Annotated in this window: 52 protein-coding genes and 3 pseudogenes (2 of these 55 only partly in view); 23 read left to right on the top strand and 32 right to left on the bottom strand. The window is 72.7% G+C overall.

All coding sequences use genetic code 11. From position 1 onward, the window contains the following. A pseudogene (locus IE106_RS09810) lies at positions 1 to 662 on the top strand (IS5 family transposase) (it extends 249 nt beyond the left edge of the window). A 144-nt stretch (positions 663 to 806) separates the two neighbouring features. Here the strand turns inward: IE106_RS09810 and IE106_RS09805 are convergent. Next, positions 807 to 2093, bottom strand: coding sequence for a zinc-dependent alcohol dehydrogenase (locus IE106_RS09805; protein WP_189532009.1), 1287 nt, complete (start codon positions 2091 to 2093; stop codon positions 807 to 809). Positions 2094 to 2411: 318 nt separating this feature from the next. Here IE106_RS09805 and IE106_RS30250 point away from each other — a divergent pair, with 318 nt between their 5' ends. The 3 genes from IE106_RS30250 to IE106_RS09795 all read left to right on the top strand — a co-directional run bounded on the left by IE106_RS30250 (position 2412) and on the right by IE106_RS09795 (position 4018). Further along, the gene (locus IE106_RS30250; RefSeq protein WP_229840214.1) at positions 2412 to 2678 is read left to right on the top strand and encodes a hypothetical protein; all 267 of its coding nucleotides are present in this window, start codon (positions 2412 to 2414) and stop codon (positions 2676 to 2678) included. Between the two features lie 22 nt (positions 2679 to 2700). Beyond that, entirely contained in the window at positions 2701 to 3081 is a 381-nt protein-coding gene (locus IE106_RS30245) for a hypothetical protein (RefSeq protein WP_229840212.1), read from the top strand. Between the two features lie 610 nt (positions 3082 to 3691). Continuing rightward, entirely contained in the window at positions 3692 to 4018 is a 327-nt protein-coding gene (locus tag IE106_RS09795; RefSeq protein WP_189532267.1) for a plasmid stabilization protein, read from the top strand. Positions 4019 to 5079: 1061 nt separating this feature from the next. On the opposite strand, the gene IE106_RS09790 is transcribed toward IE106_RS09795, so the two are convergent. From IE106_RS09790 to IE106_RS09770, 5 genes are all read right to left on the bottom strand, one after another. After that, positions 5080 to 5571: a hypothetical protein gene (locus IE106_RS09790; RefSeq protein WP_189532007.1), complete on the bottom strand. Its 492-nt coding sequence runs from the start codon at positions 5569 to 5571 to the stop codon at positions 5080 to 5082. Further along, positions 5568 to 8054, bottom strand: coding sequence for a molybdopterin oxidoreductase family protein (locus tag IE106_RS09785; protein WP_189532005.1), 2487 nt, complete (start codon positions 8052 to 8054; stop codon positions 5568 to 5570). The genes IE106_RS09790 and IE106_RS09785 overlap by 4 nt, the downstream gene beginning before the upstream one ends. A gap of 365 nt (positions 8055 to 8419) precedes the next feature. Next, a complete protein-coding gene (locus IE106_RS09780) occupies positions 8420 to 9145 on the bottom strand; it encodes a DUF6766 family protein (RefSeq protein WP_189532003.1) in 726 nt (241 codons plus the stop codon). An 86-nt stretch (positions 9146 to 9231) separates the two neighbouring features. Beyond that, positions 9232 to 9624 carry a hypothetical protein gene (locus IE106_RS09775; RefSeq protein ID WP_189532001.1) on the bottom strand — a complete coding sequence of 131 codons (393 nt, stop codon included), beginning with the start codon at positions 9622 to 9624 and terminating at the stop codon, positions 9232 to 9234. 801 nt (positions 9625 to 10425) lie between these two features. After that, positions 10426 to 10629 (bottom strand): hypothetical protein, encoded by a 204-nt coding sequence (locus tag IE106_RS09770; RefSeq protein ID WP_189531999.1) that lies wholly within the window; start codon positions 10627 to 10629, stop codon positions 10426 to 10428. Between the two features lie 273 nt (positions 10630 to 10902). On the opposite strand from IE106_RS09770, the gene IE106_RS09765 reads away from it, so the two are divergent. From IE106_RS09765 to IE106_RS09755, 4 genes and pseudogenes are all read left to right on the top strand, one after another. Then, positions 10903 to 11124: a DUF5133 domain-containing protein gene (locus IE106_RS09765; protein WP_189531997.1), complete on the top strand. Its 222-nt coding sequence runs from the start codon at positions 10903 to 10905 to the stop codon at positions 11122 to 11124. A 55-nt stretch (positions 11125 to 11179) separates the two neighbouring features. Further along, on the top strand, positions 11180 to 12358 hold the full coding sequence (locus IE106_RS09760; protein WP_229840211.1) for a PP2C family protein-serine/threonine phosphatase: 1179 nt from the start codon (positions 11180 to 11182) through the stop codon (positions 12356 to 12358). Positions 12359 to 12732: 374 nt separating this feature from the next. Continuing rightward, positions 12733 to 12948 (top strand): annotated as a pseudogene (locus IE106_RS31090) (IS630 family transposase); the annotation flags it as partial. 828 nt (positions 12949 to 13776) lie between these two features. Beyond that, positions 13777 to 13968 (top strand): annotated as a pseudogene (locus IE106_RS09755) (CorA family divalent cation transporter); the annotation flags it as partial. Positions 13969 to 14077: 109 nt separating this feature from the next. Here the strand turns inward: IE106_RS09755 and IE106_RS09750 are convergent. Both IE106_RS09750 and IE106_RS09745 read right to left on the bottom strand, forming a co-directional pair. Next, on the bottom strand, positions 14078 to 15157 hold the full coding sequence (locus IE106_RS09750; RefSeq protein ID WP_189531993.1) for a methyltransferase: 1080 nt from the start codon (positions 15155 to 15157) through the stop codon (positions 14078 to 14080). Between the two features lie 89 nt (positions 15158 to 15246). Then, a complete protein-coding gene (locus IE106_RS09745) occupies positions 15247 to 16074 on the bottom strand; it encodes a helix-turn-helix domain-containing protein (RefSeq protein ID WP_189531991.1) in 828 nt (275 codons plus the stop codon). A 238-nt stretch (positions 16075 to 16312) separates the two neighbouring features. On the opposite strand from IE106_RS09745, the gene IE106_RS09740 reads away from it, so the two are divergent. Continuing rightward, positions 16313 to 16585 (top strand): hypothetical protein, encoded by a 273-nt coding sequence (locus IE106_RS09740; protein WP_189531989.1) that lies wholly within the window; start codon positions 16313 to 16315, stop codon positions 16583 to 16585. Here the strand turns inward: IE106_RS09740 and IE106_RS09735 are convergent. After that, on the bottom strand, positions 16570 to 17337 hold the full coding sequence (locus tag IE106_RS09735) for an SDR family NAD(P)-dependent oxidoreductase (protein ID WP_189531986.1): 768 nt from the start codon (positions 17335 to 17337) through the stop codon (positions 16570 to 16572). The two genes, IE106_RS09740 and IE106_RS09735, sit on opposite strands and share 16 nt — an antisense overlap. A gap of 498 nt (positions 17338 to 17835) precedes the next feature. Here IE106_RS09735 and IE106_RS09730 point away from each other — a divergent pair, with 498 nt between their 5' ends. Next, on the top strand, positions 17836 to 18093 hold the full coding sequence (locus IE106_RS09730) for a hypothetical protein (protein WP_189531983.1): 258 nt from the start codon (positions 17836 to 17838) through the stop codon (positions 18091 to 18093). Between the two features lie 433 nt (positions 18094 to 18526). On the opposite strand, the gene IE106_RS09725 is transcribed toward IE106_RS09730, so the two are convergent. Then, a complete protein-coding gene (locus tag IE106_RS09725) occupies positions 18527 to 18784 on the bottom strand; it encodes a hypothetical protein (RefSeq protein ID WP_189531981.1) in 258 nt (85 codons plus the stop codon). 584 nt (positions 18785 to 19368) lie between these two features. After that, entirely contained in the window at positions 19369 to 19902 is a 534-nt protein-coding gene (locus IE106_RS09720) for a hypothetical protein (RefSeq protein WP_189531979.1), read from the bottom strand. Positions 19903 to 20863: 961 nt separating this feature from the next. Here IE106_RS09720 and IE106_RS09715 point away from each other — a divergent pair. Beyond that, complete coding sequence (locus tag IE106_RS09715; RefSeq protein ID WP_189531977.1) at positions 20864 to 21541, top strand: hemerythrin domain-containing protein; 678 nt, start codon at positions 20864 to 20866, stop codon at positions 21539 to 21541. A gap of 64 nt (positions 21542 to 21605) precedes the next feature. Here the strand turns inward: IE106_RS09715 and IE106_RS09710 are convergent, their stop codons facing one another. After that, positions 21606 to 22373 (bottom strand): succinate dehydrogenase iron-sulfur subunit, encoded by a 768-nt coding sequence (locus IE106_RS09710; RefSeq protein ID WP_189531975.1) that lies wholly within the window; start codon positions 22371 to 22373, stop codon positions 21606 to 21608. A 221-nt stretch (positions 22374 to 22594) separates the two neighbouring features. Next, a complete protein-coding gene (locus IE106_RS09705) occupies positions 22595 to 22864 on the bottom strand; it encodes a hypothetical protein (protein WP_189531973.1) in 270 nt (89 codons plus the stop codon). A 318-nt stretch (positions 22865 to 23182) separates the two neighbouring features. Here IE106_RS09705 and ctaD point away from each other — a divergent pair, with 318 nt between their 5' ends. From ctaD to IE106_RS09690, 3 genes are all read left to right on the top strand, one after another. After that, on the top strand, positions 23183 to 24904 hold the full coding sequence (gene ctaD / locus IE106_RS09700; protein ID WP_189531971.1) for an aa3-type cytochrome oxidase subunit I: 1722 nt from the start codon (positions 23183 to 23185) through the stop codon (positions 24902 to 24904). Further along, entirely contained in the window at positions 24901 to 25266 is a 366-nt protein-coding gene (locus tag IE106_RS09695) for a hypothetical protein (protein WP_189531969.1), read from the top strand. Before ctaD ends, IE106_RS09695 begins: the two co-directional genes overlap by 4 nt. A 684-nt stretch (positions 25267 to 25950) precedes the next feature. Continuing rightward, positions 25951 to 26127 carry a hypothetical protein gene (locus tag IE106_RS09690; protein ID WP_189531967.1) on the top strand — a complete coding sequence of 59 codons (177 nt, stop codon included), beginning with the start codon at positions 25951 to 25953 and terminating at the stop codon, positions 26125 to 26127. On the opposite strand, the gene IE106_RS09685 is transcribed toward IE106_RS09690, so the two are convergent. The 4 genes from IE106_RS09685 to IE106_RS09670 all read right to left on the bottom strand — a co-directional run bounded on the left by IE106_RS09685 (position 26117) and on the right by IE106_RS09670 (position 28719). Further along, entirely contained in the window at positions 26117 to 26494 is a 378-nt protein-coding gene (locus tag IE106_RS09685) for an EamA family transporter (protein WP_373295925.1), read from the bottom strand. The genes IE106_RS09690 and IE106_RS09685 overlap by 11 nt on opposite strands. Before the next feature lie 174 nt (positions 26495 to 26668). Then, the gene (locus IE106_RS09680; RefSeq protein ID WP_189531963.1) at positions 26669 to 27226 is read right to left on the bottom strand and encodes a hypothetical protein; all 558 of its coding nucleotides are present in this window, start codon (positions 27224 to 27226) and stop codon (positions 26669 to 26671) included. 3 nt (positions 27227 to 27229) lie between these two features. Beyond that, positions 27230 to 27550, bottom strand: coding sequence for a hypothetical protein (locus tag IE106_RS09675; protein WP_229840210.1), 321 nt, complete (start codon positions 27548 to 27550; stop codon positions 27230 to 27232). A gap of 176 nt (positions 27551 to 27726) precedes the next feature. Continuing rightward, on the bottom strand, positions 27727 to 28719 hold the full coding sequence (locus IE106_RS09670) for an ArsR/SmtB family transcription factor (RefSeq protein WP_189531960.1): 993 nt from the start codon (positions 28717 to 28719) through the stop codon (positions 27727 to 27729). A 419-nt stretch (positions 28720 to 29138) separates the two neighbouring features. On the opposite strand from IE106_RS09670, the gene IE106_RS09665 reads away from it, so the two are divergent. Beyond that, positions 29139 to 29765 carry a dihydrofolate reductase family protein gene (locus IE106_RS09665; RefSeq protein WP_189531958.1) on the top strand — a complete coding sequence of 209 codons (627 nt, stop codon included), beginning with the start codon at positions 29139 to 29141 and terminating at the stop codon, positions 29763 to 29765. 442 nt (positions 29766 to 30207) lie between these two features. On the opposite strand, the gene IE106_RS09660 is transcribed toward IE106_RS09665, so the two are convergent. From IE106_RS09660 to IE106_RS09650, 3 genes are all read right to left on the bottom strand, one after another. Continuing rightward, entirely contained in the window at positions 30208 to 31446 is a 1239-nt protein-coding gene (locus IE106_RS09660; RefSeq protein WP_189531956.1) for a serine hydrolase domain-containing protein, read from the bottom strand. 229 nt (positions 31447 to 31675) lie between these two features. After that, positions 31676 to 32062, bottom strand: coding sequence for a DUF1048 domain-containing protein (locus IE106_RS09655; RefSeq protein WP_189532260.1), 387 nt, complete (start codon positions 32060 to 32062; stop codon positions 31676 to 31678). Positions 32063 to 32064: 2 nt separating this feature from the next. Next, positions 32065 to 32394 carry a PadR family transcriptional regulator gene (locus IE106_RS09650; RefSeq protein ID WP_189531954.1) on the bottom strand — a complete coding sequence of 110 codons (330 nt, stop codon included), beginning with the start codon at positions 32392 to 32394 and terminating at the stop codon, positions 32065 to 32067. A 337-nt stretch (positions 32395 to 32731) separates the two neighbouring features. On the opposite strand from IE106_RS09650, the gene IE106_RS09645 reads away from it, so the two are divergent. The 3 genes from IE106_RS09645 to IE106_RS09635 are packed head-to-tail and all read left to right on the top strand — an operon-like array spanning position 32732 to position 34057. Further along, complete coding sequence (locus tag IE106_RS09645; protein WP_189531952.1) at positions 32732 to 33229, top strand: SRPBCC domain-containing protein; 498 nt, start codon at positions 32732 to 32734, stop codon at positions 33227 to 33229. Next, positions 33226 to 33588 (top strand): ArsR/SmtB family transcription factor, encoded by a 363-nt coding sequence (locus IE106_RS09640; RefSeq protein WP_189531949.1) that lies wholly within the window; start codon positions 33226 to 33228, stop codon positions 33586 to 33588. Before IE106_RS09645 ends, IE106_RS09640 begins: the two co-directional genes overlap by 4 nt. Then, positions 33581 to 34057, top strand: a complete 477-nt coding sequence (locus IE106_RS09635; protein ID WP_189531947.1) for a DUF899 family protein — start codon at positions 33581 to 33583, stop codon at positions 34055 to 34057. Before IE106_RS09640 ends, IE106_RS09635 begins: the two co-directional genes overlap by 8 nt. A gap of 80 nt (positions 34058 to 34137) precedes the next feature. Here the strand turns inward: IE106_RS09635 and lanL are convergent, their stop codons facing one another. The 6 genes from lanL to IE106_RS09605 form a co-directional block, all read right to left on the bottom strand. Continuing rightward, positions 34138 to 36681, bottom strand: a complete 2544-nt coding sequence (gene lanL / locus IE106_RS09630) for a class IV lanthionine synthetase LanL (protein ID WP_189531945.1) — start codon at positions 36679 to 36681, stop codon at positions 34138 to 34140. Between the two features lie 2 nt (positions 36682 to 36683). After that, complete coding sequence (locus tag IE106_RS09625) at positions 36684 to 36866, bottom strand: SflA family class IV lanthipeptide (RefSeq protein ID WP_189531944.1); 183 nt, start codon at positions 36864 to 36866, stop codon at positions 36684 to 36686. Positions 36867 to 37242: 376 nt separating this feature from the next. Continuing rightward, positions 37243 to 37338, bottom strand: a complete 96-nt coding sequence (locus IE106_RS30240; RefSeq protein ID WP_229840251.1) for a hypothetical protein — start codon at positions 37336 to 37338, stop codon at positions 37243 to 37245. Between the two features lie 563 nt (positions 37339 to 37901). Next, on the bottom strand, positions 37902 to 39884 hold the full coding sequence (locus IE106_RS09615) for an APC family permease (protein WP_189531942.1): 1983 nt from the start codon (positions 39882 to 39884) through the stop codon (positions 37902 to 37904). A gap of 925 nt (positions 39885 to 40809) precedes the next feature. Continuing rightward, positions 40810 to 42210 carry a glycosyltransferase family protein gene (locus IE106_RS09610; protein ID WP_189531939.1) on the bottom strand — a complete coding sequence of 467 codons (1401 nt, stop codon included), beginning with the start codon at positions 42208 to 42210 and terminating at the stop codon, positions 40810 to 40812. A gap of 411 nt (positions 42211 to 42621) precedes the next feature. After that, positions 42622 to 43737, bottom strand: a complete 1116-nt coding sequence (locus IE106_RS09605; protein WP_189531938.1) for an AI-2E family transporter — start codon at positions 43735 to 43737, stop codon at positions 42622 to 42624. A gap of 538 nt (positions 43738 to 44275) precedes the next feature. Here IE106_RS09605 and IE106_RS09600 point away from each other — a divergent pair. Then, the gene (locus tag IE106_RS09600) at positions 44276 to 46657 is read left to right on the top strand and encodes a beta-L-arabinofuranosidase domain-containing protein (protein ID WP_189531936.1); all 2382 of its coding nucleotides are present in this window, start codon (positions 44276 to 44278) and stop codon (positions 46655 to 46657) included. A gap of 211 nt (positions 46658 to 46868) precedes the next feature. Here the strand turns inward: IE106_RS09600 and IE106_RS09595 are convergent, their stop codons facing one another. Beyond that, positions 46869 to 47954 carry an XRE family transcriptional regulator gene (locus IE106_RS09595; protein WP_229840209.1) on the bottom strand — a complete coding sequence of 362 codons (1086 nt, stop codon included), beginning with the start codon at positions 47952 to 47954 and terminating at the stop codon, positions 46869 to 46871. A gap of 142 nt (positions 47955 to 48096) precedes the next feature. Continuing rightward, the gene (locus tag IE106_RS09590; protein WP_189531934.1) at positions 48097 to 49308 is read right to left on the bottom strand and encodes a S1 family peptidase; all 1212 of its coding nucleotides are present in this window, start codon (positions 49306 to 49308) and stop codon (positions 48097 to 48099) included. Between the two features lie 454 nt (positions 49309 to 49762). On the opposite strand from IE106_RS09590, the gene IE106_RS09585 reads away from it, so the two are divergent. From IE106_RS09585 to IE106_RS09575, 3 genes are all read left to right on the top strand, one after another. After that, complete coding sequence (locus IE106_RS09585; protein ID WP_189531933.1) at positions 49763 to 50425, top strand: DedA family protein; 663 nt, start codon at positions 49763 to 49765, stop codon at positions 50423 to 50425. A gap of 62 nt (positions 50426 to 50487) precedes the next feature. Next, a complete protein-coding gene (locus IE106_RS09580; protein WP_189531931.1) occupies positions 50488 to 51696 on the top strand; it encodes a sensor histidine kinase in 1209 nt (402 codons plus the stop codon). Continuing rightward, entirely contained in the window at positions 51696 to 52331 is a 636-nt protein-coding gene (locus IE106_RS09575) for a response regulator (protein WP_229840246.1), read from the top strand. The genes IE106_RS09580 and IE106_RS09575 overlap by 1 nt, the downstream gene beginning before the upstream one ends. Positions 52332 to 52358: 27 nt before the next feature. Here IE106_RS09575 and IE106_RS09570 read toward each other — a convergent pair whose 3' ends face one another. From IE106_RS09570 to IE106_RS09555, 4 genes are all read right to left on the bottom strand, one after another. Beyond that, positions 52359 to 53792 carry an amino acid permease gene (locus IE106_RS09570; protein WP_189531927.1) on the bottom strand — a complete coding sequence of 478 codons (1434 nt, stop codon included), beginning with the start codon at positions 53790 to 53792 and terminating at the stop codon, positions 52359 to 52361. Positions 53793 to 53888: 96 nt separating this feature from the next. Further along, entirely contained in the window at positions 53889 to 54707 is an 819-nt protein-coding gene (locus IE106_RS09565) for a rod shape-determining protein (protein WP_189531925.1), read from the bottom strand. After that, positions 54704 to 55099 (bottom strand): TraR/DksA family transcriptional regulator, encoded by a 396-nt coding sequence (locus IE106_RS09560; protein WP_229840208.1) that lies wholly within the window; start codon positions 55097 to 55099, stop codon positions 54704 to 54706. Before IE106_RS09560 ends, IE106_RS09565 begins: the two co-directional genes overlap by 4 nt. 163 nt (positions 55100 to 55262) lie before the next feature. Continuing rightward, a complete protein-coding gene (locus tag IE106_RS09555) occupies positions 55263 to 55595 on the bottom strand; it encodes a TraR/DksA family transcriptional regulator (protein WP_189531923.1) in 333 nt (110 codons plus the stop codon). Between the two features lie 348 nt (positions 55596 to 55943). On the opposite strand from IE106_RS09555, the gene IE106_RS09550 reads away from it, so the two are divergent. Next, positions 55944 to 56145, top strand: the start of a protein-coding gene (locus tag IE106_RS09550) for a HAMP domain-containing sensor histidine kinase (RefSeq protein ID WP_189531921.1). It continues 752 nt past the right edge of the window; 202 of the gene's 954 nt are visible here — the first part of the coding sequence; its start codon is at positions 55944 to 55946; the stop codon falls past the right edge of the window.

The raw sequence follows: 56145 nt of genomic DNA, 5'->3' as shown, positions 1-56145 counted from the left end.
GGTCCGCGACGACTCGGTCGGAGCCGTGGAGTGGACCGTGTCGGTCGACTCCACGATCAACCGGGCCCATCAGCATGGGGCCGGAGCCCGCAAAAAGGAACGGTGGCGGGGGCGAATGGGAAGATCCGGCATGCACATCGGCTGGCCAGGCGCCGGACCGGTCCTGCGGTGGGCTGACCACCAAAGTCCATCTCACCTGCGACGGCCGTGGCCTGCCCGTGGCCGTCGTCGTCACGCCCGGCAACGTCGACGATTCCACCGTCTTCGACACGGTCATGGACGGCGTGAGGGTGCCCCGGACCGGGGCCGGCCGGCCCTGCCGCAGACCCGACGCGGTCATCGCGGACAAGGCGCATTCGTCCCGGGCGATCCGCCGGTCCCTGCGGCGCAAGGGTATCCGGGCGGTGATCCCGCAGCGGGCGAATCGGAAGGCCAACCGCCTGCGACGCGATCAGACCGGCGGCAGGCCACCGGCCTTCGACCGGGAGCTTCACAAGGCCCGCAACGTGGTCGCACGATTCTTCGACCGGCTCAAGCAGTTCCACGCGATCGCCACCCGCTTCGACAAACTCGCCGCCCGTTACAAGGCCGGACTCCACCTCGCGGCACTCATCCTCTGGCTCCGTGAACCCATCCAAGATCGTTTGTCAGACAGTGCCTAGAGCGAGACTCCCTTCTGCGCCGCCCACGAGGCGCAGGTCTGGCGGATGGAGTGCGGCGGACAGTGCGGGACGGGTTACTGTTCGCCGTCACTGTCGAAGTAGCGGGCTCCGTCGACGGGCCGGTCTTCCCCGACCGGGAGGGTGTCACTCCTGGGTGCCCGCGGTGGTGGACGCGCCGGTGCCGGCTGCCTCCCCCATGCCCGGGGCGACCGCGCCCCGGTCGCTCAGCCCGAGTGCCACCTTGGTCCAGCCCGCCTCCCGCCGGTCGAACATCCGGTACGCCTCGACCGCGTCCTGTGCCCCGGACCACTGGGTGATCAGTGGTGTCGGGTCCAACGCGCCGGAGGCCACCAGCGACACCAGGCGGGGCAGGTAGCGCCGGTGGTTGCAGTTGCCGTTCCTCAGCGTCAGGTTCTTCATGAACGCCTCGCCGAACGGGTAGTGCTGGACCTGCGGCGGATAGACCCCGATCGTCCCGACGGTCCCGGCCTTGGCCACCATCTGCACCGACCAGCGGGCCGCGAGGGACGGCGCGTCGCCGGGCACCCAGGTGTCACCGTCCGGGTTCCGCTCGGGCGCCACCTGATCGCGTTCGTGGTCGAACTGCTCGTTCTGTTCGCCCAGCGTGTCGGCGGCGGGGCCGCGCGACGGGCGCTGCGCGTCGACGCCCACGGCGTCGATGACGCGGTCGACGCCGATCCCACCGGTGAGTTCGCGTACCGCTTCGACGGGGTCCTCCGCGTTGAAGTCCACGGTCTCGGCGTGCTGACGCCGGGCGAGCTCCAGGCGGTCCGCGAGACCGTCGACCACGATGACCCTCCCGGCTCCCTGGAGACGGGCACAGGCGACGGCGGCCTGGCCCACGGGGCCGGCCCCCACGATCGCCACGGTGTCACCGCTCCCGACCTCCGCGAGCCTGGCACCGAACCAGGAGGTCGGGTAGATGTCGGACAGCAGGATCGCCTGGGCGTCGTCGACCGTGTCCGGCAGCGGCACCAGGCCGACGTGCGCGTAGGGGATACGGGCGTACTCTGCCTGCAGCCCGTCCAGGCCGCCGGCCGCCTCGGGCCCGCCGAAGAAGACGGTACCCGCCTGCGGGCCGCCGGGGTTGGCGTTGTCGCACTGGGCGTAGTAGCCGGCACGGCAGTAGCTGCACGTACCGCAGGCGACCGTGGAGGGCACGACCACCCGGTCACCGGCCCGGAAGTTCCGTACGCCCTGCCCGACCTCCTCCACGATCCCCACGGCTTCGTGGCCGAGGATCCTGCCTTCCCGCATGCCCGGCATCGTGCCCCGGACGAAGTGCAGATCCGTGCCGCAGATCGCGGACGTGGTGATCCGCACGATCGCGTCGTACGGATCCTGGATCTTCGGCTCGGGCACGTCGTCCAGACGTATGTCACCTACGGCATGCCACACGACGGCCTTCATCGGCGCTCCCTCTCCTCAAGCGTTCGGGCGGACGGCTGGCGAGTGCCCGACCACTCGCCGGCGAAACGGGTCGGTGAGCCGCACCGCACGGAAGGGAAGGGACGTACGGCGACGGGAGTGGTCCTCGCCGTGCCAGCGGTCTCCGGTACGTCGGCAGACCTCAGCGGGCGTCGATCGCCGGCCGCCGTGGAACCGCACGCGCCGTGCCGACCGACCGGCGACCCGGACAGCGGTGCGTCGGCCCCGGGTCGAGGAGTACTCCCGGAGGCACGTCCCAGCGCCCGTCGACGGCACGGCACCGGAAGAGAAGGAGACACCATGACGATCAAGGTGGCAACGGGCACGCTGGTCGTCTACACGGACGTGGCGTGCGCATGGTCCACGGTGGGACTGACCCGGCTGTACGCCGCCCGCGAGCGGGCGCAGGATCGGCTGCGCGTGGACCACCGCCTCTTCCTGCCGGAGGACGTCGACCGCTTCCCGGTCCCCAAGCACTACCTGGACGCCGAGATCCCCGTCGTGGGACACCTGGTCCCGGAACTCGAATTCAAGCCGTGGCAGCAGGACCATCGGCCTGGCCGGTGACCGTCACCCCGGTGAACGAGGCGTGCACACCGCGAAAGCCCAGTCATACGCGGCCGCCGAGCAGACGGACATGGCGCTGCGGCTGGCGTTCTTCCGCGACAGCCGGTGCATCTCGCTGCACCACGAGGTCCTGGACATCGCCTCCGTCTGCGACCGGGTGGACGCCGACGCGCTGGCCGAAGACCTCGACACCGGCAGCGCCCGCGGCGCGATGATGCGCGACTACCGTGAGTACCACGACAAGGTGCAGGGCAGCCCGCACTTCTTCCTCCCGGACGGGTCCGACGTCCACAACCCGGGCATCAACCTGCGCTGGGAGGGCGAGCCCGGTGCCGGCTCCCCCGTGGTCGAGAACGACACCCCCGGGGCCTACGAGGTGCTGGTACGCCGCGCGCTGGGGTGAAGCCTGTGCCGTGTTGCGGGGCCATGGCTCGTGCGTGGCGTCTTCCGTCACCTCAACCGGGCCGGTCCCTGCCTTCCTGTGCATCGTACCCGCGTGGAGGAGCCCGAGCGGGGTAGCAGGTCCCCCTGGGAGAACGCACGACCACGACTGAACGGCCGGCCGTGCTGGTGGGGAGGGTTCCCTTGCCACGCCGCGGTAACCACAATCAGAAACCGGCGCCGAGGCACCGAAAGTAGCGCGTGATCGGTCAATTGCCGCCGAAACGAGCTTCCGTAGGGGGTGCGGACCGCTCAAACAGGCGTGCAGTTCCTCTCCGGATTCCTGCCCAATCTGATTTTATTCCCCTGATCCGGAGCTGGGCACGCTCGACGGCGCCGTTCACGTCATCACCGTGGCACCCGGAGCGGCAGCCACTGCCCTGCTGACGACTCCCGTCTCCCTGAACCTTTCCACAAGAGCTCTCCTGCGGTACTCGGCACACATGCTCTCAGGCAGCATTCGTTACTTCCCCGGTTCACAGGGAATGCGCATCGCACCGAAAGAACCGCCGTGCGAATATGCCACCAGTAAGGCAGCATGGCGACACCGAGCCGAACGAGAGGAAAAGGCCATGCCTCGAGGTTCCAGCCCGAAGCGGGAACGGCAGTACGAGCACATCAAGGACAGCGGCAAGAAGCGCGGCATGTCCGAGGACCGGGCCGAGGAGATGGCGGCCCGTACAGTGAACAAGGAACGTGCCCGCTCCGGTGAGGCGAAGTCCGCCAGCCGGAGCTCCACGCAGGGGAAGTCCCCCTCTCAGCGCGGCGGCGAAAAGTCCGGGAACCGCTCGAAGAAGCCGACCCGGGACGAGCTCTACCAGGAGGCAAAAAGCCGGGGCATCGAAGGCCGCTCATCGATGAACAAAGAGCAGCTGGCCAAGGCGCTGGGTCGTTCATAGGGAACCCGTTTCCAAAACCTATGGACACACTGCCGCTCCGGCACCTGTGAGGCCGGTGTCTGACGAAAGCAATCGGCGCAGCAGGCACCAGAGGCGGTTGCCCTTGCCGCAACCACTTTCGACGTTCAAGGGTGGGACGGTGTTGCGCCGGTTTGGCCGTAGAGCGCAGCGATCCAGTGAACCCCACCCTGGTGTAAAGCACCGGCAACCGGCCTGCTTTCCTCGTATCAGCAGACCAGCCCCCAAGGCAGTCGGGCGTGCCCGTACGTTCAGCGAGCGGCGGCAGGCGATACGGTCCGGCGCCGCCGCAAGCGGCGGGGCCGGACCCGCCAGTGCCTGACCTATGGGTCAACTCCCCCGTACCTGACACTTTTCTCTACGCGCCCCCTTCCGGGCCGCCACGCTGGTCCAGCCCTACACGTGGTGGCGAGACGTGGCGGCGGCCGCAGAAGGGCTACGGCTCCGGGTAGGAGGTTGTCACCAGCAGAAGCCGGTAGGACCCACAGACGCTGAAGCAGCGGCACGGGGGCAGAAACACGGAACCTCTCGGAAACACGCATTGCCGAACGAGAAGCTTCCCGACCGCGCGAGACACAACGAGGAGTCCGGCCCTCCGGGGAAACCGCAGAGCCTGACCTGCGCGGCCTCCATGTCGTGCAGGCTCGGCCCACAGGTGGCCTTCCGGCACAGCTCCCGGGCCGCTTACGAGCCGAACCGTACGTACAGGGCCTGCATCGCGATCGCGACGGCGGATCTGCGGCGGTGTGTCCGGCCGCCCGTTCACCAAGGGTGCATGCCACCGGGGGCATCTCCGCTGGGAACAGCTCACCGCATGGTTCGGCCAGGGACGCGAACCCGCTTCTGACCGAGGCCGGATTCCGGCAGGCCCGACACCTCAGGCCCGATCGCCCTCCCGGCCCGTTTCCCCTCCCCCGACGATGAAGGGTCCGCCCCCGTCCCTCACCCGACAGGGCCGGAACGCCGAGGTCTTCACTGGTCCCGCGGAACAGCGGACGACGCCGGCACCGGCCGGGCGCGCGTACTGCGTGCGGCTCCTTCGGTCACGGGCCGGTCAGGATCTGCGGAGAGAGATTTTTGATCATGGTGTTGGTCCAGCGCATCTGCCGCAGGGTCGCCGGGTGGCACGCGGAGGCCAGGCCGAGAAGTCGGTCGTCCCGGGTGGCCTGTGCGGCCTGGGCGAGCATCTCCCAGTGCAAGGAGTTCTCCGTGGCGCCGAGGTGGAGCTCCCGCAGGTCGCGCAGGAGCAGCAGCCCGGGCTCGGAGCGGTGTGACACCGCCTCGGACGCCTTCTGCCTGAACGTGGACACCAGGGCCGGGAGGCGTGTGTCGGCGGAGTCGTCGAGGTCCAAGCCGTAGTGACCGGCGGTTTCGGACAGGCACCGGACCTGCTCGCGGGACCAGCCGGCGAGGTCCGTGGCGACGTGGTGAACCTCGTGCTCGGTGCGGTGGCGCTCGGCTACGGCCGTCAGGTGCCTCGTCAAGTGCTTCTCGCCGTGGTGGAGGGCCCTCAACAGGAAAGCGACGCCGTTCACCGGTTCTCCTCCTCGGGACTGTCCCAGGTGCCGTCGGCCGACTGGGTGACGAGGGCGGACGGGCCCCCGGTCGTGGCCGGTACGGCGCCGGAAGCGGGGGCGGACGCAGCGGTCGTCGGCGCGGGGGCGCTACGGCCGTCGCCGCGCTCCACCAGGCGCAGCGCGGCTGCGGCGGTCTTGAACAGCGGCTGCTTGGAGGCGGGGTCCCAGTCGGTGACGGTCGTCTCGTTCGCGGCCCGCCCGGGGATGTCGCCTCCGGGGGCGTGCCCGGCCCCGGTGTCCCAGTAGCCGTAGTGGAAGGGGACGAAGAGCAGACCGGTCCGGATGTCGGTGACCCGCAGCCGGCCCCGCAGGGCACCGCGGGGTGTGGTGACCTCCACCAAGTCACCTTCGCCGAGTCCGAGCGCAGCGGCGTCGGGGGCGGACGCTTCCACCCACACGTCGGGGGCGGCGGCGTTCAGCTGGGGTGCCCGCGCCGTCTTCGTACGGGTGTGGAAGTGGTAGACGGTGCGGCCCGTGGTCAATTGGAAGGGGTACGCGTCGGTGGGCTCCTCGTGGGGCGGGAGGTAGTCGGCTGCCTTGATCATGGCCTTGCCGTCGGGATTGAGGGAGCGGTATTCGACGACGCTGTCGGCCGCACCGGTCGCCAAGTCCTTGCCGTAGTTCTCGCAGATGTCGGGGTGGGCCCAGCTGATGCCGTCGGTGTAAAGGCGTTCCGTGCCGTCCGGGGCCTGTTCGTTGCACGGCCACTGGATGCCGCTGCCGCCGCGCAGCTTGTCGTAGGTGAGGCCGGTGTAGTCGCAGGGACGTCCGGCGCTGCAGCGTTTCCACGCCTCGAAGGCGGACTCCGGGTCGTGCCAGGTGACCAGCGGGCCGCCGTCCTTGTCGCGGAAGTCCATGCGGGCCGCGTAGTCGAGGAAGATGTCCAGGTCGGGTTTGGCCTCTCCGGGCGGCTCGACCGCCTTGTCGGACAGGTGCACCGTGCGGTCGGCGTTGGTGAACGTGCCGGCCTTCTCTCCCCACGTCGCCGCAGGCAGGACCACGTCCGCCAGTTGGGCGGTCTCGGTGAGGAACAGGTCTTGGACGACCACGAAGAGGCGGTCCTGCGCCAGGATGGAGCGGATGCGGGCGAGTTCCGGGAGCGAGACCGCCGGGTTGGTGCCGCTGATCCACAGCATGCGGATCGAGCCCTGCTCGGCGTAGCGGAACATCTGCATCGCGTGCGTGGGCGGGGCGTAGTGCGGGATGGTCTTCGGGTCGACGTTCCACACTCGCGCCAGATCGGCGACGTGCTCGCTGTTCTGCCAGTTGCGGAAGCCCGGCAGGTCGCCGTTGGCGCCGCATTCACGGGTGTTCTGGGCGGTGGGCTGGCCGTTCATCTGCAGAACGCCGGCCCCCGGGCGGCCGAGCATGCCGCGGATCAGGTGCAGGTTGTTGACCTGCACGGCGGCGGCGGTGGCCTGGTGGGACTGGTAGACGCCCTGCAGCACCGTGGACAGCAGCCGGTCGGCCGTCCCGAGGAGCTCTGCGGCCTCCTCGATCCGGGCGGCCGGCACGTCACAGATGTCGGCCGCCCGCTTCGGGGGGTACTCCTTCACGCGGAAGGCGAGCTCGTCGAAGCCGACGGTGTGCGCCGCGACGTAGTCGTGGTCCACGCGGTCCGCACGGATGATCTCGTGCAGGAGCGCGTTGAGGAGGGCCACGTTCGTGCCGAGGCGTGGCGCCAGGTGGACGGTCGCCTCGCGGGCCACCCGGGTGGGACGCGGATCGACGCACACGAGGCGGGGAGGATCGGCGCCCTCCAACCGGTCGAGGATCCGCATCCACTGCACCGGCTGCGTCTCGGCGAGGTTGTGCCCGAACAGGGCGATGACGTCGGCGTGGTCGATGTCGTCGTAGCTGCCGGGTTGTCCGTCACAGCCGAAGGACTCCTTCAGCGCCTCGGCGGCGGTGGAGGTGCACAGGCGGGTGTTGCCGTCCAGGTGGTTGGTGCCGATCCCGGCCCGGGCCAGCACCGCCAGCGTGTAGTACTCCTCCAGGAACAGCTGTCCGCTGGTGTAGAAGCCGATCGCGCCCGGTCCGTGCTCGTCCAGCAGCCCGCGGGAGCAGGCGACGACCCGGTTCATGGCGGTGTCCCAGTCGCACTCGACCAGGCGCCCGTCCTGGCGGACGAGTGGCCTGGTCAGCCGGTCGGCTGAGGCGTTGGCCTGCCACCCGAAGAGGTCCTTCGGCCCCAGTCGGCCGTGGTTGACGCGGTCCTGCGCCCGGCCCCGCACGCCCACGATGCGCCCGTCTGCGACGGCGATGTCCATGGCGTCGCCGTCGGAGTGAAGGATCGACGCGGCCTGTACCCACTGCTGGACGTCGTCCGGTTCGACGCCCGCCTCAAGGTACGTGTCGACGCGCGCCGGCCACGGCTCGTGCCGTCCGTACGGGGTGCGGCTTCCCCATGGCTGCGCGATCCGGTCCACCGACGCGTCCACGTCCACCTCCCAGCGTCCCTGCGGCCCGTGGAGCGCCGCCCGTCATCGGTACCCCTCGTCTCCGGCCCCTAACGTCCGAGTCGTGTCCCGCTGGGCCCATGACGTCCGATGACCGACCGGCAGAAGGCGTCCTCCGCGTCGACCGACAGCGGTCGAGGCGCTTCGGAGGCGGCTGCCGACGCGGGGGCGATCGGTGTCGGCTGCGGAGACGGCCCCGAAGGTGGAACGGTGCGTGTCCCCGCCGCCCGTGCGCCCGGACCCGCCGTGCGGCGCCCGCCATGGCGGCGGACTGCCGGCTCGTCGCCGCGCGGCGGGTCCACGGGCGTGCCCGTGACGCGGGGCCCGTCGGTTGCCGCCCGTGCGGCTCAGCCTTCGACGCCGGTGGCGGAATGGGACGCACCGACGGGCTTGGACTCCGGGGACCCGCGCTGCCTCAGGTAGATCGCGAGAATGGCCATGGACGCGACCGCCAGCAGCTCGGACTGCCAGTTCTGCAAGCTGCGGCTCCAGAAGTCCGCCGAGGAGAGGTACTCGGCCCATGTGACGGGAGCCTGGAACCGGCGCAACTGTTCCTCGTTGTAGGCCGCGACACCGGTGACCGACTGCGTGAGCCAGGAGAGGAGGAAGACGGCGCCCATGACAAGGCCCAGAGACCGGGAGAAGACGATCCCGCGCCAGTCCTTGTGCCTGGCCCAGCGGGGTGAGTCCTCCGTGGCGTGCTCACCGACCATCTGGTCCTCGTCCGATTCGGTGCCGGCCTTGCCGAGCTCCTTGGACTCCGGCGACCCGCGCTGCAGCAGCCAGACGGTGGCGAAGATGTACAGGAAGAACTGCAGGTACTCCGACTGCCAGTTCTCGGTGACGTCGACGGCGAAGTCCGACGACGTCACGTAGGCGCCGAAGCCCACGGGCGGCAGACCGTCGCTGACGAGCTGGTTGTTGAACTGGGCGCGCCCCGCCACGGCCTGGCCGACGAGAGCGAGGAGGAACGTGGACAGGAAGAACAGTCCGAGGCCGTTGTCCCGCAGAAAGCGCCGTACGCGGTGCCGCTCCGGTGCGGTGTCCTCGCCGGGCTCCGGTACGGTGCTCATCGGTGCGTCAGCCCCAGCGTCATGAAGTACGCCAGACCACCGACGATCACCAGCAGGGTGCCGGTGAACAGTGCCCTCATGGTTTCTCACCCACCCTTGATCTCGCATTCGTACGGCCGCTGGGGGCGCGGCGCGCATCCGGCGGCCGTCACCTTCCAGCCGGCTGGGAAGCGCGCCAAGAACACGGTGTCCTGTTCCAGCACCACCCGGGCCTGGTCGCCGTACACATCCACCTCTCGTACGGCACCTGCCGCAGGAAGCTCCCGCTCCTCGATCGCCTGGCCGATCGCCTGCTCACACCGGCTCTTGGCGGACTGTTCCAATTCCTCCCTGGTGGCGGGCGCAAAAGCCGCGCACAAACGATCGTGTCGTCCGGCGCCCAGCGCCTGCTCGAACCGGGTGACTTCCGCGGTGACCTCGTCACGCCGCTCGGGAAGCGTGCCGCAGGCACTGACCGCGGCGGCAAGGACCACCAGCATCCCGACACCCGGTCCATGCCACCGTCCTCGCACCCTGCCTCCCCGGCAGCCTGGGCAGAAGCGGTTCCGCCCGGTCGTTCAAGTGGAATGCGGCTACCCGCTCACGCGACGTTCACGCTCGTGTAGTACACAACCGCTCAGCCGATGACATTTCCCCCGAGGAACCGGTGGCGTTTCCCTCAAGAAGAGGGATAGGCGGAATTCGCAAGGCACGAATGCCGTGGGTGAACCGCTTTCGGCCGGCTTTCCCCGCACGACAGGGGCAGGAAGGCCGGACAGCGGACCGACCGGCGTGCGGGTCGCCGTACGGACGAGGAAGAAGGCGCCACGTCCCGGGAGGGACGTGCTCCGAGACGCCGCCCTGCCAGCGATCGGCGACGGAATCTCGTCGCAGTGCGCACGGAGTCCGCCGGCCGTCCTTCGGGTCCCGGGACCGGTTCCTCCCGCTCACGGCCGCAGGGTGGCAGAAGCACGGCTTGCCGGGGAGACACCCGCATCGTCTGCCCCCGCCTAACGGCCAGGCTTCGTCTCGTAACGGGGCCCGAGGTCGGGAGAGTCCGTGCCGCCCAGCTCGCTCACCAGACCATGGGTGGTGGTCAGGTCATGGGCAGGGTGCGGGTCTCGTCCTACGGCAGACCGATGCGGCGGGACACTTCGGCCAGGTACACCCCCCTCACCCCGGTGCTGCCACTCCGCCTCGGCCACAGCCCGGAAGACCCGCTCGTACGTCTCCGAGTAGTCCTGCCGCCCCCGCCCGGTGAACGAGCGCTCGGCGGACCCGGCAGCCGTCCGGGCGCCGTCTTACTCGCGGGAGGCGGACCGCTGCTCGCCGCGGTGCGGCGTCGCCGTCCTCTCTTCGTGCGACGCCGAGGCGGCCTTGTGCATGCGCTGCTTCGACACGCCGGTCGTCGTACCGCGCCCGCTCGGCTGCTCGCCGGCCCGCTCGACCTCCAGCGCCGCCTCGCGCCGCTGGTCCTGGTCGCCTTCCCTCTTCTTGCGCACCATGATCGGATCCTTTCGTGCTCGACGGGCCGCCTCCGTCCGCCGCGGCTGGGGGCGGCTCGGCCTGCCGTTGATGTCGCGCCCTTTCCACCTCTGGCGAGTGACCAGACAGCCCAGTGGTATACCGAGGCCGGAGGTGTCTCGTGTGCTTCCTCCGGCGCGCTGGTGAGCGCGATTCATCGCGGTCGTGGACCATGGGAGTGTCCGGGGAAAGACCGGGTAGGCGCCGACGCGAACGGGCGAGCGGCGCCCGTGCGGTGTACGAGGAGACCTGTCATGCTGATGGCCCACCCCGCGGTTCTGCGTGATCTCGTCGAGCAGTACGAGACCCTGGCCGCGCTGCACGCGGAGGCCGGGGGCCAGGAGGTCCGGCAGCGTATGGCGGATGTGACCTACACCCTGTGCGTCTCGACCGGCACGCGGGACGTGGACGCCGCTCTGAGCGCCGCCAGGGAACGACTCGGCACGGCGGCGGTCGGCAGCCTTCCGCCGGCCTGACGGAGAGCGTGCCGTGACGGGCTCCGTCCGCGGGGAACGCATGCTCGGCCGACTCATGCAGGACAGCCACACCGCCACCTTCGAACAGCTTCCGAACCTCATCGCCCGGCACGGCGCCGACGCGGGCCTGCACGACGTGGTGATCTTCGTGGTGGACCTGCGCGATACGGTGCTGCGGCAGGTCACCGGGCGAGGAGCCGATGCCGGCGAAGGTGGGACGCGGGTGGCGATCGACGGTACGCTGCCGGGCCGCGCGTACCAGCGCGTGGATCTGCTGGCCGAACCGGACACCGGTACACACCGAAATCTGCGGCGGTGGTGGGTGCCTGTCACCGACGGCGTCGAGCGTCTGGGCGTCCTGCGGGCGGACACCGCCACAGACGACGCGCAGACCCGCGACGTGCTGCGGGACCTCGCCTCCATGGTGGCGTTGCTGCTGCTCAGCAAGCGTTCCTTCAGCGACTCCTTCGCACGGCTGGTACGCACCGAGCCGATGAACGTGGCGGCGGAGATGCAGTGGAACCTGATGCCGCCTCCCGCGTACGCCGGACACGGCGTCACCGTGGGTGCAGTACTGGAACCCGCCTACGGAGTGGGCGGCGACGCCTTCGACTACGCCGTGGCCGGCACCATCCTGCACCTGAGCGTCTTCGACGCCATGGGGCACGACACCGCTGCCGGGATCACGGCCAACGTGGCGGTGGCGGCCTGCCGCAATGCCCGTCGCCAAGGCATGTCCCTGCCCGACACCAGTCAGGCGGTGGAGGAGACCCTGTCGCAGCAGTTCGGCTCCACCCGGTACGTCACCGGCATCCTCGCCGAACTCGACCTGGTCACCGGACGGCTGACCTTCGTCAACCGCGGCCACCCCCTTCCGCTCCTGCTCCGCGACGGCCGGTGGACCACGGAACTGGCCTGCACACCGGCCGGTCCGATGGGCACGGGCCTGGGCCTGCCCGTCATCCCGTGCCACGAGCAACTCGAACCCGGTGACCGGCTCCTGCTCTACACCGATGGGGTCGTCGAAGCCCGCGGCGCCTGGGGCAACCAGTTCGGCAGGGACCGCTTCGTCGAATTCGTCCTGCGCCACCACTCCGGGCGCCACACTGTCCACGAGACCCTGCGTCGGCTGATGCACTCCGTCCTGGAGCACCATGCGGGTGAGCTCGACGACGACGCCACCGTCCTGCTCGCCGAATGGCGCGGCGGCCACCAAGACGCGCTCACCCCCTGACGCGGAACCGAAGCGACGGCCACACAGCAACACGGTCACCGGGACGACGACCGGAGCACCGACCTCGCAGCCGACCGGTGAGAGCGCGGGCGGACGGCCGCGCTCCGGGCGGGGCGCGGCCGGAACGGCACGACCACAGTTCGATCCCCCGTGTTCGTGTTCAGCCCCTCCGCGGTCCTCGGCGCTCTCGCCGGGGTCGTGACGGTGGGAGCGCCGGGAAGGATTTCGGCACGCTACTGATGCGGCAGGTCCTTCCCGGTCCGCAGCGGGACGACGCCCTCGTCGGCGCCGCCTCTGCTGCTCCGCGCCCATGCGAGCCCCTGCGGCCCGTCCGAACTCGACGTGAACAGGCACCTCGGTCTCGGCCCGGGCAGGTGTTCCTGCTGCCTGTCCACTCGCCCGACCTCAATCCGGTCGAGTGCGTATGGGCACATGTCAAGCGCAGACTGGCCAACCTTGCCGTCGTCGCCTGGGACCGACTCGAAGTCCTCCTGTCCAACCGGCTCAGGCGCCTGCCGCACCGGCCTGACACTCTCGACGGCTTCATTGTCGGCACCGGCCTGACCCTCGACGAACCAGCCTCACCCTGACGAGCCGAAGTCAGTACTCATCGCCCAGCCCATGTACACCCTCAACGGCCTTGCGGCGAGCTGCGCCCCGTCAGCGCCCGACACGTTCCACCCCTGCGCGGTACCGTGTAACGCCGGGCCCGGGCGGGCCGGACCGGGCTCAGTCTGCCTCCGGCGCCCCGATTGCCGCACTGCCGTGGAGGAACGAGGTGGCCTCCTCGCCGAGGTACTCGACGCGGTGGGCGAGCCGGACGAATCCGCCCTCGGCGCCGTACTTCTCGGACGTGAAGACCTCGTACTACTTGAAGTCGGGCTCCGTGTTCGGTGTCCACTCCAGAAACACGCCGCCCTGGAGCCCCACGGCAACCGCCGGGACACTTGCCGCCGGGAGGCCCGAAAGGGAGCACCCCTGCGTCGGCGGAAGGGTGGCGTGACTCCCTGCCGGGTCCACCCGACGAAAGTCCTCCTCGCCGACGCGAGGTGACCCCGCCGTAGGCAAGAATGCTTCGTAGCCGCAGGATGCCGCCAGGACGGGGACCGTAGCTCCGGACCGTCTACCGACCGCCTCCAAGCCGGCAGCAGACGGAGAACCTGCCGTCAGAACCCTGGGGACCACAGCGGTCACGCAGCGTGTCTGTCATACCGCTTCAGAGGAGCGACGCCCCCATGGCTCTCCCCTGTGGCGCAGTTCATCCCTGGGGGGAATCTGGGGAGAACGAACGGCCCCGGGGAGTCCGTGGGGAGAATCGTCTGCGCAACACGGCGCAATCCCGAAAGCCGAAGAAAGACACATCTTTGCAAGTCAGAGGTGTTTTCCACCTCGTCGCCGCAGGTCAGCGCCACCCAGTGGAGGACTTCAAGAAGATCTCCTCCTGGGCCGCCATCCTCTTCGCACCCACCCTGGTGGGAACGGTCTACGCCATGGACTTCGACCACGTGCCGGAGCTGCACCGGGCGGGCGGGTACCCGTTCGCGATCCTGCTGATGGCGGGGGTCTGCACCAGCCTGTACTTCGTCTTCAAGCGGCGGGACTGGCTGTAGGCGGCGGCACGGACCCGCCGATCAATCTCGCGGTAGCGAATGTTCCGGAAGGGCCTTTTCGGGGTCCTGGGGAGGACGCGCGGCGCTGGGGAGTGGGCGGCACGGTCCCTCACCTGCCCTTCCGTGTCCCTGCCACGGCCTCGATGAGGGAGAACGGTGCCGCGTCCGTGAGGGGGGTGACCGATGTGAGGGACAGGCCCGCGCGGTGGCACACCTCCTCGAAGTCCCTGCGGGTGCGCTCCCTGCCGCCCAGGTTCACCAGCATGTTGAGGTCGCTCAGATAGGTGACTCCGCCGTCGGTGACGTCGGCTTCCGCGCTGGTGTCGACGACTTCGGGAAGAACGGGCTCCACGATCAGGACGAGGCCGCCGGCCGGCAGCACCTCGCGGCAGTGGCTCAGGATCGTGACCGCCTGGTCGTCCGTCCAATCGTGGAGGACGCTCTTCATCATGTAGAGGTCCGATCCCTCGGGGACCGAACGGAAGAAGTCCCCGGCGATCAGGGAGCAGCGCTCCTCCACACCGTGCCGCGCCATCGTCTTCGGCGCCTCGGCCAGGCCCTGCGCCGTGTCGAAGACCGTACCGGTGAGGCCCGGATGCGCGGCGAGTACACCGGCCAGGAGGGTTCCGTCGCCCCCGCCGACGTCGGTGACCGTGGTGAACCGGTCGAAGTCGAAGGCGTACGGCAGCGCGGCGGCGGCCTCCGAGACGGCTTGGCTCATCGCCGCATTGAAATCCGCGGACAGTTCGGGGTGCTGGGCGAGGTGGCTGAAGAAATCCGTGCCGAAGACGGCGTCGAACGCGACCTCGCCGGTGCGGATGCTGCCGTCCAGGTGCTCCCAGGCGCGTACGATCGCCGGTTCGGTGAACATCCTCACGAACGACGTGAGCGAGTCGGGGCGCCCGGGGTCGAGGAGTGCGCCCGCGGGGGTCACCGAGAAGGTACCGGGGGCGTGCTCCCGCAGCAGGCCGAGCCCGGTCAGGGCGCGCAGCAGCCGCGTCATGGGCTGGGGTTCGGCTCCGGCGTCGCCGGCCACGTCGGCGGCCCGGCGTGGCGTATCGCCCATCAACTCCACCACTCCCAACCGGACTGCGGCGCGCAGGGTCTGCGCGGCCATGCTCCCGAACGCGAGGCGGACGATCAGATCGCGGTCGGCCACGCCTGCTGCTTGGACATCGGTGTTCGCCATGGATGCTTTCCCATCTTCGTGTGGTGGTACGTGCATGAGCCGGCCTGGACACTCGTGCCTGTGGCCGGTCCCTTCGGTGTGGGCACGGGTCAGTCGGCGGACGTGGTGCTGCCGGCCAGAACGCCCGGCGTGCACCCGGCGAGGGCCAGCACGTCGCGATGGAGATGGGGCTGGTCGGCGTATCCGCAGGCCAGGGCGACGTTGCTGGCGCTCTCGCCCGCGCGGAGCGCTCGGGCGGCGTGGTCGAAGCGGACCAGCATGGCGGCACGCTTGGGGGTGAGGCCGATCTGGGCGGTGAACCTGGACCACAGCCGCTTGCGGCTCCATCCGGAGGACGCGGCGAGGTCACCGACCCGTATCCGGCCTCGACGGGCCACGATGGTGGCCCAGGCCGCGGCGACCTCGGGCGACATCGACGGTGCCCCCGCAGCCCGCTTCCTGAGGAACTCGTCCGTCAGCGCGAGGCGTTCCTGCCACGTCTCGGCGTCGGTCAACTGCTCATGGAGGCGTCGCTCGTGGCGCCCCCACAGGTCCTCAAGAGCGGTGACGGATCCGTCCAGTTCGCGCGGGGAAACGCCCATCAGCGCATAGGCGGCCCGGGGTGACAAGCACACTTCGACGCACTCCACGCGCTCGCCACGGATGCGGGCCGGGCCGGGCGACAACGGGGCGACGAGGCTCCTCATGGGCTGGTGCCCCGTGGCACTCTCCACCGTGACCGGGTTGCCCCCCAGCCCGATGACGACGACCACGGTGGGCTGGGGAAGCACCCGCAGGTCCAGCCCGGCGGCGGCGCGGTCCCGGAACCCGGCCATCCGAACGCCGCCGAGGGAGGTGCCGCCGAGGGGATGGGCGACCTCCCAGCCGTTCTCGGCATCGCGATCCGTGGAGCCGGCTCCCGCTTCGTGTCTGCGCATGCCTCTACCGTCGCCGACTTCGGTAGTCCTGTCTTGTACGAAAGTTCCGTGGCTTCACCCCACGGATCAGACCGTCTTCGCGGGGCGGTGCCTGGTGCGTGCCGGTGAGCGGTGGTCTGATGCGTGCCGGGACGCCGCGGCGCAGGCATGATCCGCCGGACAGGCCCCTGGTGACACCGGGTCGGCGGACGAGGCCGAACCGGCCGCCATGAACCACGCCTCGAGACGAGGAGTCATCATGGCCTTCGACATCACCGCCGACGCCCCCGTGGCTCTCGCCTCCCTCTACGACCACTTCGGCCTGCCCCACACCCGGCCCGCGGCCCGGATCGGCGGCCACCTCGACGTGGCGGCCCGGGAGGCCGAGGAGCGGCGGCCAGGCCGCGGCGCGGACCCGTGTCGTCGGAGGCACGCCTCGCCGCGGCCGACGCATCGCGCTGCCGCCCGAGCACGGGCGTGGGCCGCCGGGATGTTCCCCGGCGTCCCGGCCGTCCGTCACGTCCGGAGGTAGGAGGCGCCGTTCAGGTCCAGGACCGTACCGGAGGCCCACTCGGCGGCGGGGGACGCCAGCCACAGCACGGCCTCTGCGATCTCGGCGGGTTCGGCGACCCGCCCGAAGGGGCTCTGCGCGCGGATCGCGTCGCCCTCCGCGCCCTGGAGGCGGGCCGCCACCCGTTCCGTCGCGAAGAAGCCCGGCGCGACCGACGCGACAGCGATGCCGTACGGCGCGAGCGACACCGCGAGGGACTGACCGAGAGCGTGGACGGCCGCCTTCGTCGCCCCGTACGCCGGATGGTCCGGCTCACCGCGGAACGCGCCGCGCGACCCGATGTTGATGATCCGGCCGCCGCTCCCCTGGTCGATCATCCGACGCGCCGCCAGGTGGCTCAGATGGGCGGTGGCCAGCAGGTTCACGGACACGTGCCGCTGCCAGGCCGCCACCCACTCCTCATAGGACGTCTCCGGCAACGGGTGAGGGCTGTTCACCGCCGCGTTGTTGACCAGGACGTCGATCCCGCCGAGCGCGTCGGCAGCCGCCTCGGCGAGCCCGGCCGCGCCGGCCGGGTCGGCGAGGTCCTGGCCGATCAGCACGTGCCCCGCACCGGCGAGGCCGTCATACGTCCGGCGGGCCTCGTCCTCCCGCGTGGAGAAGTGCACGGCGACCCGGTCACCACGGGCGGCGAACGCCTCGGCGAGCGCCCGGCCCAAACCGCGCGACGCCCCGCTCACGAGCACCCGACGACCCGACGCGGGGATTCCCATGACGCCGCTCCTCCCTCACATGGACAACAGGCACGCGGCACCACCCAACACCACGGCCGCCTTGAGCGCAGCATCGCTCCTTGCGTGCCGCGGCGACCGATCGGGCGCACATGCCACTTCCACCCCGTGTGGTGGCGGCGGACGACGGCGTAGGCGGCCCGGATCGCCGCCGTCTCGGGGTGCTCCGCTCCGAACAGCCGTACCGCGTCGTCGAGGGCGCGTCGGAACACCGGGAGAGCGCGGGCCGGATCACCGGCCGCGACGTATGCGGCGGAAGTCCGGGGCGTTCGCGCCGCCGAGCCCGGAGAAGGGGCTCGCCGCACGCCTCACGGGCACGGTCGGCGGGGCCGGGCGCGCCGACAGGTTTCCCCGGGAACCGGAGCGTGTGTACGCGACAGCGCAAGTCCCCGTATGCGAAAGGCCCTTGGGGGTATCCGGGTGGCGGCCGGGAATCCTCCCCGGTCAGCTCTCACGGTGATCGTCTCGAAGGAGTGGCACATGAGCACGCAGTACGGCAACCAGCCCACCGGCCAGCAGCACGCGTCGACCAACAACAACGTGCTCAGCATCATCGCCATCGTGCTCGGGGTGGTCGCCCTGGTCTTCCTGCCGATCGTGTTCGGCGCCATCGGCCTGGTACTGGCAATCATCGCCAAGACCGTCCGGCACGAGCGGCTCGCGACGGTCGCCCTGGTGGTCAGCGCCGCCGGCCTGGTCGGCGGCATGATCCTGGGTGCCGTGGTCGCCGGCGCCTGAACCGCGCCCATGCCTCGGAGCTGAAGGCAGCCCACACGCCGGACTGTCTCGCCCAGGGCTCCGACCGTGGCAGGCGGAGCCTCCGCACGATACGCGCCCGATCAATCCGCCGTGTGCGGCGCATCCTCGCCGCGACCGAATCCGCCGTCCGACCACACCCGCGTCCTACGGGCCCGACCCGCCCGGCCCCGCAGCGAGGGTTCCTGGCGGAGACCGGCTTTATGCGACACCCTCTCGGCCTGGGCCCGCCTCCCCGCCTCAACCGACCCCCGGACGCCATGGGCGCGGGGGTCGTGGCGCGCCGCGAGGCGCGACTACCTCCACGGTCAGCAGATCAACGTCAGCCTCACCACGCTCAGTTACCGGCAGCGGGGGCGCAGCCATCCCGAGAGGCCGGCGTCCCCGCGCGCCGTCGGCGCGCTGGGGCCCCTGCTCAACCTGCCGGCGGGCGCTCGCCGCTGGGCCCCGTCGGCCCCGCGGCGGCGCCCCGCCGCACGACCCTGCGGTCGTCCAGCGGGTCCACGGTGAGAACCCCGACGTCGAGCAGGTCCTCGGGGACACCTTCTCCCACTTCAACGCCGGCCTCCGGCGGCTCGTCGTCCACGAGTCGCTGCGCGTGAACGAGCACCGATGGATCGAGGAGAGCCGCGTCATCGTCGTGGTGCGGGCCGTCCGCAGCGGAGTCCGCCACCTGACCGTGATCCACTCCTTGGACTCGCCCGCGGCCGACTCGATCGACCTCACCCTCCCCTACGGGCCCGCGCCGGCGGTGCGGTCTCCAGCGGCCACGCCTCCCGCTGCTCCTCCGGCGCCTTGGGCCGGCGCGCCGACCTCGCGCGCATCGGGTTGCGCACCAGGCGCTTGCCGTCGATCGCCGTCTCGAAGGCGTTCGAGAGGGTGGTGAGGATCTGCCGGGCCGCTCGTCTTCGAGCTGTGCGCCGACACCGCCGACGGGTCGTGGCGCGCGTTCGCCGTGTTGACGGTACGGACCGCCCTGCCGCTGCGGCAGGCGGAGAGCCCGGGCTTCGACATCTGCGCCGCACAGCGCCCGCGGGTTCCCCGGGCGGCACCCTCGCGACGCTCCGCCGCCCCGCCTACCGCGGCTCGCGGGCGGGCCGCCGGGGAAGGCCCCCAGGCGGCTGACCACGCCTCACCACGACGGCCCGCTGATTCCCCGCCGGCGCGGGCACGCGGACGCGCCGCGCCGGTGGGCGGACACGCCTCCGGTGACCGTTCGCCCGGCGGCGGTGCCCGGCGGGACGCGGGCCGCCCGGTTCACCGGCCGTAGGCGTCCTTCCGGGGAAGGGGCGCGACGTGGGCGTGGCGGCCGGGGCGGACGGCGGCGTGGCGCTGCCCGGGGCCCAGGCCGTCGCGGGCGGCGAGGGCGTCGGCGACGGCACCGGTGACGAAGGCGTAGACGGTCTTGTGCAGGAGGTCCACGACGAGTTCCCCGCGGGGCCAGGTGGAGGGCGGCGCGCCGACGCCGGTCGCGTTCTCGAGGATCTGGTCGTTGGTGAGGCGGACGACGGTGAACTTGGCGGAGGCCAGCGGCCCGCGCAGTCCCGCCTGGGCCATGACGGACCGCAGCACGCCCAGGAGGGCCGCCTGGCCGTAGTGCATGGCCCAGTTGACCGGCAGCGGCTGCACTCCGGGGCGCTCGGGCAGACCGGTCAGCCGCTGCAGGACCCGCGCCGGCACATGGGAGTCGGGCCGGCCGGTGACGGCCTGTTCGATCTTCTCGCCGAGGGTCATCACGACGCCTCCCACGGTGCCGGCGAGCAGTCCCTGCCACAGTGCGCGCTTGATCATGCCTTGGCGGGTACCCGGTAGCACCGCCTTCACCCGCCCGGGCGGCGGCGCGGGCGGGTGGGACCGGCGCGCTCCCCCGGGCTCCCGGTCGCGCGGCCGGCGGGCCCGGGCACCCGGTCCCCATGGGCGCGGTCGTCCGGCGCGCGGAAGGGCGGGGCCGCCGGTGCGCCGGATGCCGCGGGCAGGGTGCGCGGCGGGCGGGCCCCGTTCCGCCGCCGGGGTCGGTGCCGCCGAACCGAACCGCGCGGTCAGTCCGGGCCGTCGCACGGCCGGCGGGGCGTCCGCCGGGGGCGCGGCCGGGGGCCGCCCGCTCCCGGCCGGGCGCCCTCGTGACCGGTCACGCCGCGTTCCCGGGGAGCGGCCGGCGCGGGACCGGCCCGGCCGGGCGCCGCGGCGCGGCGCGTGGACGGTGGCACCGGCCGGTCCCGGCAGGGGGTGCCGTTCACCACGCCGTCTCGCGGACGGCGGGCGTGACGGTCCCCCGCCGGTTCCGCGCCGCGGTACGAGCGGAATGCCGGGGCCTGACGCACGAGTGCAGGGAGAACGTCATGGGTTCCTCGCAATCGTCCGTCCGCCGTCCGCCCCGGTCGCGCCGGGCCACGCCTGGCGACGCCGAACGGCCCGGCGCGCGCCGCGGGGACGGACGCGTCGCCCGGCGCGTGACCCGGCACCGGCGGCAGCCGTTCCGCCGCCGACCCGTCCGGTGGCGGGGCCCGGGTCTAAAGGTGACCGCGAGGGGTAGCCGCCGGGGTGGCCCGCCGGACGTGCGGCACACGCCGCTCCTGGAGGGAGACGGTTCATCATGGCACCGGCGCCGCGCCGCACGGCCCACGTGACACGGCCCGGGGCGCGGCGGGCCGTGTCGCCGGCGGCCGGCCCCGCCCGGCCCGGCGCGATCGCTCCGGGAGTACCGCTCACGCGCCGTGCCCACCCGCGACACGGTGACCCGAGGAGGACAACCATGACCCAGTCGATCGCGGAGCAGAGCGTCGAGGAACTCGGCGGCGAGGGCAGCGTCCTGGCGAGGCAGCGCCGGGACCACGCCGAACTCGAATGCCTGATGGGGCTGTACGAGTCGGGCCGGGGGACGCGGGAGGAGCGGCGGCGGACCCTCAAGGACGTCGTGCAGCTCACCTTCAGCCACGCCTTCGCCGAGGAGACCGTCCTGTGGCCCGCGCTGCGGCGCCTGGCTCCCGACGGTGAGGAGCTGACCGCGCGGGTGGAGAGCGAGCACCAGCGAATCAACGACCTCGTCACCGAGATGGAGCGGATCGGGGCGGACGACCCGCGTCACGACGAGCTGGCCGCCGAGGCGTTCGCCCTGATCCGGCAGGACATCCGGGACGAGGAGGACCTGCTGCTGCCCCGGCTGCGGGACGCCCTCGACGCCGCGCGCCTGCGCCGGCTGGGCTCGGTGTGGGAGTCCGTGCGCCGCACCGCGCCCACGCACCCCCATCCGGTGGTGCCCCGCAGGCCGCCGGCCAACGCCGTCCTCGGCGTGCCCCTGAGCGCCTTCGACCGGGCGAGGGACCTCCTTCCGGCCGGCACCCGGGCGCCGCGCGGCCGGACGCTCGCCGCGGCCGGGTTCTGCCTCGCCGCCGCGTGGCTGATCGGGAGGGCCGTACGGCGCGGCCGCTGACCCGGCCGCACCGCTCGCCCCGGGCGAGCGGTGCGGACCGCGGTCGGCGCGCCCGCCGCACGAGTCAGACCCGCCGCGTGATCAGCGCCCGCTTGACCTCCCTGATGGCGTTGGTGATTTCGATGCCGCGCGGGCACACCTCGGTGCAGTTGAAGATGGTGCGGCAGCGCCACACGCCGTCCTGGCCGTTGAGGATCTCCAGCCGCTGCTCCGCCGCTTCGTCACGCGAGTCGAAGATGAAGCGGTGGGCGTTGACGATCGCGGCCGGGCCGAAGTACTGGCCGTCGTTCCAGAACACCGGGCAGGAGGAGGTGCAGGCGGCGCACAGGATGCACTTCGTCGTGTCGTCGAAGCGCTCCCGGTCCTCCGGGGACTGCAGGCGCTCCCGCGTCGGCTCGTTCCCGGACGTGATCAGGAAGGGCATCACGTCCCGGTACGCCTGGAAGAACGGCTCCATGTCCACGACCAGGTCCTTCAGCACCGTCAGGGCCTTGAGCGGTTCGATCGTGATCGGCTTCTCCGGGTTGATGTCCTTGATCAGCGCCTTGCAGGCCAGCCGGTTCTTGCCGTTGATCCGCATCGCGTCGGAGCCGCAGATGCCGTGCGCGCAGGAGCGGCGGAAGGTCAGCGAGCCGTCCACGTCCCACTTGATCTTGTGGAGACCGTCGAGCACGCGCTCCTTCGGGTCGATCTCGATCCGGAAGTCCTGCCAGGTCGCCTCGTCCGAGATCTCCGGGTTGAAGCGGCGGATGCGGAAGGTGGCCGTGATGTAGGGGGACTCCGACCCACCGCCGCGGGGCTGCTTGTCGCTCGTCAAGGCCGCGATGCTCATGGTCTTCTCCCATTTACGCAGACCAGTGACCGAGCCAATGGGCCTGCCGCGTGAGTCGGGGGTTTTCCGTCCGGAATCATGCCGGATATTCGCATTCGAGCCTACGCCCTCACTCCGATGCCGGCCCTTCGCCGGCCCGGTGTGTCTCCCGTGGTCGCGAAGGTCCGCCGCGGGGCCACCACGGCGGGGGGCCGCCGCACCCGCGCGGGCGCGGCGACTCCTCAGTCCCGGTCGCCGGGCAGGTAGTAGGTCTGCCTCAGGAACGCGGCCACGTCTTCGAGCGCCTGGGCGTAGCCGGCCCTGTAGCGCGGGTCGGTGTCGGTGCGCCCGCTCTCCGCCCGCGCCCACCGGTCCAGGTGCAGGGCCATGCGCAGGTGGTTGCGGTACAGCGTGCCGTCCTCACCGTCGAGGGCGGCTCGCGCGCGGTCCTCGTCCCAGTCCTCCAGCGTGTCGGTGTCGAAGTCCAGCAACTCCTCGTCCGAATGCGGCATGTCCCTCCTCCTCGATCGACCCGTGCGCGCGCCGGGTCCGACACGGGCGCCGGCCCCGGCGGCGGTCACCGGACGGCCGGCGCGCCCACCGGGTCCGCGCGGACGGGCTCGGCGCTCCCGTGCGGGCCTCGCGTCCCACCCGGGCAGACCACACAGGACTTCTTGACACCTTGACATCCGAATAAGTCATACGACCTTCTTCAGGTGCTTTCGGGTCAGTCGTCGCGCACCGTCGACTAGAGATCTTTATAGTGCGAGAAGGCGGGATTTCGGACTTTCGCCCGCTGTGTCCTGCGCCGAAACTACTGGGGAATCCTCATGGTCACTTCCACGGAGCCGCCCACCCTCGTCCCCACGCCCGGTCGTGGCTGGGGGCGTATCGCCGTGGACTGGCTGACCACGACGGACCACAAGAAGATCGGGCACCTCTACCTGATCACGTCGTTCGCGTTCTTCGCGTTCGCCGGCGCCCTGGCCCTGGTGATCCGTGCGGAACTCGCCCGGCCGGGCCTCCAGCTCATCTCCAACGAGCAGTACAACCAGGCGTTCACCCTGCACGGCACGATCATGCTGCTGCTGTTCGCGACCCCGACGTTCGCCGGGTTCGCCAACGCGATCATGCCGTTGCAGATCGGCGCCCCGGACGTGGCCTTCCCACGGCTGAACATGCTGTCGTACTGGCTGTTCCTCTTCGGCGGCCTCATCGTCATGATGGGCCTGTTCACCCCGCAGGGCACCGCGGACTTCGGCTGGACGGCGTACACCCCGCTCAGCGGCGGGGAGCGCACCCCGTACACCGGCGGCGACATGTGGGTCATGGGGCTGGCGCTGTCCGGGTTCGGCACGATCCTCGGCGCGGTCAACTTCATCACCACGATCATCTGCATGCGCGCCCCCGGCATGACGATGTTCCGCATGCCGATCTTCACCTGGAACGTGCTGCTCACCTCGGTGCTGGTCCTGCTCGCCTTCCCCGTCCTGGCCGCCGCCCTGCTCGTGCTGCAGGCCGACCGCCAGCTGGGCGCGCACGTCTTCGATCCGGAGAACGGCGGCGCGCTGCTGTGGCAGCACCTGTTCTGGTTCTTCGGCCACCCGGAGGTGTACGTCCTCGCCCTGCCGTTCTTCGGCGTCATCAGCGAGGTCATCCCGGTCTTCTCCCGCAGGCCGCTGTTCGGCTACATCGGGCTGGTGTCCGCCACGATCGCCATCGCCGGCCTGTCGGTGACGGTGTGGGCGCACCACATGTTCGCCACCGGGGCGGTACTGCTGCCGTTCTTCTCCTTCATGACCTTCCTCATCGCCGTGCCCACGGGCGTGAAGTTCTTCAACTGGATCGGCACCATGTGGAACGGATCGCTCAGCTTCGAGCCGCCCATGCTGTGGGCCGCGGGCTTCCTGGTCACCTTCCTCTTCGGTGGGCTGACCGGCATCATCCTCGGCTCACCGCCCATGGACTGGCACGTCCACGACACCTACTTCGTCGTCGCCCACTTCCACTACGTCGTCTTCGGCACCGTGGTGTTCGCGATGTTCGCCGGCTTCAGCTTCTGGTGGCCGAAGATGACCGGCAAGATGCTCGACGCGCGACTGGAGAAGATCCACTTCTGGTCCCTCTTCATCGGCTTCCACCTCACCTTCCTCATCCAGCACTGGCTGGGTGCCGCGGGCATGCCCCGCCGGTACGCCGACTACCTCGCCGCCGACGGCTTCACCACCATGCACATGGTGTCGTCGATCGGCGCGTTCCTCCTGGGCATCTCGACCCTTCCGTTCCTCTACAACGTGTGGAAGACCTCCAAGATCGGCAAGCGGATCGAGGTCGACGACCCCTGGGGCTACGGCCGCTCCCTCGAATGGGCGACGTCGTGCCCGCCGCCCCGCCACAACTTCCTCACCCTGCCCCGGATCCGCTCCGAGGCCCCGGCCTTCGACCTGCACTACCCCGAGATCTCCCGCATCGACCGGTCCTGGAACGCGGGCCGGGACGTGGTGGACCCCGAGCAGGAGTCCGGCGGCTTCCTCCCGAAAGGCGAGCGGTGAGGCAGGGCCGGGCCCCGCACGTACGGGAGACGGCGGCCGGGATCAGCGCCATCGAGGGCTACCTCATGGCCCAGGCCACCATGCGGCGCGCCCGTGAGCAGGCCGAGGCGTTCGCCGGGCGGATGCTCTGGCTCACCACCGGGCAGCGCGAGGAAGTCGTCCGCCAGTACGCCGCGGACCACCTCGAACAGTCCAAGGGGACCCTGCAGGCGATCGTGCGCTGTGCGGCGGAGCTCCGCGAGGAGTACACCGCGCGGTACGAGGAGCTCCGCCAGCGCCTGCTCCGCATCGTCGTGGCCTCCCTCTCCCTGGCCGCGACCCTGGTCGCCGGCCTGGCGGCCTTCACCCTCCTCGGCCGCTAGGTCGTGTCTTCGAAGTCTCGTCTGCCTGCCGGCGTCTGGCACGCACTCCCCCGAGCTCTCGGCTGCGCTCGAGCAGGGGGACCCCCAGCCGCGTTGTCGTCGGTCGCCCATGCTCCGCAGTGGCTCCCTCCTCCGCCTTGCGATCGCACGCACCAGACACCGCCCGGCCCGCCCTACGGGCGAACGACGCCACTTTGAAGACACTCCTTAGCGCTCCGGCGGCCGGTTCGCCGGAGCCGGCGGTGGCGGCGGCCGGTGACGACGAGCGGCCGGCGCCCGGGCACGCGAAACACCCCGGCTGGTCGGGGGGAACCAGCCGGGGCGGCATGAGGGCGGGTACGAAGGGCGGTCGCCTCTCGGCGAGGGGCTCCGTGGGCTTCGACCGAACGATCTTCTCCACGGGCGATGAGTGAGGCCCGGGGACACTGTCCCTCCGTACCCACATACAGATGAACGATGAACCACCTCCCCCTGTTCCGGGAACGACGTGAAGCCCGTCACCCTCCCCCGGCCCGGACGGCACCCGGATGGGACGGCCCCCGGGGAAGGCCCCCACGCACACGCCACCGGCGGCCCCGCTGGTTCGATCCCGGAGCGGGCGGGTCCCGTGCCGGGCGCGGCCGTCCGCCAGGACTATCCGCGGGACAGGGGGAACCCGGGAAGCGAACGAAGGAGGTTGCGACGATGGCCGACGACGACTTCTACACACGTGACCGTCCGGACGACGCCAAGCTGCCGGAGGACCGGCCCAGGGGAGGAGCGGGCCCGGGTGGTTCCAGCGGCAAGGGCGCCAGGCCGATCTGGATCATCGTGGGCGCGGTGGCGGTCGTCATCGTCCTCCTGGCCCTGTTCATGCCGTAGGGGGCCGCTTCCCGCCCGTGGCGGTCGCCGGTAGGCGGCGCCCGGTGCGGCGCCGCCTACCGACCGGGGCCGGGGTCGTCCCCTCGTGTGGCGGGGCCGTCCCGCCGGGTGCCGGGGCCGTCCGGCCTTCCCGGCGTCGTGGCCGCCGGGCGGAGGGGATGGGGGCGGTGAGGACGGCGAGGCAGCCGACGACGAGCGCGATGCCGACCCAGCCGACGGCGGGGAGGCGCTCCCCGACGACGAGCACGGCGAGCACCGCCGCGACGGCCGGTTCGAGCAGGGAGAGCGTGGTGGCCGTGCCGGCGGGCACGTGGGCCAGACCCCAGCCGAACAGGACGTAGCCGGCGAACACGGGCACCGGCGCCATGTAGGCGCCGAGTGGTCCCCGCGTACGCGGGGGTGGTCTCGGCCGCAGGACCGGCGGCACCCCCTTGCTCGCGTGCTCCCCGTGCACGCGGGGGTGGTCCCGGCACGTCCGAGCTCGACCCGGAGCCCGGGCCGGCCATACGGGGACCGGCCCCGCGGCCGGGCGGGGCGGTGGTCAGAAGCGGAGCGGCACTTCCGCCGGCAGACGCGGGTAGACACGCGCCCACTGCCCCGTGACGCAGTCGACCACCCGCGTCTCGTCCTTGGCCGAGTGGGCGAAGTCCGCGAGGTTCCGTTCCCCGGCCGTCAGCTCGGCGCCCTGTCGTCGCAGGCAGTTCCCGACCGCCGTACGCAGTGGTTCGTCCATGACCTGCGGCTGCGCCGCGACGAACGTCGGCTCGACGAGCGACAGGTGGGAGAGGTTGCAGCTCTGGACCGCGCTGTTGTACGTGTCCGGGTCGCCGCTGGGGGTGATGGTGTAGATCAGCGTGAGGTTGTCGGCGGGGCTGCGGACGGGATCGGTGACCGGGTAGCCGGCGCCCCTGACGCAGGAGACGAACCGGCCCATCGCCGTGCGGTATTCGGCCGCGGTGACCTTCCCGTCGCCCAGCGCCCACTGCTGCCCCGGAAGCGGAATGTCGTCGGAGCCCTCCCGGCCGCCGCCCGGACCGGCCTGTGCGCAGCCCGAGACGGTGGCCAGGATCACCGCGACGACGAGCGTCGCCCTGCGCATGGGTCAGGAGTAGGTGACGTTGCAGTTGTCGCAGCCCCAGTGCAGACCGTTGCGGCCCTTGTACGCGGAGTTGTAGCTCGCGTACGCGGAGGTGCTGGTGCCGTACACGCGGGTGGTCCAGTAGCCGTCGCTCCTAATGAGCGCCGCGCTCAGCCGGCCGGCGCAGCTGCCCGACACCTTCTTCGTCTGCGCCCAGTTCTGGCTTCCGTTGAAGCCGCTGCCCACGTAGTTGCTGCCGCAGCTGCGCGAGACGGTGCGGTTGTTGCCCAGCGCCTGGGCGTCGGTCGCGGCGAGCAGGGGCGTGACCGCCACCAGTGCGGTCATGCCAGCCGCCGCCGCGCTCCTGCGTACGGAAGAAAGCGAGATCGTTCCCATCGGGTTCGGTTCCTTTCCGGGTCCGGTGATGTCCTGCGACGACGCTACGGAGGCGGAGGAGGGGAACGAACCCTTTGCGTGACGGCGCAAAGGGGCCGCACTGCGGGGCCCGTACCCCCTCGGGGTCAGGTGCCGTGCACCAGCCCGGTCCCCAGGGCCGTCCGCGTGTGCGTGACGGAGGTCCCCGTCCGCTCGGTGACCACCAGGCCGGCCCGGCGCAGCGCGGTGGCGTGGCGGCTGGCCGTGGACGCGGAGGTGCACAGGCGCGCCGCGAGTTCGGTGGTGCTGTGCGCGGTGTCGAGGAGGCGCAGCGTGGCGGCGCGGGTCGGCCCGACCAGTTCGTCGAGGCCACGTGCGTGGGAGGACTCCGCGGCACACGGTTCCGGTTGCGGGATCCACAGCGGGCCGCGTGCGACCGGGAAGACCAGGGTCGGCGGCAGCGCGGGGTCGGCGAGGGCGATCGGGTGGTTGTGGCAGAAGAAGCTCGGGACGAGAAGCAGGCCGCGGCCGCCCAGTTCGAGGCTCTTGGACACCGGATAGTCCACTTCCAGGGCCGGGGGCCGCCAGCGCAGTTGCGGCCCGAGCCCGCCCAGCAGGGCTTCGCTCCCCTGCTCGGTGATCACCCGTGCGTGGCGGGTCGCGTGGCGCTGCGCCAGCGCCGCCCCGGCGGGGGCGTACGGGGCCAGGGCGAGGAAGTGGTAGCGGAGCAGGGCGGCGCCGAGACGGCGCAGGGCGTGGGGGCGTCCGGCGGCGACGTCGTCGAGCCAGGCCGACGGGTGCGGGCGGGGGTCCGCGAGCCTGGCGATCTCGGCCCGCAGGCGGTTCCTGCCGGTGGAGAGCACGCCGTCGACGCCCTCTTCGAGGCAGGTGACGTGCCCGGGGGGCGTCAGGAAGTCGGGGAAGTAGGAGCTGATCGGGACGAGTGCCGTCAGGAGGTGGACGGCCCGGCCCATGTTCGCCTGGGCCAGGGTCCTGCGGGCCACACGGTGCCAGGGCCCGAAGAAGGCGTCCGGGCGGGCGAGCTGGTGCAGGCTGAGCGCCGTCTCCCACATGACGTCGGGCCGGGCTGCCAGCCTGAGGCGCCCGAGGTCGGCCCCCGTGAAATGGATCCGGAGCACAAGTCCCCCTTACGGTCGCGTACTGGGCACCACCGTCGATACGGGTCTGTGATCCAGGAGACACCCGTGCCGTAAACGTCCCCTTGACGTCTCCTTGTCGGCCATGTCCGGATGATCGGGGCGGGCAGGCGGGGCGGTAGCCGCCCGAGGGCGGTGGGGCCCGCGTGCCCACGCCGGGCCGGGCGGCCGCGGCACGCGGTGCCGGCCCGCTGTCGGCCGAGGGCGCCAAAAGACCCGCGGACACCGTCCGTACCGCTTCCGACCTCGGCGTTTGCGTCGGGTCGCTTCCCCGCGCGCCGCTTGTGGGCCCCTGCGTACGGTCTCGTTGCCGGGCGAGGCGGGGTCGTTGGCGATGAGTCTCGCCGTGGTCGCCGGTCCACCTCTCCGACACGCGAACAACGGCAGTCGAGGAGAGCACCGTGACCGCTACCTACACCTTCGACGTCTTCTGCAGCCTCGACGGCTACGGCTCCTACGGCAGCGGCGGCGACTGGGGCGGCTACTGGGGCAAGCAGGGCCCCGAGCTGCTCGACCACCGCCTCGGCCTGTACCGGGAGGAGCAGCGGATGGTGTTCGGGGCCCACACGTATCGGGCGTTCGCCCGGATGCTGGCCTCGAGCACCGAGGAGTCCGAGGTGCGTGACCCCTGGGTCACCCGGATGAGGGACCTGCCGGCGACGGTGGTGTCGACGACGCTCGCAGGGCCCCTCGACTGGCCGGACGCGACCCTCGTGAGCGGTGACGCCGTCGACGTCGTCGCCCGGCTCAAGGAGGAGTCCGAGGTGCCGTTGCGCTCGCACGGCAGCCTGTCGATGAACCGGGCGCTGATGGCCGCCGGTCTGGTCGACCGCGTCCAGGTGACGCTCTTCCCCGTGATCACCGGCCGGACGGGGGTGGAGCCGGTCTTCCGGGGTACGGCCGACTTCGACCTCGAGCTGATCGGGAGCCGGACGCTCGACGGCCGCACCCAGGAGCTCGTCTACCGGCCCACCCTGCATGCCGGGGTCCGTCCACTCACCTCACCCCCGTCAGGCAGTCGAACCTGACCGGGAGTTCCCGCTGACCGACGCGCCGGCCCGTGCCCGCGCCAGCCTCCGGCCCCCGTCGGCCCCCGTCGGCCCCCGCCGGGACGTCCGGTGGATCGAATGCCCCAGCGGGGATCCTCATGCGAACGCTTGATCAGGCAGCGGCTTCTGCATGCTCGACCAGGACACCGCTTTCGAACTCGGCGGTCGTACGGGCCAAGGCGACGAGGTGGATTCCGGTGACCGCGCGTAGGCGGGCCCGGGCGGACTCGTCGAGCGTGGACACCGCCGGAGGAGCTGCGGCCGGGTTGCCGACGCCACGGGTACGCCGTGAAGCCCCCGGCGTGCCGGCCGGCGCCCCTCCGGTCGGCGGCGATTCACCTCCGGTGAGGACGGTGGGAGGAACAGCGGTGTGTGCGGGGGCCGGGGAGACCTCGCGGAACATGCCCTCGAAGGAGGCGGATCAGTCGTCGACGGCCTGGTAGAGGGTGGTCCAGAAGTCGTGGATGAGCCGTGCCGAGTCCGGCGTGGACATCCCGGTCTGGGTGAGGAGGATGCCGACGAGCCGGTTCTCCGGGTCGGCGTAGGCGGTCGTGCCGGCTCCGCCGTCCCAGCCGAACTGGCCGAGGGGCGCGTAGTCGCCGCGGTAGGTGCGCACCGCCATCCCGAAGCCCCAGCCGCCGTGCTGGCCCTGGCCGTACGACAGGTGGACGGCCTCGCGCCCCCAGGCTTCCCGGGCGGCCAGCTGTGCGGGGGTGAGGCGGTTGGTGGTCATCAGTTCGACGGCGGGCCGGGACAGGACGCGCTCGGTGCCGTGCTTCCCGAGGTCGAGCAGCATCCGGAAGTAGGCGTGGTAGTCGTCGACGGTGGAGTCGAGTCCGCCGCCGCCGGACGGGAAGGCCGGAGGCGTGCTGTGGCGCCCGCCCTCGGCCGGGTCCTCGATGGTGAACTCGCCGGTCCGCGGGTCGGGGGCGTACAGGGGAGGCAGCCGGTGGATCTTGTCGGCGGGCACGTGGAAGGCGGTGTCCCTCATGCCCAGCGGGTCGAGGACCCGCTCCCGCAGGAACGTCTCGAAGGGCTGTCCGGTGACCCTGGCCACCAGCACCCCGAGCAGGTCGTCGCTGACGTTGTACAGCCACCGCTCTCCGGGCTGGTGGGTGAGCGGGAGGGTGCCCAGGCGGCGCATCCACTCGTCGGGATCCACCGCCGGGAGCAGCCATCCGCCCTCGCCGTAGACCTTGCGCTCGAAGTAGGCGCTCATCATCGCGGAGCCCGGCGCCGTCATGTCCAGCCCGAGCCCGCAGGTGGAGGTGAGCAGGTCCCGTACGGTGATCGGGCGCCGCGCCGGGACGGTGTCGTCCAGCGGGCCGTCGGGCCGTTCGAGGACCCGCCGGTCGGCCAGTTCCGGCAGCCAGGCGTCCGTCGGGTCGTCGAGGCGCAGCCGGCAGTCGTCCAGCAGGGCCATCGTCGCGGCGACCGCGACCGGCTTGGTCGTCGAGGCCATGCGGAAGACGGTGTCCCGGCGCATCGGGGGGCCGCCGTCGGGGCGCATCGTCCCGATCGCCTCGACGTGGGTCTCCCCGCCCCGGCCGACCAGTGCGACGAGTCCGGGGATCTTCCCGGACTCCACGTGCCGTGTCAGGACCTCGCGGAGTCTGCGCAGTCCGGCTTCCGGTAAGCCGTCGGTGCCTTTGCCCCTCATGGATCTCCTCCTGCAGGTGTGTGTGTTCGGGTGGGGGCGTCACGGCGTGACGCCCCCGGGTCGTGCGAGGGCGTAGCGGGAAGGGCCGGTGCACGACCGCGGCTTCCGAGCCGCCCACGGCAACCACCGCCCCGTGTGCGGTCGTTGGCGTGCGACGGGGGCCGGCCGGGCGCGGCCCGGTGGCCGGGTGGCGCCGGCAGGGGCTCGGACGCGTCGCGCCGGGCTTCCGTCAGGGGGTTCCCTCCGCACCGGTCTTCCCGCCGGTCGCGGACGCGATGTCGTCGGTCAGCCGCTTGCGCGCGCGGGCGGGGACGTAGCCGCCGTCCGAGTAGTTCCGGGCGAACTCCTCGACGAACTCCGCCGGGTCCTCGCCGACGATCTCGCGGATCGGCGTCCCGTCCGCCGCGGCCTGCTCGAAGAGGTCGGCGAGGTCTTCGAACATCGACGCGTTGGCGTCGCCGTCGGTGGGGACGAAGTGCATCAGGTACCGCTCGATCGCCTTGACCGCGGCCCGGTGGTCCTCGGGGAGTTCCGCGACGCGCGCCTTGTACGCCCTCCAGCGCTTCTTGGGCCCGATCACCTTCGCGAGGAAACCGCTCTTCTCGGCGTTGGACATGGTCACGCGTCTCCTTCGCGTAGTTGTTCGAGGCGTTGCGCGAGGAAGTCCCAGGTCTCCCAGAACTCCTCGAGGTACTTGCGGCCCTCGGCATTGAGGGAGTGCACCTTGCGCGGCGGCCCCTTCTCCGAGGGGACCTTCTCCACGTCGACGAGACCGCGCTTCTCCATCCGGAGCAGCAGCGCGTAGATGGTCCCTTCGGCGAGGTCGGAGAACCCCTGTTCCCGCAACCGCGCGGTGATCTCATAGCCGTAGGCGGGCCGGCCGGACAGGGACGCGAGGATGACGCCTTCCAGCGTCCCCTTGAGCATCTCGGTGAGCAGCTTGGCCACGGAGCACCTCCTTTCCGCAGTAGCTAGCGACGTTGAGTACTGGTACACCGTAACGCTGACTACCGGTACTTAGCAAGAAGGAGTAGCGGAGGCGCCCGATCCGCATTGCCCGCGGCAGCCCGTACCGCGGCACCGGCGCACGGCCCGGCACCGGGTCGTCACGACCCGACCGCAACCCGGCCCGGGCAGAGCGCTCCACCGCGGCGCCCGCCCCGCCGTGGCCGCGGCCGCCCGGTGAGGGCGCCCGAGCGGAGCCGTACACATCGCAACCCTCTGGTTGCACATCGGGGGCGGGTGTGCAACCGTTGAGTTGCATCGACTCGCGAAGGAGGAAGTCATGACCGACATCACCCACACCGAAGCGGAACTGGCCGAGCTCGACCGGATCGCGCGGCGGATCGACATCGACGCCCCGGCCGAACGGGTATGGGAGCTGGTCACACGGCCCGGCTGGTACATCAACGACGGCGTGGTCGAGGCCGAGCCGGACCTGCGCTACGAGGGCGACGTGGCCGTGGTGCGCCACGCGTCGCTGGGCGAGTTCCGGTTCCGGACGGTGGAGCTGGACAAGCCGCGCTACGCGGCGTTCCGCTGGATCGGAACCCCGTTCCGGGACGAGGCGTCGCCCTCGACCCTGATCGAGTTCTGGATCGACGAGCGGGACGGCGGCGGGGTGACCCTGCGCGTGGTGGAGAGCGGGTTCTCCGGCCTCGCCGACGACCCGGCGGCGTGGCTGAAGGAACGCGAGGGCAACGACAAGGGCTGGCTCACCGAGCTGGCGGCCGCGAAGGCGTTCGTCGAGGAGCACGCGGCGGACCCGACGAGGCGCCCGTGACCGCCCCGGCCCTTCCCGTCATGTGTGCCGCGCTCGGCGACGCGACGCGCTGGGAGATACTCACCCGGCTCGGCGAGGAACCCATGTCGGCGTCCGCGCTGGCCAGGGTCCTGCCGGTGAGCCGGCAGGCGATCGGCAAGCACCTGGAGGTGCTGCGTGCGGTCGGACTGGTCGAGTCCGAGCAGCGCGGGCGCGAGGTCGTCCACCTCGCCGTCGGCGCCCGGCTCGGCGTGCTGGCCCGCGAGCTCGACCGGATCGGCCGTTCGTGGGAGACCCGTCTGCTGCGGATCAAGGAACTGGCGGAGCGCCCCGACTCCGGGGCGGCCGGCGAAGGGACGGGAGGACGGAGTCATGACTGATCGGGAGAGCCGGACCGCCGGCCGCGCGCCGGCGTCGCCGGCGGTGGCCGACCGGGCCGCCTTCCAGGCGGAGCCGGACCGGCTGCGGGAGCGGGAGAAGGCGCACACCCGGGAGGGCGACGCGATCGCCGCGGCCCGGCGGCGCCTGCCCATGGCCGAGGTGGCCGCCGACCTCGTCCTGACCGGGCCCGACGGGCCGGTCACGCTGCTCGAGGCGTTCGAAGGGCGCCGGCAGCTCGTCGCCTGCTGGACGACCCTGCGCGGCGTGGAGGCCATGGACTACGGCTACGCGCTCATGGACCTCACCGTGTACGGACGTCAGGAGCTGTGGGAGGACTCGCCCTCCGGCCGGCCCCGCGTCCAGGGCACGCCCGCCGACCACGTACGCCTGCGGAGCGACGGGCGCCCCATCCCCCAGTGGTCACGGCTCGCGGCCGGCCGCTCCGGCGACCTCGCACCGAGGAGCTGACACCGAAGCGGCCGCGCGGGGCGGGGCGGCCGCGACGGCGACGGCTATGGCGGTGGCGGTGGCGGTGGCGGTGGCGGTGGTCAGGCGACGAGGCCGAGCCGTGGGCCGCCCCGGGCGCGCAGGCGCCTGAAGAAGGCCAGCACGCCCGCGGATCCGCCCGCCCAGGTGGCGCTCGGCCGGGCGAGACCGGCGTCCGGGAACACGGGCCGGGACCAGGTGCCGCCGCTGCGGCTCAGGATGAGCAGGGCGACGGTATCGGCCGCGTCCCGGAACTCCTCCGACCCGGACGCCTCCGCGACGTCCACCATCAGCTCGCCCACCCCGGCCAGTCCGCAGCACCGCGTGACCAGCGGCATCCGCGGCGCCAGCGCGGCGCAGGCGCGCGCGGCCCGCTGGGCGAGGTCGAGGTACCCGGGCTCGTCGAGGCGTTCGGCGGCGCGGACGAGTACGGTCCCGATGCCGGCCAGGCCCCGGCACCACGAGCCGTAGCGGCGTGTCGCCCCCGGCGCGGCGGCCGCCGCGATGATGTCCGGGGTGACGGCGGCCAGGCACGCGGCGGCCTTCTCGGAGCGGCTGATCGCGTCCGGGTCCCCGGTCACGCCGCCGTGTTCGAGCAGGAAGCAGGCGACGCCCGCCTCGCCGTGCGCGACACCCTCGCGGAGTGCGGCGCCGCCGGCCGTGTCCGAACCGGCCGGGTACAGCCGGGCGGTTCCCGACGCCAGCATCCGGTCGCAGTCGGCGGCGACGGCGAGGTGCCGGTCCGCGGCGTGCCGGTGACCGGACCGGAGGGCGTGCCGGGCGAGCAGCAGCCGGCCGAGGCCGATCCCGGCGGCGCCCGCGATCAGGTCCGCCTCCGGCGGTCCGCCGTCCGGCGCGCGGTCCGGCAGGGCGGGACCCCCGGACCACGCGTCCGTGTCCGCGTCCGTCCCCGCTCCCGCCTCCGCGAGGAAGAGCGCGACGCCGGTGCGCCCCGTGTAGAAGCCGGGCGGCAGGTTCCTGGACTGTTCCGCCGTCCACCGCGCCAGCGCGGTGACGGCCGCGCGCACGTCGGGCCGGTGCGCGTGGTGGAGGAGTTCCAGCCCGAGTCCCGAACTGCCGCCGTAGACGTCGATCGGGGTGGGGACGTTCAGCCGCGCGGCCCGTACCGGGTCCGTGATCGCGTGCGCCTCGCCGACGCAGAACGCGGTCGTGTGCTCGATGACCTCGTCCAGCAGGTCGCCGTCGATCCGGGGGCGCGCGGGCCGGCGCGCGGTTCCGGCCGTGCCGGCGCGCAGGCGGTCGGCGGCGGCGGTCCGTACGGCCGGGTCGAAGCTCAGGAGGCCGGTGATCGACGCCCGGATCCCCCGGTGGGCGCGCCCGGGCAGCGCCCACTCCAGGCAGGCCAGGGTCCGGTCCCGGTTCACCGCGTGATCGGGGTCGACGATCACCGGGTCCATGCCGGTGGCCGCGAAGAAGAGGGTCGCGCCGAGGGCGTAGTGGTCGTCGGCGGGGGCGGCCGGGCCGGTCGCGCGCAGGACCGGTTCGCTGTATCCGGGGGTCGCCCCTCCCGGCCCGGCGCCGTCCCGCTCGCTGATCCCGAAGTCGACCACGTGGCAGTGGCCGGGGCCGGAGTCGTCGAGTACGACGTTGTCGGGCTTGAGGTCGCGGACGACCACGTTCCGGCCGTGGATCGCGTCGAGGACGCGCAGGAGGCGGGAGGCGAGGACGGGCAGGGCGCGTGCCGGCCGGGGGTCGTCGTCCCGGTAGGGGCCGTTCCGCAGGACCTCCCTGCGCAGGTTCCGGTCGCCGCAGCTGTCCATCACCAGGTACTCGTCCGACCGGTGGGCGAAGTAGTCCAGTACGCGGGGCACGCCGGGCACGCCGTCGAGCGCGGTGAGGACCGCGTGTTCGTTGCGCAGCCGGTGGCGGGCGTCGGTACCGGATTCGTCCTCGCCCACGAAGGCCCTCGCCTGTTTGACCACGACCGGCCGCCCGAGGGCGCGGTCGACCGCGCGGTAGACGTTGCCCCGGGGGGAGCGCGCGATGCCGGCGGTGACCGTGTAGCGCCCGCCGCCGAAGCCGGGCGCGGACGGCTCGCCGGCGGGTCCGGAGCCGCTCGCGAAGGGGTCCTCGGCCCAGGGTGGGCACCGGTAGCGGCCGACGGCCAGGCCGTCGAAGAGCCGGCCGTCCGGCCCGGTCATGACGGATTCGAGCCGCCCGCTCCGGCCGGTCCGGTAGTCGCCGGTGAAGGGGCCGTAGCGGTAGTAGACCGGGGCCCTCGGGTCGACCCGCCGGTCGCTGACGACCCGCGGGCCCTCCCGGTCGCGCAGTACGGCGGCGAGTTCCCGGGCGACCTCGACCACGGTGCCGGCCAGGGGGTATACGGTGATCGCCTTGCCGACGGCCCCGGCGCTCACCGCCCCGGAGTTGAGGCGGCGCAGCACGTCCGGGTCGCGGGCGAACTTCGCGTGGCAGACGTGCCGGGACAGCACCGGCAGGACGAGCCGGGTCACGGCGTCGAGGTCGCCGGGGCGCGCCGAGACGTGCAGTTTCCAGCCGTGTTCCATCGCCGGCATCCGCGGATCGTTCAGGTACGACCAGGTGTCGTCGGACCAACCGCTGCGGCCGGCGAGGGAAACGGCCACCGCTACGAGTTCAGGTCACAGGCGAAGCGGGTGGTGGCGGTCACCCAGGGGTCGGCGAGGCACGCCGTGTGCTCGCGGTCGGCGCGGTCGTCGTCCTCGAACACGATCGCCTCGTCGTCGATCTCCAGTGGACCCGCGTCGCGGAATCCGTCGGTTTCCAGCAGGTCCGGCACGGCTACGGGCATGGGACGCCTCCACGGTCTGTCGTGCGCTGAGGAGCGGACAAGGCCGGCGCGGGCCGGTGGACCCGCTGGGCCGGGGACTCGCTGCACAAAAGGTAGGGAGGGGCGAACGCGCTGACAAGGGGTCAGGTGACACCGCTCCGGGATCCGCTCCGGGATCCGGGCGGGTGGCGGCCGCGGATCGCCCCGGTACGTCCCCCCGGCCGGCCCCGGCCGGGCGGGCGCGTCGGGCGGGCGCGTCGGGCGCGTCGGGCGGTGTCGGCGTACGTCTGGACGTGCTCGACCCGTACGGGTGACGTGCTCGGTCGATGATGCGCTGACCACGGGTTCTCGTCGGTCCGCGGTGGACGGTCGACAGCGTCGGACGGCCGGGCACTCCTCATGCCACCTTGATGACGACCTTGCCCGAGGTGTGACCGTTCTCGACGGTGGCGAGGGCGGCCGAGGCATCGGAGAGCGGGTGGACCGCGGTGATGACCGGTGCGAGGGTCCGTCGAGGGCCAGCCGGGCCGACCGCTCCAGGTTCTCGCGGTCGACGCGACGCTCGACGAAACGCCCACCGAGATCGGACACGGACATGTCACCCACAGCGATGACGTCGCGGGGGTCCCGGGCCAGCGGAGCGACCGTCCGCAGCGAGGTGCCTCCGGCCAGGTCGACGAGCACGTCGAAGCCGTCCGGAACCAGCTCGCGTGCCGCGGCGGCGACGTCCTCGGCGGTGTAGTCGACGAACCGCACCCCGATGGCCTCGGCGTGCTCGCGTTTGGCGGTACTCCCGGTGCCGATCACACGCAGCCCGCGCCCGACGGCCCCCACCGAGCACGTTCGTCCGTGCACGCCTGAGCACTTCTCCCGGTACGCCGGCGGGCGGGGCGCCGGCGGCGCACGGCGAGCCCTTCCGGCCCGCCCACGGAGCGGGCGGGCCGGGGCTCGTCGGCGACGCGGCGGGCCGGACGCGGCCGTTCCGGGCGGGCCGGGGGTGGCGTGCCGTTCCGGCTGGACCGGGCTCGGCGTGTCGTCCCGGGTGGGCCGGCGCCGTCAGCCGCCGACGTGGATCCCGGGGCGCCGGTCGGGGTCGGGTTCGTTGCTGCGGATGATCTCGCGGGTGACGGGGGCGGTGTCGCCGCGACCGAGGAGGAAGTAGCGGAACATGTGCTTCAGGGGGCTGCCCTCGGCCCAGGCGAAGTAGCAGTGCGGCCGTACCCCGGTGGCGTCGCGCAGGGCCAGGAGGATGGCGGCGATGGCGTTGGGCGCGGCCGGGGCCTCGGCGCGCAGCACGCGGTGGCCGTCGACGTCGACGCCGTGGACGGTGAGGGTGTCGCTGAAGTCGGAGGGGTCGACCACGTCGATCTCCAGGAAGATCACGTCGGCGGGGCCGGGCACCGGGTTGGTCCCGCGCTGTTCGCGTTCCTTGGCGCTGTACTCGGCCGCGTCGCCCGCCTGGCGGCGGTTGGCGATGATGTCGAGGGAGTCGTTGTGGGCGAGGGAGTCGGTGAGGAACCGGCGGGCGGGGGCGTCGAAGACGATGCGGTCGGCGCGCAGTTCGGTGGTGCGCGAGACCCGGGAGACCAGCGACACGGCGATGATGCCGGCGATGAAGAACCCGGAGATGGTGATCCCGTCCGGCTTGTCGACGATGTTCGCCAGCAGTGCGTACAGCAGGACCGCGGCGAGCAGGGCGAAGCCGGCGGTGGCCGCGCGCCGCCGGCGGCGGGCCATGGAGACGGTGACGGCGAAGGCGCCGGAGACCATCATGGCCAGGATGCCGGTGGCGTAGGCGCCGGCCTGGGCGTCGACGTCGGCCTCGAAGGCGAGGGTGATGAGGATGCACAGGGCGGTGTAGACGATCACGACGGGCCGGACCGCGCGTCCCCATTCGGGGGCCATGCCGTAGGCGGGCAGGTAGCGGGGGACGATGTTGATCAGTCCCGCCATGGCGGAGGCCCCGGCGAACCAGAGGATGAGGATGGTGCTGATGTCGTAGACGGTCCCGAAGGCCTCGCCGACGTGCTCGTGGGCCAGCCAGGCCAGGGCCCGGCCGTTGGCCGCGCCGCCGGGCCGGAACTCGCGCTCGGGGATCAGGACGGTGGTCACGAAGCTCGCGGACAGCAGGTAGACGCTCATGACGAGCGCGGCGGTGGTCAGGAGCTTGCGCGCGTTGCGGATCCGGGCCCGCAGCCGCTGCGCCGCGTCGGCGCCGTCGGCGGCCACCAGGGGCATCATGCTGACGCCGGTCTCGAAGCCGGACAGGCCCAGTACCAGCAGGGGGAAGGCGACCAGGGCGGGCGTCACCAGGTCGCCGAAGCCCGCTCCGCCCCCGAGGAGGGCGTCCGTCCACGCCGACAGGGCGCCGGGGGTGGTGAACACGTGGGCCACGCCGACGGCGATGACGACGGCGTTGAGCGCCAGGAAGATCCCCACCAGGGGGATGGCGACACTGACCGCCTCGCTGAACCCGAGGAGGAACACCCCGCCGAGCACCAGGAGGAGGACCACGGTGAGGGCGACCTCGTGCCCGTGCAGCGCGGCGGGGAAGAACGGGTTCTCCACCACGTGCACGGAGGCGTCCGCCGTGGACAGGGTGATCGTGATGATCCACGACGTGGCCACGAAGCCGAGCAGGACCAGGACGAACAACTTGCCCCACCAGAAGGGCAGCAGGTCCTCCAGCATCGCCACCGACCCCGCCCCGTGCGGGCTCTCCCGGGCGACCCTCCGGTACATGGGCAGCATCCCCAGCAGGGTCAGCGCCACGATCAGCAGCGTGGCCAGCGGCGAGACCGCCCCGGCCGCGAGCGCCGCGATCGCCGGCACGTAGGCCAGGCTGGAGAAGTAGTCCACACCGGTCAGGCACATCACCTTCCACCACGCGTGGGGCTCCGCGTGCCCTTCGCCCGCCGCCGGCCCCACCGGCTGCACCTGGTGGCGCAGCATCCACCGCGCCACTCTGCCCGTCGGCTCGGCCCGCAGGGCGGGACTGGCCACCACTTCCGGCACGACCGTCCTGTCGCCGTCCGCCATTTCCCGATCGACCTTCTTCCCGTTCAGCATGCCGGGCGTCGCGCCGCGCGCGCCCGCAAAATATGACGAGCACCGATTATGCGTTGCGCTTTTCCCGGAATTCCACCGGGTGGGGATATTCCTCTGCCGAGCGGCTCCCGAACGCCGCCCCATACCGCCGTCCACACCGGCCGGGCCCCGTACCGCCTTGCACGTCAGGGCGGCGAGCGGGTGGACATACCGGACGAATGACGGATGTCGCCAGGGGTTTTCCTCGTACGGACGCGCAGGGTGCGACTTCCGTCGCCGTGGGCGACGGCCGTTAAAGATGCATCAAAAACCCGTTATGAACGCATCAAGGAATGCGCGCCGGACGCTCCGTTTGCGAGTCTGCCGGACCGCGAATCGATAACGTACGATCCGGCGTCCGTGTAAAGCGGTTGCGCCCGAAGAAGGGGCAGGCCGGCGATACGTGCGCCGCTTTTCTTTTCCCTCCGCGCCGGAGGGAGGCGCGGCGAGGCCTCCCGCACCGCGAGCAGCCGTACCCGCCACGCCGTCCCGGCCACCGCTCCACTCGTCCTCGCGGCCGCCGCCTGCTCCTCCCCGCCCGCCCCCGTGCCCGCGCCTTCTCCGGCACCCGCCCGGTCCGGCACCCTCGATCCGCCCGCCCCCACCGCCCCGGCCCCGGCTTCATGACGCGGGCGCGACGGCGGCGGGCTGTCGTCCCACCCGGGCGAGGAGGCCGCCGTCAGCCGGGGGCACCGGACGGCGCGGCACACCGTCGCGGATGAGGCCGAAGGGGGGCACGCTGCCCCATGGGGGGTTCGTGCGGTGGTACACGGCCACGAGCGGCACCGGTCGCGCAGGCCACGGGCCGGGCGCCCCACCGGGCCCTCCGCGCTTCCGCGAGAGGGAGGCCCGGCCGTTTCGGATCGGCACCCACCGGTCAACGGGCCGGCGCACGCCGTTCGTACACCGTCACCCTCCGGCCCCGGACCTGCTCGTCGGCCACGGCCCTGAAGTACTCCTCCAGCACGGAGGTCTTCGTCTTGTCCCGCTCGGCCGTCACCGGTCTCGCCACCTGCGCCGCATCCGTCACCAGCAGTATCCGCTGCTGGGACAGCATCGCGGTACGTATGCGAGCCGGGTCCGCCTCCAGGCCCTTCAGCGTCCCGGACCTCTCCGGGCTCTCCGCCAGGGCGATGTCCCGCAGGTCGGCGAAGGCGTCCGGTGAGACGGACTTGGTGTCCCGGCGTGCGGAGGGGATGAAGAGCACCGCGTTCCCGGGCTCCTTCAGCCGCCGGACGTCCGATGCCACCGCGAGGACGTCGTCCACCCTGCTTGCCGGAGAGCGCTTCGCCAGGGACTGCGGCAGGAGCGCCACCATCGCGACGGCGACCGCCGCGGGGAGCATCCACCTGGACGCCCTCGGGAACCGGGGCCTGGCCGCCCGTACCACCGAGCCGAGGATCGCGCCGATCAGCAGTGCCAGACCCAGCAGGCTGAAGAGGACGTACCGCTCCAGGAACAGCGGCTGGACCAAGGACAGGCCGATGAGGCCGACCTGCGGCACCACCAGCAGCGGCAACCCGACGGCTGCGATCGGGAGGCGGCCCGTCCGGGGCCGGTCCAGCAGGGCGCCGACGCCGCCGATCGCCAGCAGGACCGCCGGGCCGATCATCATGTGCCAGGTGAGCGGCGGAATCCACGAAACCTGCGCCGACTGGCTTCGACTGAAGAGGACCAGGGGCAGGACACATGCCGCAGCGGCCGCGGAGGCTGCGGCCCAGCGCGCCCGGACCCCGCGCCCGGCCCGGACCCAGAGCAGCGTCACCGCGTGCGCCGGGAGGATCATGAGGGAGAGCCAGTTCAGGAACCCCATCAGCACGACGGTGCCGCCGTAGGCGACCCAGTACGACGCCCGGACACGCCGCTGGAGCGCGGACACGACGAGCAGGGTGGAGATCCCGGCCCCGGCTGCGACCAGCGCGTACGGACGGCCCTCCTGGAGGTGGAACTGCACGGCCGGGAGCAGCCCGAACGCCGCCCCTCCCCCCAAGCCCGCCCACCTGCCGGCCAGTCGGTGCCCGATGACCGCGACGCAGGCGGCCGCCACCCCCATGGCCAGCACCGAGGGCAGCCGCAGGGCCGTGGTGCTGGGCCCGAAGCATTCGAACAGCACGTGCATCAGCAGGTAGTAGAACCCGTGCACGACGTCGACGTTCTCCAGCATGTGGCAGATCTCGGCCGTGGAGCGTTGCGCTACCTGCCACGTCGCGGCCTCGTCCCGCCACACGCTGTCCTGCCGCGAGAGCCCCCACAGGCCGAGGGCGAAAGTCCACACCATCGGAACCAGCCAGACGAGAGTGCCGCGACGCAGGGGGGCGGGTCCAGGGGCTACGGGCGTCCCGCCGGATCTCGCACGGCGAGGGGATAAGCGTAACGGGCGGTGAATCGACATGAGGGAGGCTCCGGAGAGGCTGTCGCGCGCGGTGGGTGTCAGCAGTGGCGCGCTGATCACGGACCCCCCGTACGGTAGCGCCCCCGCATGCACTCAAGGCGAGGGCGGGTCCCGCCCCGACCTGCGCGAAACATCCGCCCGTACGCCGCGGTTCCCTTTCCGCTCCCTGACGTCGCCCCGTCCTCCCGGCGGACGGCGGCCGGCCCGGCCACGGAGGCCGACCGGAGACCCGTCGGGCCCACCCGCCGGGGACGCGGCGGCTGTTCGGCCCGCCGGGCGTCCGCGCGGCGCCGCGCGCTACGACGGAACGGCCGCCGGAGGGTGCGGCTCGTCGGTCTCCGGTTCCCGCGCCGGCTCGCCGAGCTGCTCGCGCAGGTAGTTCCAGACCACCCCGATCAGCGCGGCCGCCGGTACCGCGAGCAGGCTGCCCACGATGCCGGCCAGGCTGCCGCCCAGCGTGACCGCCAGGAGGACCACCGCCGCGTGGAGGCCGAGTCCGCGGCTCTGGATCATGGGCTGGAACACGTTGCCCTCGAGCTGCTGCACCACGACGATGATGACCAGCACGATCAGCGCGTCCGTCAGGCCGTTCGAGACCAGGGCGATGAGCACCGCGACCAGACCGGCGAAGAGGGCGCCCACGATCGGCACGAACGCGGACACGAAGGTCAGCACCGCGAGCGGGAGGACCAGCGGGACGTCGAGGAACCACAGGCCGATGCCGATGAGGACGGCGTCGAGCAGGCCGACGAACGCCTGGGAGCGGACGAACGCGCCGAGGGTCTCCCAACTGCGCGCGGCCACGACCGGGACGTCCGTGGCCAGCCGCCCGGGGAGCTGACGGGCCAGCCAGGGCAGGAACCTCGGGCCGTCCTTGAGGAAGAAGAACATCAGGAAGAGGGCCAGGACGGCGGTCACCACACCGTTGACCACGGTGCTCACCCCCGTGACCACTGCCGTGAGCATGCTGCCGATGCTGTCCTGGAGGCGGGCGACGGCCGTGTCGAAGGCGCCGGTGATCTGGTCGTCGCCGATGTTCAGCGGCGGCCCGGCGGCCCACTCGCGCACCCTCTGGATGCCTTGGACCACGCCGTCGGCCAACTCGCCGGACTGCGACGCCACCGGGACCGCGATCAGCGCCGCGATGCCCGCGGCCACGGCCAGGAACAGCACGGTGACCACCGACGCGGCCAGGGCCGCCGGCCAGCCGTGCCGGCGCAGGAAGCGGGCCAGGGGCCAGGTCAGCGTGGTGAGGAACAAGCCCACTATGAGAGGCCAGACGACCGACCACATCCGTCCCAGAAGCCACAGGGCCGCCGAGGCCGCCACGAGGACCAGCAGCAACTCGGCGGAGACGCGTGCCGAGGTGCGCAGCGCGGCGGCGGTTTTCGTGGAACTCAACGAAGCAGGCATGGGAGCACCTTATGGGCAGCCCCCTCGCGGCCCACCACCGCTGCCGGTCAGGCGACTTCCGGTGGTCGGCGACCGCGTCGCGGGCCCCGCCCGCCCGTCGGCGCCGGCGGATCCGGGGGCGGGGTCCGGCGCGGGGCGGCCGGCGTCGCGGTCACGCCGCGGGGGCGGGGCGGGCCGCCGGGGCACGCCGGGAAGGCGCCCTCGCCGGACGTCCCGGCGGCGGAGGTGGTCACGGTGTCCGCGTGCCGCTCGAGGGGGCCGGCGGCGTTGACGCCCCAGGGCGAGGCCACTAGGGTTCCGGCGACATCACGAACACCGTTCGAAATAACGAACATTGTGACGCCTCGCCACCGCCGTTCCGGGCCGCTCCGGTGCCGGCGTCCGGCGGCTCCCCCTCCGCCCGCCGACGGTGGACGGGGCGGCGGCACCACGGTCACGCGGGGGCGCCGCCCCCGCGTCCGCCCCGCCCCTCGGAAGCGCGCCCGCACGAAAGCACCGCCACAAAGCAAGTGCTCTCCTCTCGTGGAAAGGACGCACGATGTCTTCCTCCGTCAGCAGACGGCGCCTCCTGCGGATCGCCGGGGCCACCGCCGCCGCCACCGCCGCCGGACCGCTCGCCCCCGCCTCCGCCGGACCGCTCGCCGGTGGCTCCCCCGCCCGGGCGGCCGTTCCCCCCGTCCGGCCCGACTTCGGGGTCCGCGCCCATCCCTTCGCGCTCGGCCAGGTCCGGCTGACCGCGAGCCGGTGGCTGGACAACCAGAACCGTACGCGCGCCTACCTGCGGTTCGTCGACGTCGACCGGCTGCTGTACAACTTCCGCGCCAACCACCGCCTGTCCACCCGCGGCGCGGCCGCCAACGGCGGCTGGGACGCGCCGGCCTTCCCCTTCCGCACCCACGTCCAGGGGCACTTCCTCACGGCGTGGGCGCAGCTGTACGCCGTGATCGGGGACACCGTCTGCCGGGACAAGGCGACTTACATGGTGGCGGAACTGGCCCGGTGCCAGGCCAACAACGGCGCCGCCGGGTTCAGCCCCGGGTACCTCTCCGGCTACCCCGAGTCCGACTTCACCGCCCTCGAACAGCGGACCCTGACCAACGGCAACGTGCCGTACTACACCATCCACAAGACCCTCGCCGGCCTGCTGGACGTGTGGCGCCACCTCGGCAGCACGCAGGCCCGCGACGTACTGCTGGCGCTGGCGGGGTGGGTCGACCGGCGCACCGGCCGGCTGAGCGCCCAGCAGACGCAGACGATGCTGGGAACCGAGTTCGGCGGCATGAACGCCGTGCTGACCGACCTGTACCAGCAGACCGGTGACGCGCGGTGGCTCGCCGTCGCCCGGCGGTTCGACCACGCCGCGGTGTTCGACCCGCTGGCGGCCGGCCAGGACCGGCTCGACGGGCTGCACGCCAACACCCAGGTGCCGAAGTGGATCGGGGCCGCCCGGGAGTACAAGGCCACCGGCACCGCCCGCTACCGGGACATCGCGGCCAACGCCTGGGACATCTGCGTCGGCGCGCACACCTACGCCATCGGCGGCAACAGCCGGGCAGAGCACTTCCGCGCCCCGCACGCCATCGCCGGCCACCTGACGCAGGACACGTGCGAGAGCTGCAACACCTTCAACATGCTCGCCCTCACCCGGGAGCTGTTCACCCTGGAACCGGACCGGGCCGCGCTGTTCGACTACTACGAGCGGGCGTGGCTGAACCACATGATCGGCCAGCAGAACCCGGCGGACGCCCACGGCCACGTCACCTACTTCACCCCGCTCAACCCCGGAGGCCGGCGCGGTGTGGGCCCGGCGTGGGGCGGCGGCACCTGGAGCACCGACTACGACTCCTTCTGGTGCTGCCAGGGCACGGGCCTGGAGATGCACACCCGGCTGATGGACTCCGTCTACTTCCACCGCGACAGCACGCTGATCGTGAACCTCTTCGTGCCGTCGGTGCTCACCTGGACGCAGCGCGGGATCACGGTCACCCAGACCACGTCGTTCCCGGCCGGCGACACCACGACCCTGCGCGTCACCGGCGACGTCGGCGGGACCTGGACGATGCGCGTCCGCATCCCGGGCTGGACCGCCGGGGCCACCGTCAGCGTCAACGGGGCCGTCCAGGACGTCGCCACCACCCCCGGCTCGTACGCCTCCCTGTCCCGCTCCTGGACCTCCGGCGACACGGTCACCGTCCGCCTGCCCATGCGGATCGCCTTGCGCCCGACCGGCGACGACCCGGACGTCGCCGCGATCACCTACGGCCCGGTGGTCCTGTCCGGCGACTACGGCGACACCCCGCTCCGCTCCCTGCCGTACCTGGACGCCTCCTCGATCAGACGGACCGGCGGCGCGCTCGCCTTCACCGCCACCGCCGACGGCTCCCCCGTCGCCCTGGGCCCCTTCCACGACGCGCACGGCCACAACTACACCGTCTACTGGAGGACCGGCGGCGCCGCCCCCGTCCGCCTCGTCAACGCGGGCAGCGGCCTGGTCCTGGGCATCCAGGACATGTCCACGGCCGACGGGGGCCGCGCCCTGCAGTGGCACGACTCCGGCACCGCCGACCACGACTGGGAGATGATCGACGACGGGGACGCGGTCCGCTTCCGCAACGTCCACAGCGGCAAGGTGCTCGGCGTCCGGGACATGTCCACGGCCGACGGCGCGGCCGTCCTGCAGTGGTCGGACAACGGCACCGCCGACCACCGGTGGATCCTGCTCGACCGGGGGGACGGGACCCACGGGATCCGCAACGCGCACAGCGGCAGGCTGCTCGCCGTCGAGAACGGCTCCACCGCCGTCGGCGCGTTCGTGGTCCAGGGCCCGGACGACGGCACCGCCGACAACCGGTGGCGCATCGTGCAGGCCCGCCCGGCCGCCCCCGCCGAGTCCTCCGAGCCCTCCGTTCACCGGCCCTGACACCCCGCCGGTTCCTCGTCCGGCACGTCGCCCCCCGACGGCCGGGGCCTCGGCAGCCAGGGGGTGCCGTCCACCTCCCCCGCCGCGATCCACGGCCCCCGGGTCCCCGACGCCGTCCTCTGGACCCGCTCGCGGACGGCCGCGCCCCGACCGGTGGCGGGGGCGGGGCCGTCCGCGCGCCGCACGCGCCGGGCGGCCGGCGCGTGGCGCCTCAGTCCGCGTCGCCGGGGCGGGGCGGCCAGGCCCAGGACACGCCGTGCACGCCGGGGGTGCACTTGCCGGGATAGAGGTGGGCCGTGCGCGAGGCGTCGACCACGAGGCGGGCGACCTGCTCCCGCGGGGCGTCGGTCCGGCGCCGGTAGTACCTGTGGCAGCTCGCGGGCATCGCGGCCGGCGCGAAGGAGACGTGCAGCAGGTACTCGCGCAGGTTCGTCCGGGTGCGGCGCTCGTAGAACGCGCTGGGGAGGGGCCCGGAGGGGAAGTCGATGTCGTAGCGGACCACGGCGGTCTCCCCGCGGCTCAGCCGCCGGCCCAGCAGGATGTCGGCGACGACGCAGCGCAGGGGTTCGTCCACGCGCACCGCGCCGAGGGTGCCGCACCCGACGGTGAAGTCGACGTCCGGCGACACGCCCTCGTCGACCTGGTGCACGAGGGTCAGCCGGTCGGGTCCGTCGCGGATCGCCCGGAGCACCTGGGTGACGGACAGGTGGCGGACGCAGCGGTCCTCGCCCAGGAAGACCGACTCGTGGACGGAGAGCGGGGCGATGTCCCGGTTGAAGTCCGCGAACGCGTCGCCGAGGGCCCGTTCCACCTCCGATCCGGGGGCGAAGACGCGGCGCGAGGCGGTGACGTCCTGCTCCTGGGCGCACGCCCGGCCCCGCGGCCGGTGGGGTTGCAGGAGTCCCACGAGGTGGTCGTGCGGCACGGCCAGGATCTCCTCCAACGTCCGCACCGCCCGCAGGGACTGCGGGCGCTCCGGCAGGCTGCGGCCGCGCTGCCAGTGGCTGAGCGTGGCGGGGCTGATCCGTACGCCGTGCGCGGCCAGCCGGTCGCACACGCGTTGCAGGGGGAGGCCCCGCAGGCGGAGTGCCTGCCGGAGCGCTTCGGCGAAGGTGGCCGGGGGGTGCGCGGCGGGCTCGGGCGCGGCGCGCCCCCCGGCGGGGGCCGGAGCCGTCCGTCGCGGCTCCTCCGGGGTGGGGTGCGGCCCCGCCTGCGGGGCGGCGGGCTCGGTGTGCGGCCGTGGGGCGGCCGCGTGCGGCGGGGTTCCCGGAGGATCGACGGCGAAGGGGTGCGGCATGGGGCCTTCACGAGCGAGGGGGGCTTCACGAGCTGGGGGGCTTCACGAGCTGGGGGGCTTCACGAGCGGGGAAAGGGGGTGGGGGGATGAGGTGGGGGGATTGTACGGGGCGGCCCGCCCGTGGGTGGGCCGCCCCGGGGGCTCAGTTGGTGTTCAGCGTGAGCCCGTAGTACCGCAGGGCGTCGTCGAGCGGCTGGAAGTAGGACGAGCCCGCCCCGTACACGCCGCTGCACTGCTGGCCGGTCGGGCCGCCGGAGGTCATCCCCTGGCCCTGGTTCCCGGAGATGTAGGCGCCGCCGCTGTCGCCGCCCTCCGTGCAGACCGAGGAGGTGCCGAGGCCGGTCACGAGGGTCTGCACGCGGGTGCGGGGGTTGGTGTAGGTGACGGAGACGTTGTAGGACTCGACGGCTCCGCAGGTCCAGCCCGTGGTCGCGCCGGACTTGCAGACCGTGGCGCCCCGCGCGGCCCGCTGGCTGCCCTTGACGGCGATCGGGCTGCCGTTGCCCCAGGTGCCGACCGCCGTGGCGATCGCGTCGCCGGCGTCCACCCGCGCGGTGCCCATGTCGACGCTGTTGTAGCCCTCGCGGTAGCGGGAGTACTCGCCGACGGCGAACCGGTCGTTGTCGAAGTAGAGTCCCGGACCGCCCGCCACGCAGTGGCCGGCGGAGACGAGGTGCTGGCGGCCCTGGCCGTCGCGTGCGCCGAAGCCGACCGAGCACCAGCTGCCCGGATCGTTGTTGATGTTCATCCGGCTGCCGGGGTACACGGTGGTCTGGGCTTCGAGGACGTCCTCGTCCTCCACGACCCGGACGGCGCCGCCGTGGCGCGCGGCCGCCGCGAGGAACGCGCGGGCCGCGGCCGTGGTCCGGTCCGCGACCGTGACGGTGACGGTGTCGGTCTCGACGTCCACCTTCCAGGAGGTCACGCCCTTGGGGACCTGCCGGGCCGCCTGCGCGTCGAGGGCGGCCTTGACCCGGTCGAGCGCGGCCTCGCCGCGCGCCGGTATGCGGGCCCGGAGGCCGGCCTCCCGCACCGCGTCGGCGGCCCGCCCGTCCGCGACGTTCACCACGAGGCAGCACGCGTCGTCGAAGAACGCGCCGTCCGTGCGGACCCCGTCGCGCTCCAGGCGGTCGAGGACCCTCTGCTGGTCGGCCTGGCTGTCGAGTCTCCGGGTCGCCGCCGCGTCGCTGACGCCGAGCGACTGCGCCAGCGCGTGCACCATCTCCGGCTGGTAGTGGCCGGCGGGCGGGGCGGGTACGGGAGCGGTGGCCGCGTGGGCCCCCTGCGTCCCGGTGGCGGCCAGCGCCGTGATCGCCAGCACGGCGGTGAGCAGTCGGTTGCGCGTGAGGGACATCGTTGTTCCTTTGCGGAAGGGGACGATGGGCTTGACGAATGCATGACAAGTACGTCCGTCGGGGCGGCGGCTGCCCGGCACGCGAGGTGCCGTTCCGCGCCCTCGGGCCCGGCGACGCGTGGTGGGGAAGCGCCGCGGGCATGACTGTGCCCCCTCGGCGCGGTGGCGGACAAGCCTCGGAAGTTGGCCGGTTTTTAACAGAGTTCCCGCTCTCTGTAATTCCGCCGGACACCCCGCCCGGCCGCGCCGCCACCCCGCTCCCGGCGGCCCGCGGATGACGTGATCCGATCGCCCGTACCGGCCCGGGCGGTGCGGTTTTCCGCAGGGCGGGTACTGCGGAGAACATCACCGGGCCTGACGGCCTTCCTCATACCGTCGTTGACCAGCGATTTCTAACGTGGAGGGACAACAGGTCGCCCACCCGGGCGACCGACCCGCCAGTTTGGAGACTTCCGTGCACCTCACGTCCTCGGCTTCACCCCAGGCACCCACGGGCGGTGTCGCCGGCTGGGCCACCGATCTCGTCGACACCCTGGGCGGTCCCGGAGCCGGGCTGGCCATCGCGCTGGAGAACCTGTTCCCGCCCCTGCCCAGCGAGGTGATCCTCCCGCTGACCGGGTTCGCCGCCGCGCAGGGGGTGCTCAGCCTGGTCTCGGCGCTGTTCTGGACCACGCTCGGATCGACCGTGGGGGCCGTGGCCCTCTACGGGATCGGCAGGGCCTTCGGCCGCGACCGCATGCACGCCATCTGGGCGAAGCTGCCGCTGGTGAAGTCCTCCGACCTGGAGCGCACCGAGGCGTGGTTCGCGCGGCACGGCACCAAGGCGGTCTTCCTCGGCCGCATGGTGCCGATCTTCCGCAGCCTCATCTCCGTCCCCGCCGGAGTGGAGCGCATGCCCCTGCCGCTCTTCCTGGTGCTGACCACGCTCGGCAGCCTGATCTGGAACTCCGTTCTGGTGATGGCCGGTTACTGGCTGGGGGACCAGTGGACGACCGTGGAGAAGTACGTCGGGGTCCTCTCCAAGGTCGTCCTCGCCCTGGTGGTCGTCGCCCTGGCGGTGTACGTGGTCCAGCGGCTGCGCGGCCGGAACCGGGCCCAGCACCGCCGCGGTTCGTGACCCGCCCGCGCGGCACGGCCGATCTTGCTCCGGGCGTGCGGCCCGCACTAGGCTCGGCGCCCGTGCAAGGGGACTTCGCGGGCACCACCCACCACCCCGCGGCCCCGGCTGCCCCGGTCCGCCCCGCGGACGTCCGCCGCGCCCCCTCCCGGCCGCGCAGGGTCCTCGGTGCGCTCCTCGGCTGCGCCACGGCCCTGCTGCACCTCCTGTACCTCCTGCTCGCCGGCTCCGCCCTCGGGGCCTTCCTGCTCTGGCCGTTCACCCGGTCCGCCGCCCTCGGCCTCCTCATGGCGGGAGCCCGCCGGCTGACCGCCCTGGAACGGGTCCGCCGGACCGCCTTCTTCGGGGACCGCTTCCCCGAGCACTACGCGGCGTCCGACCGGAAGGTCCTGCGCTACCTCGCGGCCCGCACGTACGCGGGGCTCCTCTGCGGTGTCGTGACCGGACTGCTGGGGTTCGGCGCCGTCCTGGTGGGGCTGCTGCTGAGGGGGGCGGTCCAGGGCACGCTCCACTGGGACGAACTGCTGACGCAGGCGTTGCTCGGCGGGGTGCTGCTCTTCCTCGACCTGCAGGGGCTCCACTCGCTCGCCGCCCTGGACGCGCGGATCGCCCGCGAGTTCCTCGGCCCCTCCGAGTCCGAGCTGCTGCGCCGACGCGTCGACGAACTGGCCGCGAGCCGGGCCGCGGTCGTGCACGCGGTGGACGCGGAACGCCGCCGCATCGAGCGGGACCTCCACGACGGGGTGCAGCAGCGCCTAGTGGCGCTCGCCATGCTGCTCGGCAGGGCGCGCAGGCAGCGCGACCCCGAGCGGGCGGACGCCCTGCTCCGGCAGGCGCACCAGGAGTCCCGGGACGTCCTCACCGAACTGCGCGAGGTGGCCTGGCGGGTCTACCCCTCGGTACTGGACAGCCTGGGGCTGGAGGAGGCGCTGGGCGGGGTGGCCGGGCGGTGCGCCCTCCCCCTCCGCACGGAGTACGAGGTGGGCGGGCCGCTTCCGCGGCCCGTGGAGACCGCCGCGTACTTCGTGGTGTCGGAGGCCGTGACCAACGCGGCCAAGCACTCCGGCGCCACGGCCGTCTCCGTCCGGGTGGCGCTCCGCGACGGGGTCCTGGTGGTACGGGTCGAGGACGACGGCGGGGGCGGCGCGGACCCGGCGGGCAGCGGCCTGAGCGGGCTGCGCGGCCGGGTGGCCGCGCTCGACGGATCCCTGCGCATCGACAGCCCCCCGGGGGGACCCACCACCGTGACCGCGGAGTTGCCGTGCACGTGATGATCGCCGAGGACTCGACCCTGCTGCGGGAGGGCCTGGTCCGGCTGCTCGCCGAGGAGGGGCACGAGGTCCTGGCCGCGGTGGGCGACGCGGAGGCGCTGCTGGAGGCGATGGCGGCGCGGCGGCCGGACGTCGTCGTCCTGGACGTCCGGATGCCGCCCACCCACACCGACGAGGGGCTGCGCGCGGCGGTGGAGATCCGTGAGCGGTGGCCGCGGGTCGGCGTCCTGGTGCTGTCCCAGCACGTCGAGCGCCACTACGCGGCCCGGCTGCTGGCCTCCACCGCGGAGGGGGTGGGCTACCTCCTCAAGGACCGCGTCGCCCAGGTCGAGGAGTTCCTCGACGCCATGGAACGCGTCCACGCGGGCGGCGCCGCCATCGACCCCGAGGTGGTGCGGCACCTGGTCCTGCGCACCACGCACGGCGACCCGCTGGCCCGCCTCACGCCCCGCGAGCGCAGCGTCCTCGAGGCCCTGGCGCAGGGGCACACCAACGCGGCCATCGCCGAGAAGCTGCACATCTCGGTGAGCGCGGTGGAGAAGAACCTCAACACCGTCTTCGACAAGCTCGACCTGTCCCGGGCCACCGGCTACAGCCGCCGCGTCCTGGCGGTCCTCAGGTACCTGGAGTCGTAGGCGGCCGCCGGCGGGGCGCCGGGGCGGTCACCCGCCGGTCGTGCGCCGCTCCTCCGCCGCGAGCGCCGACCTCCGGTACGAGTAGCCGAAGTAGACGACGAGTCCGACCAGGAACCACACCGCGAACCGCAGCCACGTCTCCACCCGCAGGTAGGTGATGAGCCAGACGGAGGCGACCACCCCGATCGCGGGGGTGACGGGCATGAACGGGGTGCGGAAGGCGCGCGGCAGGTCGGGGCGGCGGTAGTGGAGCACGATGACGGCGGTGCAGACGACGGCGAAGGCGAGCAGGATGCCGATGTTCGTCAGCTCGGCGGCCTCGCCGATCGGCACGAACCCGGCGATGGCCGCGGACGCCACGCCGACGATCCAGGTGACGCGGGTCGGGACGTGCCGGGTCGGGTGGGTCTTGGCGAACCAGCGCGGCAGCAGCCCGTCGCGGCTCATGGAGAACCAGACCCGGGTGACGCCCAGCATGAAGGTGAACATCACGGTGAGGATGCCGATGATGGCGCCCACCGCGACGATGTCGGCCACGGCGCCCAGCCCCACCGACTTGAAGGCCGTCGAGAACCCGCTCTCCGGGTCGATCTCCGTGTACTTCTGCATGCCCGTCAGCGCCAGGCAGGCCAGGACGTACAGCACCATGGCGATGGCCAGCGAGTAGAGGATCGCCTTGGGCATGTGGCGCTGGGCGTCCTTCGACTCCTCGGCGGCGGTGCTCATCGCGTCGTACCCGAAGACGGCGAAGAAGACCGTCGCCGCGCCGGTGAAGGCGCCGCCGACCCCGTACGGGAAGAAGGGGGCGTAGTTGTCGCTCTTGACGTGGAAGAAGCCCACGACGATCACCAGGAGCACCACCAGCACCTTCAGCACGACGACGACGGTCTCGAAGCGGGCCGCGTTCCTGATGCCGAGGGTGAGCAGGTAGGCGATGAACAGGCAGAGCAGCGCCGCGAAGAGGTCCACGCGGTGCCCCTCGCCCGTGCCGGGCGCGCCGAGCATCCACGCCGGCAGGGCGGCGCCGGTCTCCGTCAGCAGGAAGTTGAAGTAGCCGGAGATGCCGATGGCGACGACCGCGACGATCGCCGTGTACTCCAGCAGCAGGTCCCAGCCGATGAACCAGCCCGCCAGCTCGCCGAGGACCGCGTACCCGTACGTGTAGGCGGAGCCCGCCTTCGGGATGAGCCCGGCGAACTCGGCGTACGAGAAGGCGGCGGCCGCGCTGGCGACGCCGGCGATGAGGAACGACACCAGCACGGCGGGCCCGGCGGTGCCGTTGGCCACCGTCCCGGCGAGGGTGAAGATGCCGGCGCCGATGATGCCGCCGACGCCGATCGCGGTGAGCTGCCACAGGCCGAGCGTGCGGGCGAGCTGCTCGCCGGGCGCCCCCTCCGCCTCCTCGATGTGCTCGATCGGCTTCCTGCGCAGTACGCCCTGTCCCATCCGGAGCCTGGCCATGAACCGTCCTCTCCGCCGGTGGCTGACGGGGGCTCATCATGGCGGAGCGGCGCCCCGATCTGAAGAAGGCACTCCGCCGCGGCGCGCACGAAACGCTCAGCCCGCCGTGTCGTCGGCGAGGACGCCGGGCGCGGGCCCGCCGTGCGGCGGTACGAGGACGGTGGCGGCGCCGCGCACGGCGGCGGTGTGCGGCGAGGGGGCCGCGCGGACCGGCGCGCGCAGCAGGGCGGCGAGGCCGTGGACGATCTCGGGGCGCAGGGCGCCGCCGCCGGTGAGGAGGACGCCGCGCCGCAGCGCCTCGGCGCTCAGGGGGGTGCGGTCCGCGCGGAACACGTCGGTGACCATCCGGGCCGCGGCGCGGACCAGGTCGCCGGGGGTGGTGGCGCCGCCGAGGTCACCGGTGCCGAGGAGCGCGTGGTACGCGTTGGTGACGGCACCGTCGGCGAGGAGGCCGACCTCCGTCAGCTGGGCGCCGACGTCGACGACGAGGAGCGGCCCGGCCAGGTCGGCGGCGGCGCCCAGGGCGGCGGCCCGGGCGGCGGGGACGGTGAGGACGCGGCGGGGCCGCAGCACCCCGAGGGCCCCGAGCGCGGCGGCCCGGTAGGCGACGCCGCCCAGCACGGGGGTGGTGAGCGCGATCAGCGGCCGGGCGCCGGGCGGGATGCGGGGGGCGAGCAGCCGGTGCAGCAGCCGGCCGGCCTCCTCGGGGTCGACGATGGCGCCGCGCCGCACCGGGTGGAGGACGCCGCCGGTGGCCGGGAAGGTGACGGTGGGCACGTCGAGGACGGCGCCGCGGCCCGGCGCCCACACGCGGGTGCGGGCGCTGCCGAGTTCGACGGCGAACCCCGGGCACGGCCGGCGCGCGGGCTCCGGTGCGCGGCGGGGGCGCGCGGGCCCCGGCCGGCCGGTGCTCACCGGCGCACCTCCCGGGCCCGGTGGCAGCGCCCGCAGTAGCGGGCCTGGGGGACGATCACCAGCCGGCGCAGGCCGATCGGGCCGCCGCACAGCCGGCAGGTGCCGTAGCCGCCCCGGTCCATCCGCTCCAGGGCCGCCTCCACGTCGTGGAGGACCATCCGGGCGGAGGCGGTCAGTTCGGCCCGGACCTCCCGGTGGGCCGCGGCCCCGTCGCGGGTGCCGGGACCCGCCGCGGGTCCGGGGGCGGGCCGCGCCATCCGGGCCAGCTGCTCCAGCCGGAAGCGTCGCTGCTCCTGGAGGTCCTGCCGCAGGGCCGCGACGTCGGCGGCGGTCAGGCCCGCGTCGTCGGCGGTCGGGCCCGCGTCGTCGGCGCGGGCGGTCCGGTTGCTCACGGATCACCACTCCACGGGGGCACGGGGAACTCCACAGGGGGACGGGGAACACGAAGGACCCGGCAGGTGCCGGACCGGGGTCGGCACGCGGCCGGCCCGACCGCCCGGGGCCGGTGGGCGGGGCCGGTGGCCGCCGGTCGCGCCGGGCGGCCGGCCCCGCCGGTCAGGCGGTGCCGCGCCGGCAGCCGACGCAGTGGCGGGTGTAGGGCAGGATCTCCAGGCGCTCGGCCGGGACGGCTTCGCCGCAGTCCTGGCACCTGCCGTACGTGCCGTCGGCCAGGCGCTCGAACGCCGCGTCGATCTCCTTCAGCACGCGTCGCGTGGAGGCCCGCTGCGCGGCGAGGAGGTCGTCGGCGGCCTGCTGTCCGGCGCCGGCCGCCTCGATCGCCTTCAGTTGCGTGAGCCGCGACTCCCGCTCGTGTTCGAGGCGCTGCCGGGCCTCGTGGTCCGTCAGCCGTCCGGGGACGGCTGGGGAAGCGGCGCTGCCGAGCGTCATGGCGTACTCCTCCTGGGGGACGGACGGGGCGAAAGGCGCGAGGGCCGCCGCGGCGGGCCCCGGTGAGCCGGGCGGCCGGCTTTCCACCCTGACCCGCCGGACGCGGCGGGTCCATGGGGCGCGGCACCCATTTCCGGTGGTGCGCGGGGTGCAGGAACGCGCAGGTCGGCGGGGTGGGGGGCGGGGCGGATGGGTGGGGCGACCCATCGACGGCGGGGCGGGGGCCGGGCAGGCTGGGCGGGTGCGGACGGCAGGGTTCCGCCGCTTCGTACCCGCCCGGTGGCCACGGGTCCGGGCCGCCGGGGATAGTGGTGGCATCTGTGGGTTTACAGGAAGGTTCCGTGCGCCGTGTCCTTGTTCTGGCGGATTTTCGGGCTCAACGCCTTGGTCCTCGGTGCGGCCACGGCGTTGCTGCTGTGGGCGCCGGTGACCGTCTCCGTGCCGGTGCTGCTGACGGAGGCGGTGATCCTGGTGGGCGGGCTGGCGGTGATGCTGGTCGCCAACGCGGCGCTGCTGCGCGTCGGGCTGGCGCCGCTGGAGCGGCTGACGC

The organism is Streptomyces roseolilacinus (assembly GCF_014649335.1).
GTDB classification, from domain to species: Bacteria; Actinomycetota; Actinomycetes; order Streptomycetales; family Streptomycetaceae; genus Streptomyces; species Streptomyces roseolilacinus.
Note: the sequence above shows the minus strand (reverse complement) of the source record. Positions and strands in the feature narration are given on the sequence as shown.

Coding starts and splice junctions, on each gene's coding strand:
- IE106_RS09805 (WP_189532009.1), bottom strand. CDS start 2,093: ATGAAGGCCGTCGTGTGGCATGCCGTAGGTGACATACGTCTGGACGAC.
- IE106_RS30250 (WP_229840214.1), top strand. CDS start 2,412: ATGACGATCAAGGTGGCAACGGGCACGCTGGTCGTCTACACGGACGTG.
- IE106_RS09795 (WP_189532267.1), top strand. CDS start 3,692: ATGCCTCGAGGTTCCAGCCCGAAGCGGGAACGGCAGTACGAGCACATC.
- IE106_RS09780 (WP_189532003.1), bottom strand. CDS start 9,145: ATGAGCACCGTACCGGAGCCCGGCGAGGACACCGCACCGGAGCGGCAC.
- IE106_RS09775 (WP_189532001.1), bottom strand. CDS start 9,624: ATGCTGGTGGTCCTTGCCGCCGCGGTCAGTGCCTGCGGCACGCTTCCC.
- IE106_RS09770 (WP_189531999.1), bottom strand. CDS start 10,629: ATGGTGCGCAAGAAGAGGGAAGGCGACCAGGACCAGCGGCGCGAGGCG.
- IE106_RS09765 (WP_189531997.1), top strand. CDS start 10,903: ATGCTGATGGCCCACCCCGCGGTTCTGCGTGATCTCGTCGAGCAGTAC.
- IE106_RS09760 (WP_229840211.1), top strand. CDS start 11,180: ATGCAGGACAGCCACACCGCCACCTTCGAACAGCTTCCGAACCTCATC.
- IE106_RS09750 (WP_189531993.1), bottom strand. CDS start 15,157: ATGGCGAACACCGATGTCCAAGCAGCAGGCGTGGCCGACCGCGATCTG.
- IE106_RS09745 (WP_189531991.1), bottom strand. CDS start 16,074: ATGCGCAGACACGAAGCGGGAGCCGGCTCCACGGATCGCGATGCCGAG.
- IE106_RS09740 (WP_189531989.1), top strand. CDS start 16,313: ATGGCCTTCGACATCACCGCCGACGCCCCCGTGGCTCTCGCCTCCCTC.
- IE106_RS09735 (WP_189531986.1), bottom strand. CDS start 17,337: ATGGGAATCCCCGCGTCGGGTCGTCGGGTGCTCGTGAGCGGGGCGTCG.
- IE106_RS09730 (WP_189531983.1), top strand. CDS start 17,836: ATGAGCACGCAGTACGGCAACCAGCCCACCGGCCAGCAGCACGCGTCG.
- IE106_RS09720 (WP_189531979.1), bottom strand. CDS start 19,902: ATGATCAAGCGCGCACTGTGGCAGGGACTGCTCGCCGGCACCGTGGGA.
- IE106_RS09715 (WP_189531977.1), top strand. CDS start 20,864: ATGACCCAGTCGATCGCGGAGCAGAGCGTCGAGGAACTCGGCGGCGAG.
- IE106_RS09710 (WP_189531975.1), bottom strand. CDS start 22,373: ATGAGCATCGCGGCCTTGACGAGCGACAAGCAGCCCCGCGGCGGTGGG.
- IE106_RS09705 (WP_189531973.1), bottom strand. CDS start 22,864: ATGCCGCATTCGGACGAGGAGTTGCTGGACTTCGACACCGACACGCTG.
- ctaD (WP_189531971.1), top strand. CDS start 23,183: ATGGTCACTTCCACGGAGCCGCCCACCCTCGTCCCCACGCCCGGTCGT.
- IE106_RS09690 (WP_189531967.1), top strand. CDS start 25,951: ATGGCCGACGACGACTTCTACACACGTGACCGTCCGGACGACGCCAAG.
- IE106_RS09685 (WP_373295925.1), bottom strand. CDS start 26,494: ATGGCGCCGGTGCCCGTGTTCGCCGGCTACGTCCTGTTCGGCTGGGGT.
- IE106_RS09680 (WP_189531963.1), bottom strand. CDS start 27,226: ATGCGCAGGGCGACGCTCGTCGTCGCGGTGATCCTGGCCACCGTCTCG.
- IE106_RS09675 (WP_229840210.1), bottom strand. CDS start 27,550: ATGACCGCACTGGTGGCGGTCACGCCCCTGCTCGCCGCGACCGACGCC.
- IE106_RS09660 (WP_189531956.1), bottom strand. CDS start 31,446: ATGAGGGGCAAAGGCACCGACGGCTTACCGGAAGCCGGACTGCGCAGA.
- IE106_RS09655 (WP_189532260.1), bottom strand. CDS start 32,062: ATGTCCAACGCCGAGAAGAGCGGTTTCCTCGCGAAGGTGATCGGGCCC.
- IE106_RS09645 (WP_189531952.1), top strand. CDS start 32,732: ATGACCGACATCACCCACACCGAAGCGGAACTGGCCGAGCTCGACCGG.
- IE106_RS09635 (WP_189531947.1), top strand. CDS start 33,581: ATGACTGATCGGGAGAGCCGGACCGCCGGCCGCGCGCCGGCGTCGCCG.
- IE106_RS09625 (WP_189531944.1), bottom strand. CDS start 36,866: ATGCCCGTAGCCGTGCCGGACCTGCTGGAAACCGACGGATTCCGCGAC.
- IE106_RS09615 (WP_189531942.1), bottom strand. CDS start 39,884: ATGGCGGACGGCGACAGGACGGTCGTGCCGGAAGTGGTGGCCAGTCCC.
- IE106_RS09610 (WP_189531939.1), bottom strand. CDS start 42,210: ATGGTGTGGACTTTCGCCCTCGGCCTGTGGGGGCTCTCGCGGCAGGAC.
- IE106_RS09605 (WP_189531938.1), bottom strand. CDS start 43,737: ATGCCTGCTTCGTTGAGTTCCACGAAAACCGCCGCCGCGCTGCGCACC.
- IE106_RS09600 (WP_189531936.1), top strand. CDS start 44,276: ATGTCTTCCTCCGTCAGCAGACGGCGCCTCCTGCGGATCGCCGGGGCC.
- IE106_RS09595 (WP_229840209.1), bottom strand. CDS start 47,954: ATGCCGCACCCCTTCGCCGTCGATCCTCCGGGAACCCCGCCGCACGCG.
- IE106_RS09590 (WP_189531934.1), bottom strand. CDS start 49,308: ATGTCCCTCACGCGCAACCGACTGCTCACCGCCGTGCTGGCGATCACG.
- IE106_RS09575 (WP_229840246.1), top strand. CDS start 51,696: ATGATCGCCGAGGACTCGACCCTGCTGCGGGAGGGCCTGGTCCGGCTG.
- IE106_RS09570 (WP_189531927.1), bottom strand. CDS start 53,792: ATGGCCAGGCTCCGGATGGGACAGGGCGTACTGCGCAGGAAGCCGATC.
- IE106_RS09555 (WP_189531923.1), bottom strand. CDS start 55,595: ATGACGCTCGGCAGCGCCGCTTCCCCAGCCGTCCCCGGACGGCTGACG.